Here is a 57,671-nt window from a genome sequence, read left to right as displayed (position 1 = left end):
CGACCTGCCGCCGGCGCGTGGCCGTGCTGCGCATCAGCCAGCGCGTGGTGCGCGGAAACGCGGGCGCGTCGAGCGCGGCCAGGTGGCGCCCCTTGAGCCAGCCGCCCGCGGCCGCCGGCAGCACGGTGACGGCCACCAGCAGCGACACGGCGACGGCGATCGACACCGTCAGTGCGAGATCGGCGAACAGCTGGCCTTCGACATCGCGCATGAACAGCACCGGCAGGAACACCGCCACCGTCGTCACGGTCGAGGCGAACAGCGCGCCGCCCACCTGCGCGGTGCCGATGCGTGCGGCCTCGCGCGGCGCGAGCCCGCCCTCGCGCAGGCGCACGATGTTTTCCGCCACCACGATGGCCGCGTCCATCACCATGCCCACGGCGAAGGCCATGCCGGCGAGCGAGATCACGTTGAGGTTGCGCCCGGCCAGCTGCAGCACGATGAAGGTCGCAAGCAGCGAGACCGGGATGGTGGCCGCGATCAGCAGCGTCGCGCGGCGATCGCGCAGGAACCACCACAGGCACCCCACGGCCAGCAGCACGCCGAGCGACAGGTTGCCCGTCAGCAGGCCGATCGCGCGACGGATGAACAGGCCCGAATCGAAACTCTGCGCGATGCCCAGGCCGCGCTCGGCCAGCGCGCCGTCGCGCAGCGCATCGACCACGTCCTTCACGCCAGCCAGCGTCGACAGCACGTTGGCGCCGTCCTCGCGCTGGATGCGCAGGCCGATCGCCGGATTGCCGTTCTGGTAGACGAAGAACGTCTTGTCCGGCCGCTTGACCGAAATCTGCGCGACGTCGCCCAGCCGCACCGGCTGGCCGTCGCGCCAGGCAAGGATGAGCTCGCCCAGCTCCTGCGGCGAATAGCGTCCCGCGAACCGCAGCGTGTACTGGCGGCGGCCGGCATCGAACACGCCGCCGGAGATGTCGTTGGCGCGCGCGGCCTCCTGCGCCACCTGCGGAATCGACACGCCCAGCGCCGCGGCGCGCTGCAGGTCGAGATCGATGCTCAGCTCCTCGGGCGCGATGCCGTTGACCTCCACCGACGCCACGCCCGGCACCGCCTGGATGCGCGGCACCACCTGGTCTTCGATGAAGCGTTGCTGGTCCTCGATGCTGCCGGCCGTGCCGGGAAGCTGCTGCACGAAGTACCAGGTCAGGTCGACGCCGGCGCCGCCGAGCAGCTGCACCGTCGGCGGCGTGGCGTCGCGCGGCAACGGCGGCAGCTGGTTCAGGCGCCCGAGCACATCGACCAGCATCGCGCGCATGTCGGTGCCGACCGCGAAGGTGAGGAACACCTGTGCGCCGCCCTGGTTGGCGTTGCCTTCCATCAGCGTCACGCCCGGAAGGCCCTGCAGCACGTTTTCGAGCGGTTCGAGCAGTTCGGCCTCGATCTCCTGCGGCGATGCCGCGCGCCACTGGGTGAAGATGCCCAGCTGCGGGCGGTCGATGTCCGGGAACAGCTGCAGCGGCATGCGCAGCAGGCTCAGCAGCCCGAACGCACACACCAGCGCCACGACCACCGCCACCGCAACCGGGTTCCTGAGCGAGGCGTCGGTGAGATTCATAACGATCGGTCCGGTCGCGCCGCCGCGGGATGCGACGACGATGGCGTCATGCTGGGCGCCGTTCGGATCGTTCGGATGCGCCGCAAGTCACGAAGGTTTCGGCCTTGCGCCGAGCGGTTCTGCGCCGGCGGCAGGCGGAGCGTCGACCGCTGGGCAGCGCGCGCCGCGCTGCCGCGCGTGAACGTCGCCGAGGTGCGAGGCGCATCGCGGACTGCGTGCGGGGTCGGCCGCGCGGGCGCTGCGGAATCCGGCATCATGCCGCGATGTCGGACACCTTCCCCGCTGAAGACGACGCGCCGCTGATCGAACTCGACCGCGCCAGCGTGGTGCGCGACGGCGTCACGGTGCTGCACGACGTCAGCCTGCGTATTCCGCTCGGGCGCCACACCGCCATCCTCGGGCCGAACGGCTGCGGCAAGTCGAGTTTCGTGAAGCTGATCAACCGCGAGCTGTATCCGCTGGCACGTGGCGACGGTCCGCCGCCGGCGCGGGTGTTTGGCCACGGTCGCTGGAACATTGCGCAGCTGCGCACGCGGCTCGGACTGGTGTCGGCCGACCTGCACGGCGATCTGGCGCAGCTGCGCGGCCTGGATGTGGAGGACACGGTGCTGTCGGGCCTGTGGGGCAGCTTCGGCGTGCCCGACCATCTGCGCGTCACGGACACCGACCGCGCGCGCATGCATGCGGCGCTTGCGACGATGGACGCGCTTGCCCTGCTGCACCGGCGGCTGGCGACCCTGTCGGCCGGCGAGGCGCGTCGCGTGCTGATCGCGCGCGCCCTGATGCACCGGCCGCAGGCGCTGCTGCTGGACGAACCGACGACGGGGCTCGACGTGGCGTCGCGACATCGTTTCCTGCAGTTGCTGCGCACCATCGCGCAGGCCGGGACGACGCTGGTGCTGGTGACGCACCATCTGGAGGAGATCGTGCCGGAGGTGCGGCACGTGGTGTTGCTGCGCGATGGGCGTGTGTTTGCGCAGGGCAGCGCGGAGGCGATGCTGACGTCCGCGCGGATGAGTGCGTTGTTCGGGATGGCGTTGCGGGTGGTGCGGGACGGCGGGTTTTTCGGCGTGGTCGCTGCGGGCTAGGTCGGCGGTGCCGTGTCCGGGCAAGGCTCGGGCGCGTGTGCGGGCTCGCCCTCATCCGCCTGCCGGCACCTTCTCCCGCAGGGAGAAGGATTCAGGCTGGCAGCGCTCGGAGCGGAGTGCTCGAAAGATTTCGGCAGGTGATGCCAGGTGTTGTGGTGGCGCTTGGGTCGCGATCCTTCTCCCGTCGGGAGAAGGGTGAGGCGGCAACCGCCGGCCGAACGCAGGCGGATGAGGGCGCCCTTCCAGCCATAGAACGCCTACGGAAAACCCCACCGCGCAGGGCAGACAGCCGCGTATCGAGGCGACGGCAAACGCCGCCGGTGGCTACGCCGCCATCAATGCCGCAGCAACTCGATCTTGTCCTTGTAGCTGCGGCTGAGCTTGAGCTCCTTGCCGCAATCGAGCGTGAGGAAATATTCGCCGTTGATGTGCGGGCGCATCGCCTTCACCCGGTCGAGATTGACGATGGTGGAGCGGTGCACGCGCTGGAAGCGGTTCGGATCGAGCTGCTGTTCGAGCTCGCGCATCGTCGCGCGCAGGATGTGGGTCTCGGTCTCGGTGTGGATGCACATGTAGTCGCCGGCCGCGTCGATCCATCGGATGCTGCGCATCTCCACGCGCACCGTGCGGCCGCCGTCGCGGATCGCGAGCCGCGTGTCGCCGCCGCCAGCCAGGCGCGTCGCCGCGTCGCTGTCGAGCGCGTCGTCCATCGTCAGCGCGGGCTTGCCGGAAATCTGCCCGAGCAGGTTGAGCAGCTGCGCGCAGTTGCGTTCGGTATCGCGGTCGCGCAGTTGCTGGCGCACGCGGAACAGCGCCTGGTGCAGGCGGCTGTCGTCGATCGGCTTGAGCAGGTAGTCGATCGCGCTCGATTCGAACGCGCGCACGGCGTAGTGGTCGTACGCGGTGACGAACACCACCACCGGCATCTGCTCGGCCGGGATCTTGCGCAGCGTGGCGAAGCCGTCGAGGCCGGGCATCTGCACGTCGAGGAACATCAGGTCCGGGCGCAGGTCCGCCACCGCGCGCACCGCTTCCTCGCCGTTCGCGCACTGGCGCACGATACGCACGTCCTGTTCGCCCGACAGGCGCAGTTCCAGCCCGCGCCGCGCCAGCGGTTCGTCGTCCACCAGCACGGTCTTGATCGGGGCGTGGCTCGCGTCGGTCATGGAATCTCACTCGGCGGCGGCGCCGACTCGGATCCGGCGCGGGGAAACAGCGAGCCTAGCGCGGGGAGATCGTGCGGCATGTGCGGATGGTCATGGTCGAACGTGACATAAATTGTCGGTTCGCAGGTCACTCGCGCGGCGCGCCGCCCACCTCGAACGGCAGACGGACGAGGATCTCGCATCCGCGTCCGCCGGCGAGGTTCGACGCGACGAAGCTCTGCTGCGCGCCGTACAGCACCTGCAGCCGCTGACGCGTGTTGGCGAGGCCGACGCCGTTGCCGCCGATGCTGGCGCCGGGCTCGAACTTGGGGCTGCCGGGACCGTCGTCGGCGACCCGCAGCTCGAGCATGTCGCCGCTGCGGCGCGCGCCGATCGCAAGCCGGCCTCCCTCGATGCGCTTGGCCACGGCGTGCTTGATCGCGTTCTCGATCAGCGGCTGCAGCAACAGGCCGGGCAGCAGCGCCGAATAACATTCGGGCTCGATCTCGTAGTCGATGCGCAGCCGTTCGGCGAAGCGCACCTTCTCGATGTCCAGATACAGGCGCAGCGAATCGAGCTCCTGCTTGAGCGTCACGCGCTGCAGCGGATCGTTGTCGAGCGAGTGGCGCAGGAAGGCCGACAGGCTCTGCACCATGCGATTCGCGGTGCTGCCGTCGCGGTCCAGGATCAACGTGGAGATCGCGTTGAGCGTGTTGAACAGGAAATGCGGGTTGAGCTGGTACCGCAGCATCTTGAGCTGCGACTGGTGCGCCATCGCGTCGGCCGCGAGCGCCTGCCGCGTCTGCTGCTGCAGCTGGCGGTAGTATTTCAGGCCCACGTACATGCCCACCCACGTCATCACCACGTACAGGTTGTTGACCAGGTACGCGCCATACGCGAGCGGCGAGGCCGGCTTGCAGGATTCGCCGCACCAGCGGAACACGGTGATCATGCTGGCGCCGCCCATCAGCGCGGAGACGAGCAGCACCGGCAGCAGCATCGCGAGCACCAGGTGCCTCGGCGGCAGTTCCCAGAAGCGCCGCAGCAGGCCGCGCAGGCCGAGCGTGAGCACGAAGCCGGTGCCCGCCACCGACAGCGACACCTCCCAGTACGACGCGGGTTTGCCGTGCGCCAGCGCCGAGAGATACGAAAGCAGGAACGACGCCGTCCAGCCACCGCACTGCAACCACCAGAACAGGCGGTTGGTGCTGGCTTGCGAGCTGTCGGCGGCGGCGCGATTGAACACGGGCGGCTTCGGAGGAACGTGGATGGGCATGCTATCGGCTGCGGGCAGCGCCCGCGCACGTCCGGGCGCGGGCGCGGCTCCGTTGGGCGAGACCGGCGCCTGCAGCGACGCTGCCGCGCAGTCCTTAACCGGTACTGAAGCCGCGGCGGCCGTCGTCGACGGCGACTTCGCGCTGCACGGCGGCGTCGATCGCGGCCGCCAGTTCCTGCGACGTGACCGGGCCGAGGAAGCGTCTGGCGACGCGTCCGTCGGGCCCGACGAGATAGGTCATCGGCAATCCGCGCGGCGGGTCGAAGGCAGCGGGCGGATCGTACACATCGACGATGGCCACGGCGTAGCCGATCGGATGCTCGCGCATGAACGCCCGCATGTCCTCGGGCGTGATGTCCTCGTAGGCCAGCCCCACCACGCGCACATCGTCGCGCGCGGCGTCGAACGCGTCGAGGTCCGGGATTTCCTTCAGGCACGGCGCGCACCAGGTCGCCCAGAAATTGAGCACGACGAAGCGGCCACGCTCTGCGGCAAGGTCGAAGGTGCCGCCGTCGAGCGTCGCGATCGACAGTTCGAGCGGCGGCGGAACCTCCACATCCTGCGCCTGCACGGGCGCGGCGAATGCGAGCATCAGGAGCAGGAGCGTGCGCATGGCGATCATCCGGGCGGTGCGTCGTTGCGCAGTATCGTACCGACATTGCGGCGCAGTTCGTCGCGCAGCGGCAGGCGCAGTTCGTTCAGCGCGGCGAGCACGCGTTTGCCCAGGTCGTCATCGCGCCCCGGCAGCAGCGCCTCGGCCACGGGCACGCGCAGGTTGGCCGCTTCGTACAGTTCCGCGAGCGGCAGATGGTCCAGGTCGCGCACCAGCACCCAGCCACCGTTTTCGGTGCGTTGCAGCACCTGGATCGCGGCCATTTCGCCCAGCATGCGCATCAGCAGATCGTCGGTGAGCGACGGCTCGAGCACGCGCAGTTCCTCGGTATGCAGCGAGCGTCCCGTGCTTTGCGCTTCCTCGAACCGGCCGAGCAGGCGCAGCAGGCCGAACATCTCGAAGCCGACCGGCAGGCGCAGGTTTGCCGGCTGGAAGCGGAACGCCGACAGCGAGGCGGCAAACGAGGCGCCGAGCAGCACCACCACCCACGAGACGTAGATCCAGATCAGGAAGATCGGGATCACCGCCACCGCGCCGTACAGCGCCTGGTAGTTGGCGCGCGCAAGATAGATCGCGAATCCGGTCTTCGCCGCCTCGAACAGCACCGTGGCAAGCGCGCCGGCCAGCAGGGCGTGGCGCGAAGCCACGGTGCGGTTGGGAATGAGCCGGTAGGCGAGCGTGAACGCGGCCAGCTCCAGCAGCAGCGGCAAGCCGCGCAGCAGGCCGTGGCCGATGCCCGAGCCGGCGCTGTCGCTGGCCAGGAACGGCACCGAGGTCACGTACGACGACACCGCAAGGCTCGCCACCGCCAGCAGCGGCAGCAGGGTCAGCGCCGACCAGTAGATCAGCACGCGCGACAGCGCGCGGCGCGGCGCGGCCACGCGCCAGATACGGTTGAACGTGTCCTCGATGCTGGCGAGCGTCAGCAGTGCGGTGACGAGCAGCGTGATCGCGCCCAGGCCCGGCAGGCCGCGCGCGTTGGCCGAGGATTCGCGCAGGAAATCGGACACCGTTTCGGCCGCGCTCGGCACGAAGTTGCGGAACACGAAGCCGGTGAGCTGGTCGATCAGCGATTCGTACAGCGGGAACATCGACACCACGCCGAACACCACCGCCGCGAGCGGCACCAGCGCGAACAGCGTGGCGTAGGCCAGCGCGCCGGCCGATTCGAAACAGCGGTCCTCGACGAAGCGATGCCACAGGAACCGGCCGAAGGTGCGCGCGCGCTCGCGATCGAAGTCGGCGATCCAGCGCTTGATGGTGGGGACGGGCGACATGGCCGAAGGGTACCGCAAGCGGCCGCCCGGGTTACCCTTGGCGACCCTTCACCGATGCCCGCGCCCGATGGCCGATGTCCTGATCCTGTACTACAGCCGCGGCGGCGCCGTGGCGCAGCTGGCGCGGCAGGTGGCGCGCGGCGTCGAGGAAATCGACGGCATGCAGGCACGCCTGCGCACCGTGCCGCCGGTGGCGCCGGTGACCACCGTCGCCGCGCCGCCGGAGCCCGAGGACGGCGCACCGTACGTGCAGAAAAGCGATCTTGCGCAGTGCGCGGCGCTGATCGTCGGCAGCCCGACCCGCTTCGGCAACATGGCCGCGCCACTGAAACATTTCATCGACACCACCGCGGCCGAATGGGCCTCGGGCACGCTGATCGGCAAGCCCGGCGCCGCGTTCACGTCCACCGCGACCCAGCACGGCGGGCAGGAATCGACGCTGCTCTCGATGCTGGTGCCGCTGCTGCACCACGGCCTGGTGATCGTCGGCCTGCCGTATTCGGAGCCCGCGCTGACGTCCACGCAGACCGGCGGCTCGCCGTACGGCGCCAGCCATGTCGCAGGCCCGGACAACGATCGCCCGCTGAGCGACGATGAAAAAACCCTCGCCCGCGCACTCGGACGCCGCGTGGCGGACATCGCGCGCCGGCTGGCCGCGCCGTGACGCCGCGGCATCTCGCCGCCGCTGCCGTGGTGGCGCTGTTTGCGCTGTCGTGGCTGTGGTACCTGCGCCTCGCGCCGCCGTTGACGCTGCCGCCGTGGCTCGCCGCGGGCGCGCACGCGCTGCTGATGCTGCCGGCCGTGCTGCTGCTCGCCGCGCGCCGCCGCAGTGCGCTGTTCTGGGGCAGCGTCGGCGCCCTCTTCGCCTTCTGCCACGGCGTGATGGAGGCGTGGAGCGCACCGGCCGCGCGCGTGCCGGCGCTGGTGGAAATCGCGCTGTCGCTGGCGATCATCTTCGGCGCCAGCTGGGACGGCGTGCGCAACCGCCTGGCGAAGAAGCGCGGCGTATAATTTGCGGCTCCGCAGCTTCCGGATGTTCCCGATGAACCAGCTTTGCATCGTCACCACCGGCGGCACGATCGACAAGATCTACTTCGACGACAAGTCCGACTACCAGATCGGCGATCCGCAGATCGGCCGCATCCTCGACGAGCTCGGCGTGGCGTTCCGCTTCAGCGTGATCCCCATCATCCGCAAGGACAGCCTGCACATCACCGGCGAGGACCGCGAACTGCTGCGCGCGACGATCGCGGCGCAGCCTGCGCGGCACGTGCTGGTGACGCACGGCACCGACACGATGGTGGAGACGGCCAAGGTGTTGGCGACGATCCCGGACAAGACCATCGTGCTGACCGGCGCACTGAATCCGGCGCGCTTCCGCGGCTCGGACGCGGAGTTCAACATCGGCACGGCGGTGGGCGCGGTGCAGTGCCTGGCACCGGGCGTCTACATCGCGATGAACGGGCGCATCTGGGAGCCGGGGAAGGTCCGCAAGAACGTGGCGGCGAACCGCTTCGAAGCGGCGGGGTGATTCGGGTGGGATTCGGGATTCGGGATTCGGGATTTGTGATTCGTGATTCGTGATTCGTGAGTTGCGAGTCGGGATTTCAAATCGGCATGCTGCAGGCGTCGTTGGGTCGCGAAGGCATCGCCGGTCACAATCTGCATCACGCTCAGCTGCCCTTCTCCCGCCGGGAGAAGGTGGCGCGACAGCGCCGGATGAGGGTTCGGACGGAGCTGTGCGCGGAACGTTGCGGTGCGCATGATGGTGGTATGAGGCGCACTTTGCGCCATTCGAAAAACGCAACGAAATACGCTTTGACTGCGCCGACACACTGCACCCGCAGTCGGTTCCCCGGACCCTCTCCCCAACCCCTCTCCCGGCGGGAGAGGGGCTTTCTGCGGAAAATCAGGTGTCAATTCAGAACTGCAGGCTCCAGCTGTTGATGTAGCCCGTGTCGCCGCCGGCGTTGTCGTTCACGCGCAGGTTCCACGTGCCGTTGGCGACTTCCGAACTGGCGTTGATCGTGTACGTGCCGACGAGGTTGTCGGCGCTGCCGCCGGCGCGGTTGCTGATGTTGTACAGCGTGCCGTCCGGCGCCACGAGGTCCACCTTCAGATCGCCGCGGTAGGTGTGCACGATGTTCACCGCCACCTGCAGCGTGCTCGGGGCATTGCCCGACCGGCCGCTGACCACGATCGGGCTGTTGACCGTGGCATTGTCCGAGATGGTGTAGTCGTTCGTGTTCTGGAAGAACGACGCGCCGCCACCGCCGCCGGTGCTGTAGCTCGCCGTCAGCGTCACGCCCGAGTACGCCGAGTAGCCGCGCAGCATCACGTGGTAGGTGCCGGCCACCGGCGAGGCGACGGTGCAGGTCTCGTTGTTGCCGCCGAGGTACGGGCGGCACAGATACGAACCGGTGGTCGGCGCGCTGCCCTGTCGCGTGTAGAGATCGACATCGCCCGAGCCGCCGGCGGTGGAGATCACCAGGTTCGTCGCGCCGGACGGCACGTTGATCGTCCAGAACTGTTCGCTGCTGGCGGCGCCGGAGATGCCGGTCACCGGCACGCCGTTGCTCAGCACGCTGCCGCCACCACCGCCGGAGGTGACCGTCACCGATTTGGTGGTCGCGTTGCTGGCGCCGTCGTCGTCGGTCACCGTCAGCGTCACGTTGTACGTGCCGGCCGCCGAATACGTCTTGCTCGGGCTCGCCGCCGTCGATGTGGTGCCGTCGCCGAAGTTCCAGCTTCTGGAGGCAATGGCGCCGTCGCTGTCGGTGGACGTGTTGGTGAACGTCGCGGTCAGGCCGCTCGTGGTGAACGTGAAGTTCGCCACCGGCGCGACGTTGCCCGGCGTGCCGCCGCCGGCGCGGTAGCCCGCGAACGAGGTGACGCCGCTGTTGCCCGGATCGAGCCAGTCGCGCAGACGCGTGGCGGCGGTGCCGCCCCCGGTCCACGAGACCGACACGCGGCCGTAGTAGTCCGACAGATTGTTGCCGCAGGCCGCCGAGCCGCCGTGCAGCTGGCCGACGAGGCGCTTGTTCTGGTTCCACAGGCCCGAGCCCGACGAGCCGCCCTCGGTGGTGCCCTGGTCCCAGTCGACGACGCGCCAGTGCGTGCTGCCCGAACCGCCGCCGTAGCCACTGATCTGCAGCGCCGCGTCTTCGACCGCGATGCGCTTCTCGTGTCCGGCCGGATGATGGATGCCGACGGCCGAGGACGGCGTGCTTCCGCTCGCGTCCCAGCCCGAATAGAACACGTCGGCACCGGCCGCGGGTGTGGCGTTGAGCTGCAGCAGCGCGAAATCGCTGGCCGCGTTCGTCGCGCGCAGCGTGGTGCCCGATTGCGAATGCGTGGCGATCGAACGCGACAGCGGCGTGCCGCTCGACGACGAGCCGGGCGTGCGACACGTGGCGCTCTGGTAATTCCAGTACACGACGATGGTGCTCGCGACCGTCTGCGTGCTGACGCAGTGGTTGGCGGTGAGGAAGTACGGCGTGGTGCTGTTGGATGTGTTGCCCACCAGCGTGCCGGTGCACACGTACGAGCTGCCACCCTGGCTGAAGGTGTAGTGGCCGACCGAGTCGATCTGGTCGTCCCAGCCCGCACCCGCGGGGCAGGCGGTGTCGACGTTGCACGAGCCGGACTTCTGCACGTCGTCGGTGCGGTCGAACAGGCCGCGGTAGCCGTGCGTGACGCCGGCGAGATCGGCGATCACCTCGTGCCGGTGTTTGGCGTCGACGAGGATCTCGATGCTGGCGCGTTCGCCCAGCACGTACGGCGACCAGTAGCCGGCGTCGCCCTGGATGTCGGCGGCGTTGACCACGCGCACGTTGTCCTTGCCTTCGCCGCGCAGTACGAGTTCGGCGCCCTTGGGCAGCACGAGACGGGCGAAGTGGAAATCGAGCGACTTCGCGCCCGGCGAGGCCACGGTCCACTGCAGGCGCGCGCGGCCGTCGGCGAGCAGGGTCGTCTTGGCCGCATTGCGGTTCAACGCCACCGGCACTTCGATGCCGTAGCGGTACGGCAGGCCGTCGGCCTTGCTGTCCTCGAGCTTGAGCTTGGCGAGGTCCGGCGCGGGCAGGAAGACCGCGTCGCGCAGCGGGATGCGGCCGGCCTCGGTGGCCTCGGACGTGGGCGCGGCAAGCGCGGCGCCCGAGAGGGTTAGCGTGATGGCCGCGAGCAGGCGGCGGGACAGTGTGGTCATGCGATTCGTTCTCCGGGATGAGGAAAGCAACGTGCGTGCGGCGCTGCACGTTGTCGAAGCATCGGATTGGGTCTTCTCCGGCGGGAGAAGGTGTTGGGCTTGCCCTTCTCCCGCCGGGAGAAGGTGGCGCGAAGCGCCGGATGAGGGTTCGGGCGGAGCGGTACGTTGAACCTTGCGTCCGGCGTGATGGTGGTATGGGTCGCTCTCGCGATATGTATCGCTGGAGCAAACACATACGCTTTGGCTGCACCGGCACACTGCGACCGCAGTCGGTTCCCCGGACCCTCTCCCCAACCCCTCTCCCGACGGGAGAGGGGCTCAAGCACGCTCCCGACCGGGGAGACGCTTGCGCTGCATCGTTCGCCGAGGAACGATGCAGCGAGGCCAACCGTTACATCAGAACTGCAGGCTCCAGCTGTTGATGTAACCCGTGTCGCCGTTGGCGTTGTCGTTCACGCGCAGGTTCCACGTGCCGTTTGCCGCCTCGGAGCTCGCGTTGACGGTGTAGGTGCCCACGAGATTGTCGGCGCTGCCGCCGCTGCGGTTGTGCAGCACATAGACAGAGCCGTCCGGCGCCACGAGATCCACCTTCAGATCGCCGCGGTAGGTGTGCACGATGTTCACCGCCACCTGCAGGTTGCTCGGCGCGTTGCCGCTGCGACCGCTGACCACGATCGGGCTGTTCACCGTCGCGTTGTTGTTGATCGCGTAGTCGTTCGTGTTCTCGAAGAACGACGCACCGCCGCCACCGCCGGTGGTGTAGCTGCCGACCAGCGAGACACCGGAGAACGCGGAGTAGCCGCGGATCATCACGTGGTACGTGCCCGCAACCGGGGCCGCGATGGTGCAGGTCTCGTTGTTGCCGTTGAGATACGGCCGGCAGGTGTAGCTCGAGGTGGTCGGGGCCGAGCCCTGGCGCACGTAGAGGTCCGCGTCGCCCGTGCCGCCGCTCATCGCGATGACGAGATTGCTCGCGCCCGACGGCACGTTGATGGTCCAGAACTGCTGGCTGCTCGCCGCACCGGAAATACCGGTCACCGGCACGCCGTTGCTCAGCACGCTGCCGCCACCGCCGCCGGAGGTGACCGTCACCGATTTGGTGGTCGCGTTGCTGGCGCCGTCGTCGTCGGTCACCGTCAGCGTCACGTTGTACGTGCCGGCCGACGAGTAGGTCTTGCTCGGGCTCGCCGCCGTCGACGTGGTGCCGTCGCCGAAGTTCCAGCTTCTCGACGCGATCGTGCCGTCGCTGTCGGTGGACGTGTTGGTGAATGTCGCGGTCAGGCCACTCGTGGTGAACGTGTAGTTCGCCACCGGCGCGACGTTGCCGCCGCCACCACCGCCACCGGCCGCGACCACCGCCGCGTACGCATCGACGATGCCCGCGCCGCAACCGCCCGAGCAGCTGCCCGGCAACGGACGCGCGGTGTTCTTGAGCATGGTCTCGATCTGCGCCGGCGTCTTCGTGCTGCCGACCGACTGCATCAACGCAACCACGCCCGCCACGTGCGGCGCGGCCATCGAGGTGCCCTGGTAGAACGCGTAGGTTTCCGAGCCCGGGGTGTTGCTGCCGGTGTTGAGCGTGGACAGCACGCCCTTGCTCGAAGTGGCGGTTTCGCCGCCCGGCGCGGTCACGTCGATCAGGCTGCCGTAGTTCGAGTAGGAGGCGCGGTTGCCTTCCTTGTCGTTCGACGCCACCGAGATGATGTTGGCGCAGTTGCCCGGCGAGAAGCCCGAGACGTTGGCATTGTCGTTGCCCGAGGCGATGACGATGGTGGTGCCGTTGTTGACGGCCTGGTTGATCGCCGTCTGCGACGAGGTCGAGCACGCGCCCGTGCCGCCGAGGCTGAGGTTGATCACGTCGGCCGGCGTGGCGTTGGACGGCACGCCGGAGACGTTGCCGCCCGAGGCCCAGATGATCGCGTCGTTGATGTCCGAATCGTAGCCGCCGCCCTTGCCGAGCACGCGCACCGGCTGGATCTTCGCGCCGAAGGCCACGCCCGCGACGCCCTTGTTGTTGTTGGTCACCGCAGCCACGGTGCCGGCCACGTGCGTGCCGTGCCAGCTCGACGGATAGCCGCCGTAGGCATCGCCCGGATCGGCCGGGTTGTTGTCGCGGCCGTTGCCGTCGGCGGCAACGGCGGTGTCGACGATGAAGTCGTAGCCGGCAATGATGTTGGCGGCAAGATCGCTGTGCGCGACGTAGCCGGTGTCGAGCACCGCGACCACGGTGCCTGCGCCGGTGGTGATGTCCCACGCGGTCGGCAGGTTGAGGCCCCCGGTGGATTCGAAGTAGTGCCACTGCTCGCCGTAGCGGGTGTCGTTGGGCGTGTAGAGCGGCTGGTTGAGGCGGTCGACCTCGACGTATTCCACGTCCGGCGACGCGCCCAGCGTGCTCATGAAGGTTTCGGCTTCGGCCGCGGTGAGCTTGCGACCGGCGGACACCACGGTGGCGCCGATGGCCATCTGGCGCAGCGGCTGCGCGGTGATGCCCAGACCGCGACCGGCGGTGGTGAGGGCGTTGGTGCGGCGGCCCAGGGCAGCGGTGCTGGTGCCTGCGTCGCGGAACTTCACGATGAAGCGATCGAATCCTTTGCCCGACTGCAGGCCCGAGAGGGAGACCTTGGCGCCGGTCTCGGAGACGAAGTCGTCCTTGGCCGAGACGGAGGTGGCAAAGATGGCCGCGATGGCGAGAGCCACCGCGTTCGCGCGGAGCGAACGAGCGTTGCGTTTTTTCACTGTCGACATACCTCGGAAGTAGAGGTTCATGACGGAGGGCCGTGCGTTTCGCATCGGCCGCGCCTCCCTACGCCCACCCTCGACCGCGCCTCCGGCGCAGTCCGGTCCCCTTCCACGCCAGCCCCCCAGCTGGCGCGGACCGCCGCTTGCGTGCCCGATCGTGCATCGATGTCTGCGCATCGATCTGACCTGGCACCACGAAGCGGGATCGGGTGCACGCGCCGCCCCGTCCCCAAGGCGATGCGCTCGTCGAAACTAGCCGCGCGACGAAACGGGTGTCAATAGGCACCCGTGACGTTTGGCTATTGCGTCATGACGCAGTGCAATGTGTGATGACCGGTCGGGCGCGTGGAAAACGTGCACCGCGTCACGGCGAAACGCGATGTGCACGATGCGTGCGTCGCCGCCCGACACCCCGATCGCGACGCGGTTTCGTCAGAGACTTTCGAGGAATGCGATCAGCGCGCGACGCGTCGTCGCGTCCGCGTCGATAAACGCCTTCTGCGCGGCGGAAGCCTCGCCGCCATGCCAAAGGATCGCTTCTTCGAGATTGCGCGCGCGACCGTCGTGCAGGTAGTTGGTGTGATCGTTGACGGCCTTGAACAGGCCGATGCTCCACAGCGGCGGCGTGCGCCACTCGCGTCCGTCTGCGAGGAAATCCGGACGGCCGTCGGCAAGCCCCTCGCCCATGTCGTGGAGCAGCAAATCGGTGTACGGCGCGAGGGTCTGGTCTGCCAGTACGACGGGCATCGTATCGGGGGCAGTGCGCAGAATCGGCGCATGGCATGAACCGCAGTTCATTTCTTTGAAAACGTTTTCACCGCGCCTGACCTCGTCGCGCTCGGCACCGCGTCGCGCCGGCACCGCGAGCGTCTGCAGATAGAACACGATGCGATCAAGAAACCTGTCCGACAGCTCGGGTGCGCCACCCGTCGGCGCGGCCGCGCATGCCGTCTGCGCGGGCGGACAGTTTTCCGTCGGGAATGCGCTGCTGGTGAGGCCGATGTCGCCGTGTGCGGCGGCGGCGGTCTGCTGTTGCAGCGTGGCGACGTTCGCTTTCCAGCCGAAGCGTCCGAGTTCGGTGCGCTGCATGATCGGGTTCCAGACCCGGTTGGCTCGGCCGGAAATGCCGTCGCCGTCGCGGTCATCCGGATCCGCGCGCGCGACGATGTCGGCCTCGGGCACCGCTTCGAGCAGGCCGACACCGGGCATGTGCTGCGCCACGCGCGCCGACAGCAGCAGATCGTCGAACGGGCCGAACGCGGGATCGTGCAACGTGACGCGCGGCTTGCGCAGCGAGTACGGCGTACCGTCGGCGAATGCGCCTGCGATCTCGTCGTAGGTGATCTCGACGCGACCTTCGGCCGGCACACCGGGAATCGCGCGATCGTTGAGCTGATCGCCGTAGTCCGGGTGCGGGCGCGGGCCGCCGTGGGCATCGTCGCCCTGGATCTCGGCGTCGTCGCCGCGATTGGTGCCGGGCAGGCTGATGCGCACGAGCATCGAGAGCAGTTCCTTCTCGTCGTGCTGCGGCGGCCGGCCGCGGCCGTCGCGCAGGTGGCAGGCCGAACACGAGACGCGATTGAAGGTGGGGCCGAGGCCATCGAAACCGTTGGCGGACGACGGCGCGACGGTCCAGTTGGTGTTGAACAGGCGATTGCCGAAGTTGAAATCGCGCAGCTGCTTCGGATCGAGCGTGGGAGCGGGCAGCGCGAAGGAGTTGCGGTTGTCGGTGATGCGGGTGAGAGTGCCGCCGGGCTGGATGGCGTTGGCCGTGCCGGTGTCGGCGGCGATGCTCGCGTGCGCGGTACCGCTTGCGTTGCCGGGCGCGGCCGTCGTGGGTTGCACCATCGCGATGGCTGCCGCGCACGTCAGCAGAACCGCGAGCGTCAAGCGATGCTTGATGATGCGCTGTGCAGGTGTGCGCCGTGCGCGCTGTTGTATCAGGCGCACGGCGCTCTCCGCTGCCGCAGCGGCTGCATTCCTTCTCCCTGCGGGAGAAGGTGGCCCGGCAGGGCCGGATGAGGGCGAGTCGCTCCGCCGCAGCATCGAGGGTAGGTCAAGCGTGGCTCCCTCATCCGCCTGCCGGCACCTTCTCCCGCGGGGAGAAGGAATAGCAGCGCCGTGCGTGGCCGCGAGATTTCGCGCACGAGAAGCGCGACACGCATGCGCTGCGTGTGATCGGGCTTCAGGAACACAACGTCCTCCGTCGCGGCAACGCCTGCGTTCCTTCTCCCTTCGGGAGAAGGTGGCCCGGCAGGGCCGGATGAGGGCGAGTCGCTCCGCCGCGGCAGCGAGGGTAGGTCAAGCGTGGCTCCCTCATCCGCCTGCCGGCACCTTCTCCCGCGGGGAGAAGGAATTGCAGCGCCGGCGCGCTTTCGGTGGGCGTTGCGGCGACGTCGTTCGACACGTCGAGACCTTGGGCAACGCCGCTCACACGCCCGGCACGATGACCAGCACGCCGAGCGCACGGCCGCTGTCGCGCAGGCCCGCGGCGAGCTGCTGCAAGGCGGTGACGGCCGCTTCGGCCGTCTCGCGTTCGGGGCTGCCCGGCGCGGCGGCGAGCATGCGGTCGAACGGGTTTTCGATGGCGGCGAGCGCGCGTTCGGCCTGCGCGAAGCGGCGTTCCATGTCGAGCGCCAGTTGCGGCCGCAGTTGCGCGAGGAGTTTCGCGGGCGACGGGCCGTCCTCCACGCCGTAGTAGACGCGCTTGATCCCGGCCAGATCCCAGACGAAGTCCTGCCACGTGGTGTCGCTGAAGCACGAGTGCTCGTCTTCCTGCATGCCCGAATCCAGCGCCACCGCGAGGCGTTCGGACGCCATCTCGTAGCCTGCGAGATAGGCGATGCCGGTCAGCATGCGGCCGATGGCTTCGCGCGGTTCCAGCGCGAGGAACTGCGCCGCATAGCTGTCGGGCCGGCCCGCGTCCCAGGCATGCGCGAGCGCGTCGAGATCGTCGACCACCTGGTCGGCAAGCGTGGCCAGGTACAGGCGGCGGCGCTCGCGCACGGCGTCGCCCGGCGCGTAGTCGCTCGCGGGGCGGTTGCCGGGCCCGGTGGCAGACAGGTCCTGGCCCCACAGCAGGAATTCGATCGCGTGCCAGCCGGTGGTGACGTCGGCTTCGTCGGTGACCTGGTCGCGCGCGAGGATGCTGTCGCGCGTGATCGGCACGTCGAGCGCGTGCACGAGACCGGCGTCGGCGTCGCCTTCGACGTAGTCGATCACGGCCTCGTTCAGCGGCCAGGCGTTGAGGCGCGCTTCGGGGCCTTCGGCGCGCGTCTCGGTGGCGGCCTGGTCGATCGGGCCGTCGTAGTAGCGGTAGGCCTCGGTCAGCAGGTAGAAGCGGCGTGCGGCGATCCACTGCGCGCGCGCCGCGGCCAGGTGCGCAGCGTCCGGCGTCGCGAGAAATTCGCCGATCGCCTGGCGCAGCAGCACCGCCGAGTCGTGCGACCTGCGATAGGCGCGCTGCACTTCGGCGGCGTAGGCCCGGACAACGGGCGTGGCGTCGTAGACCGGGTCGCTCGCGGCGTCGAGCAGTAGGCGGTATTGCGAAATGCCGGTGCCGGCTTCGCCGCCGCCTTCGCCGCCTTCCCCGCCCTGCGCCCAGACGCCGGCCGGCAAGGTGCGGGCGATGTCCAGCGCGGGCGGTGCGGCAATCGCGGCATGAACGACCAGCGCCGATGCGCCGACCGCGCTCCACACCTTCAATTGCCTGCCCATCGCCACGCTCCGAGAAAGGATCGCGCTATTATCCCGGCGTTACGCGTACAAACGCAACTCATTCTCGTTTGAGACCCATGCACCTGCTCTGCATCGCCGATGTGCTCTCTCCCGACTGGCTGGCTGCCCTGCCCGCGCGGCTGGACGCCCTGGCCTGGCGCGACGGCGGCGAGACCGCCGGCTGGGCCGCGCGCGGGGCCAAGCACAACGAGCAGGCCGATCCGGCGCTCGCCGCGCCGATCCGCAACGAGCTGCTGGCCGCCGTCGCCGCGCATCCGCTGGTGCGCCTGTATGCGCGGCCGCGGCGGATCACGCCGCCGCTGCTGAGCCGCTACCGCGACGGCATGCAGTACGGTCGCCACGTCGACGACGCGCTGATGGGCGACCCGCCGCTGCGCACCGATCTCGCCTTCACGCTGTTCCTCTCCGACCCGGCCGCCTACGACGGTGGCGAGTTGGTGCTCGAAGGCACCGACGGCGAGACGCCGGTGAAACTCGCCGCCGGCGCACTCGTGCTGTACGCCACCGGCCAGACCCACCGGGTGACGCCGGTGACACGCGGCGAACGCCTCGCGGCCGTGGGCTGGATCCAGAGCCACGTGCGCGACCCGGCGCGGCGCGAGGTGCTGTTCGACCTCGATCGCACCCGCCGCGCGCTGTTCGACCGCGACGGAGACAGCGACCACGTCGCCACGCTCCATCGCAGCTCGGCGGCGCTGCTGCGCATGTGGGCGGAGGCCTAGACGCGAGGAGCGAGTAGTGAGCGAGGTGTGAGAAACGCGTAAAGAAGTGGCTCGGCTCAGCACTCAATCGCTTCGCACGTCCAGTTGCCCTTTGTTGCTCGCTTTCCTCGATCTCCGCCCAACCGCTGTCCGCCGCGCGCCGCGCTCGGTACACTGGCGGTTCATGTTCACGCGACCGGCCGACTCGTTCTTCCTCCGCTCGATGCGCGGCCGCAGCGCCCCGCTGCTCCTGCTGGCCGTCGTCACGCTGGTCGGGTGCGGTGGCCGCCACGTCACGGTGGAGCGCGCGCCGGATCCTGCCGGCGACGGCGTCGCCGCCACCGAGGTGCGCGAAGCCTTCGTCACGGCCCTCGACCCGGCCGCCAACATCGACTCCATCGCGCTGTGGCTGAGCCCCGACAACCGCACCTGGCTCATCGCGACGGCCAAGGACAGCGCCCAGCTGGTCGTGTTCGACGCCGACACCGGGGTCGAACTGCGGCGCGTCGGCGGCCCCGGCAACGGCCTGGGCAGCTTCGCGCGGCCGAACGGCATCGCGGTGTTCGGCGATGCGCTGTTCGTGGCCGAACGCGACAACGGCCGCGTGCAGGTGCTGCTGCTGCCGGAGTTCGAACCGCTCGGCAGCTTCGGCGAGGGCCAGCTCACCACCCCGTACGGCCTGTGGGTGCGCGAGACCGCGCCGCTGGAGCTGGAGGTGTTCGTCACCGACAGCTACCAGAACCCGGACGGCTCGCCGCCGCCGCTCGACGCGCTCGACCGCCGGATCAAGATCTTCCGCGTGGCGCTGGGCGATTTCTTCGGCGTGGCCGACGGCATCGATGCGCGGCTCGAACGAGCGTTCGGCTCCACCGATCCGGCCGGCGCCGTGCGCTGGATCGAATCGATCGTCGGCGACGAATTCAACGACCGCCTGCTGATCCCGGAGGAATACATCGCGCAGGCGCCGGGCGCATTGCGCGTGTACCGCATCGACGGCAGCTTCACCGGCAGCAACATCGGCAGCGGCCTGTTCGGCGGGCAGCCCGAGGGCCTGGCGCTGTATGCCTGCGCCGACGGCAGCGGCTACTGGATCGCGGCCGACCAGCAGACCGAGGGCAACCGCTTCCACGTGTTCGGCCGCGACCGGCTCGACTATCTGGGCAGTTTCAGCGGTGCGCAGGTCCGCTTCACCGATGGCGTGGCGCTCAGTGCGCTGGCGAGCGAGCGCTTTCCGGCCGGCGCGTTCTACGCCGTGCACCAGGACAGCGGCGTGGTTGCGTTCGACTGGCGCGACATCGCGGCCGCGCTGAACCTGCGTGAGCGCTGCCCGGACTGACGCGGTGCGCGCGGCACTCGCGCTGGCGCTGTTGCTCGGCGCCGGCGGCGCGCTTGCCGGCAAGGTCTACAAGTACGTCGATGCCGACGGCATCGTGCACTACACCGACCGCAAACCCGCCGACGACATTCACGCCGATGTCATCAGCGTGCGCGCGGAGGTGCAGGACATCGTGGCGCTGCGCCTGGACGGCGACGGCGCCCGCCGGCGCGCGACCGTGGCCAACCGCATCGCGGGGCCGGTGGAAGTGGAACTCGCGTTCACCAGCCGCGACAACATCGTCGCGGCACCGCCGCTGCCGCTGCGCGCGGTGGTCCCGGGCGAGTCCGAGCGCGGCGTGGCCACGTTCGACAGCGCCGACAAGCGCAGGCCGGCATCGCTCGCGCTGCAGATGCGCGCGGTCCCCGGCGACCCGTCCGCGCGACCGCAGGACGTGGATTACGTGCTGCCGGTGGCCGGCACCGGCTGGCGCATCGACCAGGGCTTCGGCGGCGATTTCAGCCACGGCGAGTGCGCCTCGCGCTACGCGATCGACATCGCCGTCGACGAAGGCACGCCGGTGCTCGCCGCACGCGCCGGCGTGGTGATGCAGGTGGAAGACGAATTCGAAGGCGCCGGCCTGGACCTCGAAAAATTCGGCGCCCGCGCCAACCACGTGCGCATCCTGCACGACGACGGCAGCATGGCGGTCTACGCCCATCTGCAGCCCGACAGCGTGCTGGTGCGGCCCGGCCGTCGCGTCGCCGTCGGCCACCACCTCGGCGCGTCCGGCAACACCGGCTACTCGACCGGCCCGCACCTGCATTTTGCGGTGCAGGTGAATGCCGGCATGGCACTGGAGGCGGTGCCGTTCCTGCTGGTCGACGCGGCGGGAGCGCTGGTGGAGATTCCGGGCGCGACGCGGGAAACACGTGGAGAAGCGAGCGGAAGGAAATGAGAAACGGGTAAACGGCACGGCTGTTGCCCTTACTCGTTTGTCGTTTCTCACTTCTCCGCACGCGTTACTCGCTCCGGATCATCCCGCCGGATTGACCAGCCCGCGCCGTGTGGCTTCGAGCGTGGCTTCGGCGCGCGAGCTGACGCTGAGCTTGCGGTACACGTCTTTCAGGTAGCCGGATACGGTGTGGCGCGAGAGGCCGAGCGCGTCGGAGACTTCGGCCAGCGTCATGCCCTTGGCCGTGAGGCGCAACACGTCGGTTTCGCGCGGCGTCAGATGCGGTTCGTCGGCCGGCGCGGGGATCGGCTGGAAGTGGCGCAGCAGACGGCGCGCGATCGACGGCGACAGCGGCGGCTGGCCCGCGGCGATGCCGAGCAGCATGTCGGCCAGTGCCTGCGGCGACTGGTCCTTGAGCACGTAGCCCTGCGCGCCGGCGCGCAGCGCGGGAAACAGGTGCGCGTCGTCGTCGAACACGGTGGCCACGATGCACAGCGTGTCGCCCGCGGCGCGCAGGCGTTCGATGAGTTGCACGCCGGAGCCGTCGGGCAGGCCCAGGTCGATCAGCGCCAGCGGCGGCGGCGGATCGATGCGGGCAAAGGCCTCGGCCAGCGTGCCGGCACTGTCGACCGCGATGCCGGGAAAGGCACGTTGCAGCGCTTGCGCGAGCCAGTCGCGGCTCGACGGCAGATCGTCGAGCACCAGCGCGCGCGTGTACGGCATGACCGTGTTCATGCGGGCGGCGCAAGCGGCAGCGGCATCGCGAGCAGGACCTTGGTGCCGCCTTCGGTGCCGGGCGTCCAGCGGATGTCGCCGTCCAGCTCCGCGGCGCGTTCGCGCATCGAACGCATGCCGCTGCCGGCGCGCACGGCAACGGGCGCGCCGCTGCCGTCGTCGGTGAGTTCCAGGCGCAGATCGCCGTCGCCCGCGCGCACCCGCACGCGCAGGCAGCCCGCCTGCGCGTGGCGGATGGTGTTGCTGATGGCTTCGCGCACGATGCGGTGCAGATGCAGCGCGCGTTCGGTGTCGAGCGGTGGATCGGGCAGGGTGTCCTGCGCGTCCCAGACCAGCGCCATGCCGACCGTGGCGAGCCGTTGCGCGGCTTCGGCGCGGATGTCGGCGAGCACGTCGCCGAGCGTGCCGGGCGTGCCGCGCGAACGCGTCACCACGTCGCGCAGGTCCTGCAGGATGGCGCGCGCGAGGTCGGCCTGCTGCGGCGTCTGCGCGCCGTGGATCAGGCCGAGCAGCTTGGCGCCGAGGTCGTCGTGCAGGTCGGCGTAGATGCGTTCGCGTTCCTGCGCGGTGGCCTGCAGGCGTGCGGCCGATTCGCGCTCCGCAGCGCTTTTTTCCGCATCGGCACGCTGTTGCGCGAGCACCACGCGCAGCGCCAGCACGCGCCACGCAAGCAGGCCGCACGCGAGCGGCGCGAGAACCGCCACGGCGACGACCATCCAGTGCAGGTGCAATCCCTCCATGCGGCGATCATGCCTCGCCGGTGGACGCGCGGCCAGAGCAATGACGTTGCAACGGTGGCTCAGTCGCCGGTTGGTGGGGTGGCGCGCGCGCGTGCTGCCTGCGCCTCGGTGTCCATGTCGAGCGCGGCGTAGGTGTCGGCCAAGCGCGCGGCGGCTTCGCGCGTGCGCGGATGGGCCGGGCCCTGTTTGGCTTCGAGCAGCGGCAAGGCTTCCTCGAGTTTTTTCCGCGCCGCGGCGGCGTCGTTCCGGGCGAGATCGGCGGCGGCGGCGCTGGAGAGGAACACCGGCCAGTTCGGGTGATTGGTGCCGATCACGTCCGGCGCCATGCGCAGCAGCTGCGCGAAGGCGCTGCGTGCTTCGTCGACGCGACCGGCCTTGTGCAGCAGCGTTGCGCGCGCATTGCGCGCGGCGAGCGTGTCGCGCGTGGGCGTGTCGCGTTCGAGTGCGATGACCTCGTCGGCGAGTTTCAGTGCGTCGTCGCTGCGGCCGAGTTTGTCGAGCGTGGTGACAAGCATCACGCGGTCGATGATGGCGTCGTTCGATTCACCCTCGCCACGTGCGATGCGCACCGCCAGCGCGCGGCGCAGCAGCGGTTCGGCCTCGGCCGCGCGCTCGAGCGTGTTGTAGGCTGCGGCAAGCTGCGCGCCGGAATTGAGCGTGAGCGGATGCTCCTCGCCGTACAGCGTGCGGCGCGCGTCGTAGACCTGCGCGTACCACTGCACGGCTTCGTCGAGCTTGCCCTGCCGGTGCAGCGTCTGGCCGAGCGTCTTGCGGGTGTAAAGGGTCTGCGGGTGGTCCGGGCCGAGGCGTTCGCTTTCCGCTGCGAGCACGCTGCGCACCAGGCCCTCGGCTTCGGCGAAATTGCCGCTGTTGAGCAGTGCGTAGGCGAGGTTGTGCTGCAGCACCTCGCGCACCTGCGTCGCGTCGGGCAGCGTGTCGAGCTCGGGCGAGGCCAGCAGCGCGCGCGTGAGCGCGATGGCAGGCTCCACCTGGCCCGAGGCCTCGGTGGCCTCGGCCCGCAGCACGCGCACGCGGAAGGCGAGATGCCGCGCCCAGTCCGCATCGATGCGCGCAAGCTCGGCCTCGAGCGCCTCGCTCGCCTGCACCGCGGCAGCGGCGGCATCGCCGCGCGCCAGGTCTTCGATGCGCGCGTAACGCGCGTCCATCGCCTCGGCGCTGACGGCGCCGAAACCGGCGTCGAGCCACGCCTGCGCGCGATCGAGCACGGCCTGCGCACGCGCGCTGTCGCCGAGCCCGCTCCACGTGCGGCCCAGCAGCAGCGCCACCTGTCCCGCGGTGCGCGGCTGCCCGCCGAAGGCGTCCATCGTGCCGGCGGCACGGTCGAGCACCTCGCGCAGCGGCATGTCCGGCGAGCCGCCCAGTTCGGGATCGGCATCGGTGAGCATCTGCGCGACGAAAGCGTTGACCGCCGCCAGTTCGTCCGCACGCGCCTCGGCTTCGGCCTGCGCGATGCGCGCGCGGTGCGCGGCGACGGCGCTCACCGTGGCCGCCGCCACCAGCGCCACGAAGACGATGCTGGCCGCCACCGTGAGTGCGCGATGGCGACGCACGAAACGCGCGGTGCGGTACGCGAACGTCGGCGCGCGCGCCAACACCGGCCGGTGTTCGAGCAGACGGTCGATGTCGTCGGCGAACGCGTCGGCGCTGGCATAGCGCTGGACGGGATCGGACGCGATCGCCTTCATCACCACGCGGTCGAGGTCGCCGCGCGCCTGCGGCGTGAGCGTGGACAGGCGCGGCGGCTCTTCGCGGCGCACGATGTCGAGCGCCTCGAACAGCGTGGACGTGGTGAGGCGCGGATGCGGCAGGCGACCTGCGACGAGTTCGTATGCGATCACGCCGAGCGCGTAGACATCGCTGCGCGCGTCGACGTCCGCCGCGCTGCCCGACAGCTGCTCGGGGCTCATGTACGGCAACGTGCCGACGATCTGCCCGGCCTGGGTCATGCCGTCGGACTCCGCGTCGCGCAGGCGCGCGACGCCGAAGTCGAGGATCTTCGGCTGGCCGTGCGGATCGACGAGGATGTTGCCCGGCTTGAGATCGCGATGGATCGCGCCGCGCGCGTGCGCGTGCTGCGCGGCGCGGCACACGGCGGCGAGCATGCGCAGGCGCGCCTCGAGCGGCGGGCGGTCGCGCTCGGCCCACTGGCGCAGGTCCGGACCGCGCACCACTTCCAGCGCGAGCCACGGCGTCGGTACGCCGCCGACGCTGTCGTCGCCAGCCGCGTACAGGCGCGCGATCCCCGGATGTTCGAGTTGCGCGAGCAGTTCGATCTCGCGCCGGAAGCGCGCCACTGCCGAACCCGACACGCCGCGGATCACCTTCAGCGCCACCTCGCGCGTGGGGCTGGATTCCTGCGCGAGGTAGACGCGGCCCATGCCGCCTTCGCCGAGCAGGCCGAGGATGCGGTAGGGGCCGATGCGCGTCGGCAGCGATGCGGCAAGCGATGCCGTCTCGTCGATGGCGTGCGTGGCGTGGTGCGGCATGGCGGTGAATCCCCTGATCCCCGCCGAATGGTGCCATAGGCGGGGAGTGCGAACTGTGATGATGTGCGACGTGGACTTGCGTTGCGGAATGCGGCAGCACCCCTTCCGGCTGCCGCCACCTTCCCCCGCTGCGCGGGAGAAGGACTTCATCACGCGCGTTCGCGGCAGGCTGGCAGGCGCCGCTCGCAGCACCGGCGCCACCACGAAAATACCCTCCTCTCCCGCGCAGCGGGGGAGGATGACGGCAGGCAGGAGGGGGGCGCCCCGCCAACAAAGCACCCCTTGCGGATGCCGCCACCTTTCCCCGCGACACGGGAGAAGGACTTCATCACACACGTTCGCGGCACGCTGGCAGACGCGACTCGCAACACCGACGCCACCACGGAAACACCCTCCTCTCCCGCGCAGCGGGGGAGGATGCCGGCAGGCAGGAGGGGGTCGCTCCGCCAGCGAAGCACCCCCTTCCGGCTGCCGCCACCTTCCCCCGCTGCGCGGGAGAAGGAGGCCGCCACACACGTTCGCGCAGGCTGGCAGCCTCCTTGCCCTACCGCAAAAGCATGACTGCGGCTGAGCCCGCCGCCAAGTCTGCGTTGCGGACACGCCGAACGTCGGCCACCGACATCGGCCGCCGGACCATCGGCGCAGCGCCCGCACGCGCGCTGCTACAATCGGCGGTCGCATTTGCCGCAGATCCCGCGCGCGAAGCGTTTGCCCCGACCCGCCCACCCCATGTCCGACACCGCCACGCAGAGCGCGCGCCGCCGCACGTTCGCGATCATCTCGCACCCCGACGCCGGCAAGACCACGCTCACCGAAAAACTGCTGCTGTTCGGCGGCGCGATCCAGATGGCGGGCTCGGTCAAGGGCCGCAAGGCCGCGCGCCACGCGACGTCCGACTGGATGGCGCTGGAAAAGGAGCGCGGCATTTCGGTGACGAGTTCGGTGATGCAGTTCCCGTACGAGGGCCGCATCGTCAACCTGCTCGACACGCCGGGCCACGCCGACTTCGGCGAGGACACCTACCGCGTGCTCACCGCGGTGGATTCGGCGTTGATGGTCATCGACGTGGCCAAGGGCGTGGAGGAACGCACGATCAAGCTGATGGAGGTATGCCGCCTGCGTGCCACGCCGATCATGACCTTCATCAACAAGCTCGACCGCGAAGGCAAGGATCCGATCGAGCTGCTCGACGAAGTCGAAACCGTGCTCGGCATCCAGTGCGCGCCGGTGACGTGGCCGATTGGCATGGGCCAGCGACTGAAAGGCGTGGTGCACCTGATCACGGGCGAAGTGCATCTGTACGAACCGGGCCGCAACTTCACGCGTCAGGACTCGACGATCTTCCCGTCGCTGGACGCGCCAGGCCTTGCCGAACGCATCGGCGATACGATGCTCGCCGACCTGCGCGACGAACTCGAACTGGTGCAGGGCGCGAGCCATTCCTTCGACGCGCAGGCCTACCTCGCCGGCAGACAGACTCCGGTGTTCTTTGGCTCGGGCGTCAACAATTTCGGTGTGCAGCCGCTCCTCGACTTCTTCGTCGAACACGCGCCGCCACCGCAGCCGCGCGCCACCACGACCCGCGAGGTCGCGCCGCAGGAGGAGCCGCTGTCGGGCTTCGTGTTCAAGATCCAGGCGAACATGGATCCGCAGCACCGCGACCGCGTCGCCTTCCTGCGTATCTGCTCCGGCCGCTTCGAGGCCGGCATGAAGGCTTTTCACGTGCGCAGCGGCAAGGAAATGAAACTCGCCAACGCGCTCACCTTCATGGCGTCCGATCGCGAGATCGTCACCGAAGCCTGGCCGGGAGACGTGATCGGCCTGCACAACCACGGCACCATTTCCATCGGCGACAGTTTCAGCGAAGGCGAGACACTGCATTTCACCGGCATCCCCAACTTCGCGCCGGAGCTGTTCCGCCGCGCGCGTCTGCGCGATCCGCTCAAGCTAAAGCAGCTGCAGAAGGGTCTGGCGCAACTGAGCGAGGAAGGCGCCACGCAGTTCTTCCGCCCGCTGATGAGCAACGACCTGATCCTCGGCGCGGTCGGCACGCTGCAGTTCGACGTGGTGGCGTACCGGTTGAAGGACGAATACGGCGTGGATGCCGGCTTCGAACAGGTGCAGGTGCAGACCGCGCGCTGGGTGCACTGCGACGATGCAAAGGCGCTCGAAGAATTCCGCGAGAAGAATGCCGGGAATCTTGCACTGGATGCGGCCGGCAAGCTCGTCTACCTCGCACCGACGCGTGTCAACCTGCAGCTGGCGCAGGAGCGCGCGCCGAAGGTGCGGTTCGCGGCCACGCGCGAGCACGCGCAGGCGGTAGGACTCGACTGAGCGCTGCCGCATCTCCGACAGCGGAGGCGGCGTGTGCCGGCGCTGCTTCCCGCCCGAAAAGCGCGGTGGGCTCGTTGCGCCCTTCTCCCTGCGGGAGAAGGTGCCGAAGGCGGATGAGGGCGCCACGTCTCAGATCGCGTCGACGGCGGGTTCTGGCGAACAACTCGTCCAAGGGCTCGCAACCGTCGGGATGGCTCCCTCATCCGCGCTGCCGCGCACCTTCTCCCGCGGGGAGAAGGAAGGGCCGAGTCCCGGTGCACTGCGCTCGGCGAGCCGCCGGGGCCTCGCAAACTGCACTGGGCTTTTCCGCTAGTCTGCCCGTCGCATGCGCATGCTCAAGCTTCCCAACGCCCTGCTCATCGGCGCGCTCGTGGCCCAGGTGCTGCTGTTCCCGGCGCTGGACCGCATCGCCGGCGGCCGCGCGTTCCTCGTGGTCTTCGAGTGGCTGATCCTGGCACTCGCGCTGCGCGCGGCGCGGGCGAAGACGCACCAGTCGCGGCTGGGCTATCTGTTCCTGCTGCCGGCCGTGGTGCTGCACGTGCTTGCGGCATTCACCACGCTGCCGGGCCTGTATCCGGCAAGTCTCGTCACCCAGGCCGCGTTCCACGGCTTCGTGGTGTGGTCGCTGCTGCGCTACGTGTTCAGCGACGACGTCATGACCATCGACGAGCTGCTCGCGGCGGCGTCGATGTACATCCTGCTGGCGTTTGCGTTTGCCTACTTGTACGCGCTGATCGAGTTCCTGCATCCCGGCGCGTTCTTCATCAATCCGATCAACAACCCGGACGGGACCGTGGGGTGGTGGGAGCTGCTGTATTTCAGTTTCACCTGCCTGACCAGCGTCGGCTTCGGCGAAATCACCCCGGTGGCCGATGCCGCCCGCGCGGTGGTGATGCTGCAGCAGATGGCGGGCGTGCTGTACGTCGCGCTGCTGATTTCGCGCATGACGCAGATGCAAGCGCGCCGCCGCAGCTGAGCGCACGCTGCCGGTGCCCGAGCGCACCATTGCCCGGCACGCGATGCGCCTCTATCGTGACGGGATGACCGGAGCCCGCGACAACACTCTCATCGACGACGAACCCGAGTCCTCGCTGCGCGAGGAAATCGCCAATGCACTCACGCACGGCCTCGGTGCCGTGGTGGGCCTGGGTGCGGGCGCGGTGCTCATCACGCTCACGGCGCTGTGGGGCGACGGCTGGCAACTGGCGAGCGCAATCGTGTTTTCGGTGGCGCTGGTGCTGCTGTACGTGGCGTCCACGCTGTACCACGCCATCACGCACCCGGGCGCAAAGGCGCGGCTGAAGGTGTTCGATCACTGCGCGATCTATCTGCTGATCGCGGGCACCTACACCCCGTTCACGCTGATCGGGTTGCGGCCGACCTACGGCTGGCTGCTGTTCGCCGCGATCTGGGCACTGGCGCTGGCCGGCATCGTGTTCAAGCTGTTCTTCACCGGCCGCTTCAAGGGCCTCTCCACTGCGTTCTACATCGCGATGGGCTGGCTCGTGATACTCGCGATCGGGCCGCTGATGGACGCGCTCGACACCTGGACACTGGCGTGGCTGTTCGGCGGCGGCGTGGCGTACACCGCCGGCACGACCTTCTACATGAGCCGGCGCATTCCCTACGCGCACACCATCTGGCATGCGTTCGTGCTCACCGGCAGCATCTGCCATTTCCTTGCGGTGACGAGCCACGTGTTGCCGTAGCGGCGGCTCGCTCCGCGAACCACGCCCGCCGCGGACGCACAAAAAAAAACAGGGACCCGGTCGGGTCCCTGCGGTTGCAGCATTCGAGTTCGTCGACTCGTATTTTCGGGCGCGTATGCGTTGCAGCGGTGCCGCGTGCGGCTCAGGAGTCGAAATCGCCGCGGAAGATCGGCGCCGCCGCTTCGATCTCGATGCGGTCCTGTTGCGACGGCAGGCCGGGCTCGAAGGAACCGGACATGATCGACTGCGTGCCGTCGGGCATCGCCATGCCGGCCGCGCCGGGGTGGCTGCCGCCATGCAGCGTGGAGAACAGCACCGCGAGCGCACCGACGCCGGCGGCGAGCGCGAGCGTGCGACGCAGGAGCGGCGCGGCGGCGCGGCGCGGGACCTCGCGGCGCAGCGCGGCGATGTCGCGGCTGAGCTGCTGCGCGTCCGGGCCGAGCGCCATCGCGATGCGGAGCACGTCCGACTGCAGCGACGACGCGGCGATGCGGTCGAGCGGCGTGCCTTCCACGTCCGGATAGCCGTGCCGGCCGAGCACGTCCTGCAGCGCATCGGCATCGAGCGCGCGGGCGGCGTCGGTGTGCTGGCGGTACAGGGCCTTGATGCGGGATTCGTCCATCGTCTTCATTCCATTCCGAGCGCGCGCAGGCGCTCCTTCACTTCGTCCAGGCCCCGGTAGACCAGCTTGCGGGCTGCGTCCAGCGTGAGGCCGCTGAGGTCGGCGATCTCCTGCAGCTGGAAGCCCTGCAGGTACAGCTGCAACGGTCGGCGCCGGCGGGGACTGAGCTGGGCGATGCATGCCGCAACGTGGGCCACCTGCTGCGCGTCGACCGCGGCATGATCGGGTTCGGGCGCGCGGTCGGGAAACTCCGCCGCGCCATCCTCCGCATCCGGCATGGGTTCGGCGGCACGCACCTGAGCGCGCCGGATCGAATCCACCACCGTGGTCGCCACGACCTTCTGGATATAAGACGCAGGGAAATCGGCGTTTGGGTCGCGCTCCAGGGCCTTCCACAGGCGTATGCGCACCTCCTGGACCACGTCGTCGACTTCGATTCCGTGCTGAAACAATCGGTTGGACTCGATTTGCGCCCGCACGCGAGCGGTGAATCGGTCCAGCAGCTGGTTCAGGCGGACGCCGGGATCGGGCACGGGTTCAGCTTCGGACGGCAGGAGGCGCACTATTCCTGAACGCGACCCCGCCGCACAAGGCCGCCGCTGCCGTCATCCGGACACGATGTAGTGCTGCAGCTGGGCGATCTCCTGCTGCTGTTCCTCGATGACGGCCTTGACCAGGTCGCCGATCGACAGCACGCCGACGACGGCGCCGCCGTCGAGCACCGGCAGATGGCGGATGCGCCGCTCGGTCATCAGGCGCATGCAGTGGTCGAGCGTGTCGTCCGGCGCGACGGTGACGACCGGGCTGGACATGATGTCGCGCGCCGCGGTACCGGCGGAAGCGCGGCCCTTGAGGATCACCTTGCGCGCATAGTCGCGCTCGGACAGGATGCCGGCGAGTTCGCCGCCGCGCAGCACGAGCACCGCACCGATGTGGTGGTCGGCCATCGACTGGATCGCGGCGAGAACGGGATCGTCGACGTCGACGGCGATGACCGCCGGCGAGGCCGCGCCGGACGCCTTGCCTTCGAGCAGTTGTTTCACGCTGCGCATGACGGTCTCCGCGAAGTGCCGGGCGACGCTGCCTCAGCGCGATGATAGTCCGCTGACGTCGGGGCGCAAGGTTTGCGGTGCGGCGCACGCGGGCCGCGCGCCGATCAACGTGTCGATCAGGTACAGCGGCCGCGCCTTCGATTCCATGTAGAGCCGCCCGAGATATTCGCCGATGACGCCCAGGGCCATCAGCTGCGCGCCGCCGAGGAACAGGATCGCGGTCATGATGGTCGGGTAGCCGGCCACGGGCTCGCCCCACAGCAGCGTCTTGGCGACGATCCACGCGGCGAACACGAACGCGCCGAACGCCGTCAGCAGGCCGACGTAGGTGGCGATGCGCAGCGGTGCGGTCGAGAACGAGGTGATGCCCTCGATCGCGAAATTCCACAGCTTCCAGTAGTTGAACTTGCTGGTGCCGGCGGCGCGCGCGTCGCGCCGGTACGCCAGCGCCACCTGGCGGAAGCCGACCCAAGCGAACAGGCCTTTCATGAAGCGATGGCGTTCGCGCAGGCCGTGCAGCGCGTCGAGCGCGCGCCGCGACATGAGGCGGAAATCGCCGGTGTCGGCGGGAATCTGCGTCGACGACAGGCGCTGCATCACGCGGTAGAAGCCCGCGGCGGTGGCCTTCTTGAGCCAGGTTTCACCGTCGCGTTGCAGGCGCTGGCCGTAGACCACGTCGAAGCCCTCGCGCCATCTCGCGACGAAGTCGGGGATCAGCTCGGGCGGATCCTGCAGGTCGGCGTCGATGATGAGCGCGGCATCGGCGTCGACGTGGTCGAGGCCGGCGGTGAGCGCGAGTTCCTTGCCGAAGTTACGCGCAAGTTTCAGCCCGGTGACGCGCGCGTCGCGCGCGGCGAGATGCTCGATCAGCGCCCAGGTCGCGTCGCGGCTGCCGTCGTCGATGTAGAGCACGCGGCCGTCCACGTCGAGCGCGTCGAGCACGCCGGCAAGGCGCGCATGGAATTCCTCCAGCACCGCGGCCTCGTTGTAGGCCGGCACCACGACGGTCAGCGAAGCGCGCTCGGGCATGCGTCTGTCTCCGGGAAAGCGTGCATGCTAAGGCATCGGCGGCACGACGATGTGGCGGCACGCGGGCCGGCGGTCAGCCGCAGCAGTCGCGCAGATGTGCCGGGCCGCCGAGCTGGCGCACCTGGCGCGCGACCCAGCGCTGCCGCCGCAGCACGTACGCGCTCGGCCGGTCGACGCGCAGCACCTTGGGATTGGGCAGCACGGCGGCGAGCAGCGCGCTTTCGGACGCATCCAGCTGCGCGGCGGATTTGCCGAAGAAGTGCTGCGCGGCAGCTTCCGCGCCGTAGACGCCGTCGCCGAACTCGACGATGTTGACGTACACCTCCAGGATCCGGCGCTTCGGCCATGCCAGCTCGATCAGCACGGTGTAGTACGCCTCCAGCCCCTTGCGCACCCAGCTGCGCCCGCTCCAGAGAAAGAGGTTCTTCGCGACCTGCTGGCTGATGGTGCTGGCGCCGCGCGACGCTTCGCCGGCCTCGCGCTGATCGATGACGCTGCGGATGGCGTCCACGTCGAAGCCGCCGTGCATCGGAAATTTCTGGTCTTCCGCCGCCACCAGCGCCACCGGCAGCGTCGGCGACACCGCGTCGAACGCGACCCAGGTCTGGCGCAAAACGAAGTCGTCCTCGTCGCGTGCCTGGATCTGGCGCGCGAGCATGAACGCGCTCGTGGGCGGATCGACGAAGCGCCACAGCAGGACCGGCAGCGCGCTCAGCACGAGCAGCGCCAGCGCCGCGAGCACGAGGCGGCGGAACCAGCGCGGCTTCGGGCGCGGCGTCGGAATCATCCGTCGGCGGGTTCGGGCGGCGGCGGCAGCGTGAGATCGACCGCGAGCTGCCAGGTGTCGCCGCTGCGCCGCCACACGCGCACCCACGCCGGGCCGCGCCCCTCGGCCGGCGACGCATACGTGGTGGCGAGCGTGCCGTCGGCCGAGATGCGTTCGGCGGCGGTCATGAGCGTGGCGTCGCCGAGGTCGGTGGCGGCGAGCACGGCGTCGTCGAACGGTGCTGCAAGAGGCAACGAGCCGTCGCGCAGCAGCACCAGGTCGTCGGCGGCGACGCTGGCGTAGACCGCCGCGGGCGATTCGCGCCGCAGGCGCGGCAGCAGGCCGCTGTCGAGCTCGCGCAGCGCGGCCAGACGTGCGTCGCGTTCGCGCCTGGCGAGCGCACGCGCGCCCTCGGCGCGGCTGCCGCGGCGCACGACCGCATCGCCGGCCAGCGGCACCGGCGCGTGCGAAATGCCGATGTCGCTGCGGAAGTGGAACGCACCGTCGCCGTCGCGCTCCCAGACCGTGAAGTAGTGGCCGAATCCTGCGGACTTGCCGTCCGCGAGCGTCACTTCGTAGGGACCGTACGTGTAACCCAGATCGCCGGACGGCGCGACCTCGGCCGCCGCGGGCCCCCACGCGATGTTGAACGCGGCCGGTGGCGCCTTGGCGTAGGCGTCGGCCACGCGCAACGGCCCGGGGCGGAAGACCACGCCGTGCTCGCCCGCTGCGGCGAGGAACGCCGCATTCACCCCGCGTGCCTGGGCGTCGGCCGCGAACGCGCGCTCGGCCGCCACCACCGCGTCGTACGCGGAGTCCTTCGCCTGCACGCCGCAGGCCAGCAGCAGCGCCACGGTTCCCATCGCCAGCATTCGCATCGTCGATTCCCGGTTTCGCAGTTCGGCTTGAACGGGGCGAAGCCTGACACCATGATCCGGAGTCCGCCCCGTGCCGATAGCTTATGTCGAACCCACACCCGTTGCGCTTGACGGACGTGCTGCACCGGTTCCTGATCGAAGGCGCCGGCGTGCGCGGCGTGCTCGTGCGGCTCAACGAGAGCTGGGAAGCGATTCGCGATGCGGCGCCGTATCCGTCCGCGATCGCGACGCTGCTGGGCGAGACCGCCGTGGCCGCAAGCCTGTTCGGCGGGCACACCAAGATCGAGGGCACGGTGTCGGTCCAGTTCAAGGGCCGCCAGGCCTTGCGCACGCTGTTTGCCGAATACCGCGCACCGGGTCTGCTGCGCGGCATCGCGCACTGGGAGGCACCGCTGCCCGAACCGCTCACGCTGCATTCGGTGGGCGAAGGCGGCCTGCTCGCGATCACGCTCGAATCGCCGACACCCGGCCAACGCGAACCGACGCGCTACCAGGGACTGGTGGGACTGGACGCGGAATCGCTCGCCGACGCATTCGAGCAGTATTTCTCGCAATCCGAACAGCTGCCCACCCGCATGCTGTTCAGCGTGGCCGGCGGCACCGCGGCGGGAATCCTGCTGCAGACGCTGCCCGGCGCCGACGCCGATCCGGACCACTGGAACCGCGTGCAGGCACTGCTCGAGACGCTCACGCCACAGGAATTGCGCGACACCGATCCGGCGACGCTGCTGTACCGGCTGTTCCACGAGGACGGCGTGCGCGTGCTCGGCGAGCAGCCGCTGCAATTCCAATGCACCTGCTCGCGCGAACGCGTGGGACGCGTGCTGATCGGTCTGGGCGAGGCCGAAGCCGTCGCCGCGATCCAGGGCGACGCGGCGGAGATCACCTGCGAGTTCTGCAACCGCCGCTACCGGTTCGACCGGGTCGACATCAGCCAGCTGTTTGCCGGCGGCGGCGCCGCGGCGGGGTCCTCGACACCGCAGTGACGCGCGACCTCAGGCGATTCCGCGCAGCGCCTGTGCCGACGCCGGGCGCGCAAGCAGGAACCCCTGGCCGTACTCGCAGCCGAGTTTCTCCAGCACCGCCAGCTGCGCCGGCGTTTCGATGCCTTCGGCGATGATTTCGAGGCCGAGCGACTTGCCCAGCGCATGGATCGCGCGCAGCACCGTGGTGCTGTTGCCGGGCGTCTGCGTGTCGAGCGGATGGACGAAAGAGCGGTCGATCTTGAGCGCGTGCAGCGGGAACTGGTGCAGGTAGCTCAGCGACGAATAGCCCGTGCCGAAGTCGTCCAGCGCCAGGCGCACGCCGAGCCCGCCGAGGCGCGTCATCACCGCGCGCACCTGTTCCGGATCTTCGAGCAGCGCGCGCTCGGTGACTTCGATGCGCAGCTGGCTCGGGGTCAGGGCGTAGCGGTCGAGCTGGCGCAGCAGTTCGTCGACGAAGCTGGCCGAGCGCAGGTGCCGCGCGCCGACATTGATCCCGATGTACGCATCGGCACCGAGCAGCGCCCCGGCCTGCGCGAACGCCGATTCGTACACTTGCCAGTCGATCGCCTCGGCCAGGCCCGACTCCTCGGCCTGGGCCAGGAAGTCGGCCGGCTCGGCAAGGCCGTAGCGCGGATGCCGCCAGCGCAGCAGGGTTTCGTAGCCGACGATGTGGCGGTCGCCGAGGCGGACGATCGGCTGGAACACCGGCTCGAATTCATGCCGCACCAGGGCGCGGCGCAGGTTGCCTTCCATTTCGAGCTGGCGCAGCGCCTGCCGCCGCAGGTGCTCGTCGAACACCTCGAAGCGGCGGCGGCCGTTGCCCTTCGCACGGTACAGGGCGACATCCGCGTCGCGCAGCAGTTCTTCCGCGGTGTCGTAGTGTGCCTGCGCGTAGGCGATGCCGATGCTGGTGGAGCTGTACAGATCCTTGCCGCCGGCGCGGATCGGATCTTCCATCGCGCGGATGATGTCGCCGGCCACCGCCTCGGCATCGGCGCTCCGCTCGATGGCAAGCAGCACCGCGAATTCGTCGCCGCCCAGACGCGCCAGCGTCGCATGCGGCGGCAGGCGGCCGCGGATGCGGGCGCCGGCTTCCTTGAGCAGTTCGTCGCCGACCAGGTGGCCGACCGAATCGTTCACCACCTTGAACCGGTCCAGATCCAGGAACAGCACCGCGAACTGGCGCCCCGGCTCGCGCCGGTACAGGCGCAGCGCCTCGTTCATGCGCGCCAGCAGGAGGCTGCGGTTGGGCAGGCCGGTGAGCGTGTCGTGCAATGCGGCGTAGCGCAGCTTTTCCTCGGCGCGCTCGCGTTCGCCGATCTGCTCGCGCAGCACGCGGTTGGCCTCGAACAGCGCCTCGGTGCGCTCCACCACGCGCTGCTCCAGGTCGGCATTGGCGAGCCGCAGCGATTCGGCCGCGCGCTTGCGCTGCAGCGCGTTGGCGATGTGGTAGGAGACGAACAGCAGCAGCTCCTGGTCGCGCTCGCTGTAGCGGTGGTGGGTGTCGTAGCTCTGCACCGCTAGCACGCCGACGGCGTGGTCGTCGCAGATCAGCGGCACCCCCATCCAGAACACCGCGAGCGCGCCGTGGCTGAGCACTTCGCCGGCCGCTTCGAGCTGCGCGATGGTGGCGCGGTCGGCCAGCAGCGCGCGCTTGGAGCGCAGCACGTATTCGGTCAGGCCGCGGCCGAGCTGGCGCGATTCGCGCGCGCGGTCGTGTTCGTCCACCGAATACGGGAAGTCGAGCTGCTTTCCGTCGTCGGACAACAGCGCGATGTAGAAATTGCCGGCGTACAGCAGCTCGCCGACGACCGCGTGCACCGGCGCGTAGAACTGTTCGAGGCTGCCTCCGACGGAGCCGAGCTCGGCAATGCGGAACAGCGCCGCCTGCAGGCGTTCGGCGCGCTGGCGCTCCTCGATCTCGGCGCGCAATGCGGTGTTGGCTTCGTTGAGCTCGTCGGTGCGCAGCTTGACGCGGCGCTCCAGCTCGTCGTGCGCACGCACGCGCTCGAGCGCGGTGGCGATGTGCTGCGCGACGAAGGTCAGCAGCGCGCGATCCTGCTCGCTGTAGCGGCGCGCCTCGTCGTAGCTCTGCACCACCACCGCGCCGATGACCTCGCCGCCGTTCATCAGCGGCACGCCGAGCCAGTCCGCGCTCTGCGGTCCGAAGCCGCCCTGGTGCAGGCCGTGCATCCGCAGCAGCTCGGGCGACGGTCCGAGCAGGGTCTGGCCGGTGAGGATGACGTGGGCGGTGAGCGAGCCGTGCTGCGCCGGCATCGGGAACACCTCCCCGGGCGCCGGCGGCTCGCGATCGGCCACGTCGCGGAAGTACGGGAAGGTGAGGGTTTCGTGCACGCGGTCGTGCAGCGCGATGTAGAAATTCTCGGCGTACATCAGGCCGGCGACGATGCCGTGGATCGCCGACAGCACCTCGCCCATGTCGCGCTCGCCGCTGGCGAGTTCGGCAATGGCGTACAGCGCGCGCTGCAGGCGTTCGGCTTCCGCCAGCTGTGCCACCGCACGATGCAGGCGCTCGAGCTCCAGCGCGGCAGGCAGGCGCTGCGCAAGCAGGCGGGCAGCATGCGCAAGGCCGATCCGGGCGTCGGACTCGGTGTCCGCATCCGCGATGCTGCCGCGGGGCACGACGGCGCAATACACGCCGAGAAGCGTGTTCTGGTCGCGCAGCGGCCAGGCGTGGCGGATGCCGTCGGTCTGCGGCGTGGCCGTGGCACGGACGCGCGACGCAAGCGCTTCGGTGTCCGCTGCGGCGACGCTCCCGCACGATGCCAGGAGACGAACCCGCTCGCCGTCGACCGCATAGATGGCATGGTCGTCCAGGGCAAAGCGCAGGCGCGCCCAGCTCGCCAGCGAGTCCAGCAGTGCCTGCGCGGTGTTGCCGGACAGCAGCAGCTCGGCACGGCTGACATCGCCGAGCGGCGAACGCGCACTGTCGGATGGAACGGCTTCGATCACGGCGATCGCTTCGCTTCTCCTCGGCCGAGCGCGTATCGCGGGCTCGGCGCGGACCCTGTCATGACGCCGCGCTGCCCCTCCCCGGGCCGCGCGTACACCCCATGCGCCGACGCCATGCCGGTGCGGGCGCTAGTCTGGGTGGCGCCGGGGGGCGATGTCCACGCCGCTGCGACGCTTGTGCCCGCCCGCGCGTCCCGGACCGGACGGCGCGAGGGTGCGCCCGGCCGCTGCGGAAGGCTGCGATCTGCATGGACAAAAGCGGCGAAAACACGCCATTTCCGGGCAAAAAACAATTGTTAAGCAAACATAAAATCTGGCACAATGCAGGCGTGGTTCCGTGCCCCGGAACTTCCCTTCCAACCCGGAGTCAGAGCGCGATGTTCCGCCGCCCCGTCCTGCGTGCCAGCCTGCGTACCGTCGCGTTGCTCGCGATGTCGTGCGCGGCATGCGCGGCCGGCGCGGCCGATCTGCCGCAACTCGTCGCGCCGCGTGGTCCGGACCGCGCCGATGCCGATGCGCGCGTGCTGCCGGTGTGGAACAACGAAAGCGGACGGGTGGAGGCGCTGCTGCTGCTCGACACCCCCGCACGCGCCCTGACCCCGCTCGATCGCCTGCTGCGTGCCGATGCCGCGCCCGCCCCCGGATTCGGCGCCCGGATCGACCTCGGCGACGGCAGCAATGCGACGGCCGCGCTGCAGTTCGATCCCGATGCCGGCATGGCCCTGCTGTGCAACGGCAGTGTCGGCCTCGCCGCCGCCCTCGGCACCCTCGGCCAGGATTGTCTGCTCGCCTCGCTCGGCGACGGCGACGTGCTGCTGCGCGGCACGACCCCGGGACTGCGTTTCGGCGGCGGCTGGCGTTCCGCCGGCGGGGCGGTGGATCTTAGCTTCGGCCTGTCCTGGCTGGACACCTCGTTTGCCGAAGCGCTGCCCGACGATGTCGGCGGGCTGTGGGTCGGTCCCGGACGGCTCGGCGCCTCGCCGTTCTCGCGCCTCGCCGGGTCGCAGCTCGATGCGCAGCAGGCCTACAGCGGGGTCACGCTGAATTTCGGGCCGGAGCGCTGGATGTCGCTCGGCGGCAGCCTCGCCACGCAGCGCTTCACTCCGGCCGCGACCGGACTGCCGCTGCGCTGGGACGCGGCCACGGTCTCGTTCGGGGTCGGCTACCGCGGCATTACCGGCCAGCTGACCGGGCGTCTGCTGGAGCTGCCGGACCAGAACGCGAGCTGGACCGGCCTGGATCTGGGCATCTCGTGGCGCACGCCGTGGCGCGCGGAACTGTCGGTCGGCGCGCGCAACCTCATCGGTTCGGGCACGAACGATCCGTCCAAGTGGCCGCTGGCCGAATTGCCCGCGCTCGAGGATCCGACGGCACGCGTGCCGTACGTGCGCTACCGCCAGGATCTCTGATTCCGACGGGGCACGATGCCGTCCCGAACCGGCCACTGCACCGCCACGCGGCACGTCGAACCGCTCGCTGCGCGGTCCCCTTCTACCTCGCACGACAACGCTCCGCCCTGCCGCGCGCATCGTCCCGCAGATCGCTCGCCGTGAGGTCGTCAGCGTTCCGCGAGGTCAGACGAACGCGTTCGCGTGTTCGCCGAGCGCCTGCATCGTGAAATCGTCGATCGCCACCAGCGCGGCCGAGAACGCCTCGCGCTCGGCCTCGCTCAGATAGGGGTTCCAGGTGTCGACGAGCAACACCACGCGGGTGTGATCGCTGTCGTTCCAGGCCTCGTGCGCGAACGAATCGTCGAAGATGATGCATTTGCCCTCTTCCCACGTGCGCTGTTCGTCGGCGGCCTTCAGCGCGCCGCAGTTGAACGGCACGATCAGCGGCACGTGGATGATGAGCCGGCCGTTGACGGTGCCGTGGTGCGCCGGGATGCGCGAGCGCGCCTTCAGCACGGAAAACAGCACCTCCGGCGCATGCCCCGGGATGCGCATCACCGGCACCGTGTCGAGCAGCGCGACCGTCCGCGGACAGAGCGCGGCGGTGCTTTCGATCAGCTCGCCGTGGCGATACACGTGGCGCGAGGCCCACGTGTCCGAATGGTTGACGATGGCCCAGTCGCGCGCCTGCGGCGAGTCCGGCGGCAGCTGCACGTACGGGGTGAACGGGTTGTCGGTCTGCATCAGTGCCAGCAGTTCTTCGCGGATCACCGGAATGCCCGCTTCGAGCGTTTCGACCCACGGCAGGTCCTCGCGCTCGAAGAACGGCCGTGGCGGCAGATCCGGGATGAACATGCCGGCCGGGCGCTGTTTCGGCGGATAGTTGGCGGGACGGCGCTGCAGGTAGATGTCGACCGCACCCTGGATGCGCGCCAACGCCTCGCGCCCGACACGGGCGCGGACCGGCGCGAGTGCGCGCTCGAAGACGTCGCTGCGGATCTGCTGCACGGCCGCCTGCGCGTGCTGCACCATCTGGCGGATCTCCGGCTGCTGCAACTCCGGCGCGCCGTGCCGACTCAGCGCCGCGCCGACGGACAGCGCGCGCATGAATGCGCCGCAGGCGGCCGCCTCCTGGCGCTGCTTCTGCAGATAGCCGCCCAGGTACAGCCACGCCGAGAGGTAGTCCGGTTTCAGCGCCACCGCGGTGCGCAAGGCCTCGATCGCGTGATCCATCTTGTTGTTCTGCGCCAGCGCCAGCGCGAGGTTGTGCTGCAGCACCGGGTGGCGTGGATTGGCCTGCACGCCGCGGCGCAGGATCTGCACCGCATCCCAGGCGCGGCCGCTGCCGAGCGCAAGCCGGGCCAGCAGATTGAGCGCCGGTACGTTCGCGGCGTCGTGGTCGAGCACCCCGCGCAGCAGTCGCGTGGCGCCCGCGCTGTCGCCACGCTGCAGCAACAGGTTGGCCTGGCGCAGCTGTGCATCGATGTCGAGCGAGACGAGGGAGGGCGGGGTCGGCATGGCACGCGCGGATCGGCTGGAAAACGCGATTCTATCGCGCGCCGGTTGACGGCACCGGGCATTGCCCGCATCGTCGGCGCAGCCTTTGCCACCGCCCGTCCGCATGACCGTCAACGTCCATCCGCTGTTTTCCGTGCCGTTCGGCGAAGCCCGCTTGCCCGACGCGGAACCGGCCTGCGCGCAACTGCGCGACCTGTTCCTGCAGCGCGAAGCCGAAGGCGCGCGTTACCGCAACGCCATCCGCCGCGACACGCAGCACGGGCTGTTCGAAAGCAGCTTCGATCTGCACACCTGGCCCGATGCGCCGGTGCAGCACGCGTTCGGATTCATCCATCACAGCCTCGCGGCGCTGGTGCAGCAACTGTCCGGCTTCCCGCCCGAGGTCTACGCGCAGCTGACGTTCGATTACCACTCGTGGTTCCACGTCACGCGCACTGGCGGGCACCAGGGCGTGCACAACCATCCGATGGCGTCGTGGTCGGGCATTTTCTGCGTGGACCCCGGCGATTCGCCGGCCGACCGGCCCGACAGCGGCACGGTGCGGTTCCTCGACACACGCCTGGGCGGGGACATGTACGTGGACTCGGGCAACGAGCATCTGCGCGGCCAGTTCCACCACGGCGGCTGGAAGGTGCGGCACGAAACGGGCAGGTTGCTGCTGTTTCCCTCGTACGTGTATCACGAGGTGTTTCCGTACTGGGGCACGCGGCCGCGCATCGTCATCGCATTCAACGCGTGGATTCGCGGCGCGCCGCAGGTGCTCGGCGCGTGACGGCCGCCGCGCCACGTCCCGGGCGCCGGCTCAGGCCGGCAGCGGCACCACGTCGAAGGCGAGGCTGATGCGCAAGCCGTCGCCGCGGTGCGGAACGGTACGGTGGTACAGGTACGACGGGAACGTGACGAGTTCGCCCTCGCGTGGCTGCAGTGCGTGCACGGTCGGCGGCGTGTCGCCCTGCAGTACCGTCGGCGGCGCGCCGAATTCGATCCAGCCGGCGCGATCGTCCGGCGACGCGGCGGCACGCAGGTAATACACGCCGCTGAGCCAGCCGGACGGATGCAGATGCGGATCCTGGTGACCGGCGGGATCGAGCACGGTGGCCCACAGGTTCAGATGCCAGCGCGCGGGCGGCGGAGCCACCAGCACCGGATCGACACCGTGCTGGCGCGATGCGTGCGCGTCGATGCGCGCAGCGAGCGTCTCGCGCAGCGCGGCGACGAATGCGCCGAGTGCGCCGTGACCGATCGCGGCGAGGTTCCCGCTCTGGCGGCCGTCGCGCGTGGTCTTGCTGGCCAGGTCGCGGCGCAGATGCGGCAAGGCGAGGATTTCCGCTTCGATCGCGTCGTGCCACGCCTGCCGGTCGGGCACCTGCGCCGGCAGCGGCAGCTCGCCCGCGACGATCACGCGGTCGACATCGAACAATTGCGCGATACGCGCCGCATCGCCCTCGCGCTGCGCCAGCACGCCGGCCGCGGCGACGGCCACCGGCTCGCCCGGCCGCAGGTCCAGCGCGTGGTCGAGCGCCGCGGCGGCTTCGTCCAGCTCGCCGACCTCAAGGCAGGTCAGCGCATAGTTGGTCCACGCCGCGACAAAGCCGGGCGATTGCTCGGTGGTGGCGCGGTACTCGACCAGCGCCTCGGCATGCCGGCCGACCGCCGCGAGCGCATTCGCAAGACTGTGGCGCACGGCAGGCTGGGCCGGGAAGCGTGCCGTCAATGCCTTCAGTTCGCGCAGCGCGCGCTCGTGCTGCCCCGCGGTGAGGTGGGAGATGGCGAGGTTGTAGGCCGGCGCGAGCTGGCCGGGCGCCTTTTGCGCGGCGCGCTCGAACGCGGCTTCGGATTCGTCGGTGCGATCCAGGTCGCGCAACGCGTTGCCGAGCAGCAGCAGATCGTCGACGGTGTCGCCGCCGAGTTCGCAGGCGCGCTGCGCAGCGCGTGCGGCGTCCTCGCTGCGGCCGCTGCCGAGCGCGGCGCGCGCGAGATTGGACCAGATCACCGCGGACTCCGGACGCTGCGCCAGCGCACGGCGCAGCAACGCCAACGCCTGATTGGGACGGCGCTGCACCAGGCTCAGGCCGGCGAGCCCGTTGAGGGCGTCGGCGTCCTCCCCGCGCTCGGCCAGCACCGCGCGGTAGGCCTGCTCGGCGGCGGCGAGATCGCCGGCACGATGCCGTTCGAAGGCTTCGGCCAGTCGCGGATGGGGTGTCGTCGCGCTCATTTCGCCGACAGCGGATCGACGAAGTTGATCCGGTTCCAGATTTCCTCGGACATGAACCCCACCGTGCCCGGCACACGGATGCCCGGCAGCACGGCGGTGTCGTACAGCTCCTTCACGTCGCCGAGGATGCGGATCTCGTGGTGCACGTCGCCGCGTTCCAGATCGATCACCTGCACCGCGCAGCGCCCGATGGCGCCCTTCTCGCGCAGGTTGTCCTCGAGCTTGAGGCCCGACTGGCTCTTGTCGCGCCCGGCCGACAGTCCCACCACCGCGTAGTTGTTGACGAAGCTCAGACCGCGCAGGTAGCCGGGACAGAACGCGATCGGCTCGAACTTGCCGCTTGCGAAATCGACGTAGCCGAAATGCCCGGTGCCCGAGTTGTGCACCCACAACCGGTCGCGATACCAGCGCGGCGAATGCGGCATCGACAGGCCCGAACACACCACCTCGCCGCTCGGCACTTCCAGCACCAGGCCGCCGTCGTTGCGGAAATCGCGCCAGCCGCCCGGCGCGTCGCTGCGGCTGATGCACGTGACGTACTTCGCCTCGCCGTCGACCATCGCAAGACCGTTGAGATGGCAGCGGTCCTCCGGCGCGAGCTTGGTGATGAACGGCGGCACCCACACGCTGCGGAAGCTGTAGCGCTCGTCGACGGTGGCAAGGCAGCTGTACATCGTGTTGACGAAGATCGGCGTGCCGTCGTTGCGCATGCCGATGTCGTGGCAATCGATGTCGCCGGTGCTGTAGGCCACGCGCGGCATGTAGTAGCCGTCGAAGCCCTGGTGGTCCTTGCCCGGATCGAGCGTGTTCTCGAAACGCCAGACCTGGTACATGGTGCCGACCCAGATGGTCTGCGGATTCGCCGCGATGCCCATCGCGCGCGCCACCATGCGGTTGAAGTACGACAGCGTGCCGTCGGGCTTCACGCCGATCATGAAGAGCATGCCGGACTGGTACGTCGACACGAGCACGCTCGCGTTCTGCTCGGCGAGCCACGGCGCGAAATTGCGCGTGGCGTTGAGTTCCAGTTTCTGGACGGGGGGCTGGCTGGACATCGGGACGGTCTCCGTACGCGCCGGGCGCGGCCGGGCGCGAGGCAAAGAGGCGCATTCTACCTGCCGCGCCGCACCGTCGCGACGCGCGGCGCAATGCAGGCAAAAAGACGCTCCGGTCGTCGGCCCTTCCTTCTCCCCGCGGGAGAAGGTGCGCGGCAGCGCGGATGAGGGAGCCACCTGGCAGGCTGCCGAGATCTTCTCCGCATTCGAAATTCGCTGCGGCCTGACGTCGAGGTAACCTGCACGTGGCTCCCTCATCCGCCTTCGGCACCTTCTCCCGCGGAGAGAAGGAAGCGAATCGCCGGAACCGGACGCGCACAGGGAGCCACGCCGCTAGAATCCCATGCATGGATATTTCACGTTCCGCAGGCGCCCCCGCCGCACCCGTGCTCACGGCCGCGGCCGCGGCCGACTGGGACGGCGTGCTCGCCGCCCTGCCCGTCGACCTGACGATCGAGCAACTGCAGACCCTGCGCGAGCTGATGCTGGCCGACGGCCGCATGGACGACGCGTTGCGCCTGAGCGTGCTCAAGCCGATGAGCGAGCGGCACCGGACCGAGGACTGGATCGCCGCCGCGCTGCACGCGCACGCCGCGGAGGACTTCGCCCAGGCCGCCGCGTGCGCGCAGGAGGCGATCCGGCGCGACCCCGGTCTCGCCGTCGCGCAGAACCACCTCGCGCGGGCGCTGCACAATCTCGGGCATCCGGACGCCGCGCTCGCCGCCTTCCGTCGCGCGGTGCAGCTCGACCCGGCGTTTTCGCCCGGCTGGCACAACCTCGGCGTGGCCGAACGCGCGCGCGGCCGCATGCACGAGGCCATCGACGCATTCCGCCACGCCAGCCAGCTGCGGCCCGCCTACCGCAATGCCTGGCTCAACCTCGGCAAGACCGAACTTGCGCTCGACCACGTCGCACGTGCGCAACTGGCCTTCGACACCTGGCTCAAGCGCGCGCCCGACGACGCCGACGCACTGATCCACGCCGGTCTGTGCGAACACCACGACAACCGGCTCGATGCCGCCCGCACCCGCTACGAGCACGTGCTGGCGCAGCAGCCGGACCACGCGCTGGCATGGCTGTACCTGGGCGTGCTGCTGAGCCAGCAGCTCGACGGCGCCGGCGCGCGCCACGCTCTCGAACGCGCCGCGCAGCTGGCGCCGGGCGATCCCGAAGTGTGGGCGGAACTGGCCGACCTGCACGAAATCGAAAACCGCATCGACGACATGGCCGCGGCGCTGCAGCGCGGCCTGTCCATCGCGCCGCACGACCCGCGCCTGCTGCTGGAGGCCGCCATCCTCGAACGCCGCCGCAAGCGCAACGACGCCGCGCTGCAGCGACTGCGCGCGATCGACCCCGCGCACCTGCCCACCCGCTTCGCGCTGCGCTACCACTACGAGGCCGGCCAGATCCACGACCAGGCCGACGATGCCGCCGCCGCCACCCAGGCCTTCGAACGCGCGAACACGCTCGCCCGGCACGGCGCACGTTCGCTCGAACCCGACGCCCGTGGCCTCGCCGACCGGCTGGACCGCATCGCGTCCTGGCTCGCCCAGACCGACCCCGCCGCGTGGCGCGAACTGCCGCCCGTGCCGGACACGCCGATCTTCGTCTACGGCTTCTCGCGCTCGGGCACCACGCTGCTGCGCACGATGCTCGCGGGCCACCCGGGCGTGGCCACGCTGGAAGAGAAATCGACGATCGAAGCCTGCGCCGCCGCGCTCGAACAGACGCGCAGCTATCCCGAGGCCATCGCCACGCTGTCGCCGGAGGCCGCCGAACGGCTGCGTCTGCTGTATCGCGAGCGTGTGCTTGCGTCTGCGCCGTCGGCCGCCGAGCGTCGCGTGGTCGACGTGATGCCGATCCGCTCGCACCACGCCGCGCTGATCTGGCGCCTGCTGCCGCACGCGCGCCACGTGTTCGTGCTGCGGCATCCGTCCGACGTGGTGCTCAGCAACTGGATGCAGCCGTTCACCGCCAACGCCGCCAACTGGCATTTCCACACGCTCGCCGACACGGTCGACTTCTACCTGCGCTCGATGCGTTGCTGGGACGCCGCGCAGGCACGTCTGCCGATCGCGCACACGGTGCTGCGCTACGAAGATCTCGTCGATGCGCCGGAACCGCGGCTGCGTGCGTTGTGCGATGCCGTCGACCTGCCGTGGTACGACGCCCTGCTGCGCCACGACCAGCGCGTGCGCGACGGCGGCGAACGCGTCACCACCAGCAGCTACCACCAGGTCGCGCAGCCGGTGTACCGCAGCGCGATGGACCGCTGGCGCCGCTACCGCGACGTGCTCGATCCGCACCTGCCGGCACTCGCGCCGCTGATCGAACGCTTCGGCTACAGTCTCTGAGCGTGGCCGCGCACCCGCCGTGGACGCCGCATCCGGACGCGGCGCTCGAAGCCGCGCTGCGCGACACGCCACCGGCGGGCCTGCGCGGCGTGCTCGCACACCCGTCCGTGCAGGCCGACCCGTACGCGCGGCTGCGTGCGCTCGATCGCCTGCATGCCGCGTTTGCGCACGATGCGTCGATCGAGCTTGCGTGGCTGCAGCACCTGCTGCTCGGCAACCGGCCGCAACGCGCGTGGCACGGCATGGCGGCGTGGCCGGATGCCGAAAACCTCGATATCGGACGTCTGCTGCTGTCGGCGCAGGTCGCGCAGGCGGTCGGCGAACGCGCGCAGGCGCAGGCGCGGTTTGCTGCGGCAATCAGGCGGTTTCCGGACAGTGTCGACGCGTGGCAGAAGGCGGTCGAGGCGCGCGCGGCGGCGGGCCCGGATGTCGCGACGCACCTGCAGGCATGGCATCGGCGCACGACATCGGCCTACGAACGCGAGAAGACCGCGTTCGCCCTCGCCACGCTGCTCGACGCCGACGCCCCGAACGAGGCATTCGCATGGGCCAGCACCGCCCACGCGCTGAAACGGCAGCGCATCGGCACGTGGAACGGCGACGCATTCGAGGCCGACCTCGCCATCGACCGTCGCTGGTCGCCCGCAACCGCAGGCGACGGCGCATCGCCGCGCCCGGTGTTCATCGTCGGACTGCCACGCAGCGGGACCACGCTGCTCAGTGCCCTGCTCGGCGCGCATCCGGACGTGGCGCAGGCCGGCGAACAGAACCTGATTCCCACACTCGCCAACGGCCCGTGCCGCTCGCCCGCGCAGGCCGATGCCGAGCGCCTGCACTTCTGCGCACGCTGGTATCGCGCCGCGGTCGGCGATATGGCGCACGGCGCCGGCATCGTGGTCGACAAGCTGCCCGCCAATGCCGCGCACATCGGCCTGATCCTTGCGCTGTTCCCGGACGCTCTCGTGCTGCACTGCCGCCGCAGCCTCGCCGACACCGCGATTTCCATCTGGCAGCACGACTTCGAATTCGGCTGCGCCTACGGCAACCACATCGACGACCTCGCACGCTACGCGCACGCGCTGCGGGCGCACGTCGAGCACTGGCACGCACGGGAACCGGCGCGCGTGGTGCACATCGACTACGAAGCCGTCGTCGACGACGCGGAGGCCGCGCTCGCCGCGCCGCTGCATGCGCTCGGCCTCCGCTGGCGCGACGACATGACGCAGTTCTGGCGCGCCACGCAGCCTGTGGCCACCCACAGCGAGGCGCAGTTGCGCGCGCCGATCAACCGCAACAGCGTCGAGCGCTGGCGGCGCTATGTTCCCGCCGCCGACGGATTGCTGACGCGCATCGCCGCCGGGTGACGGTCAGCGCGGCCCGCCGTCGTCGCCGGGCGCGATCGGGCCGATCTCGACCACGCCCTGCGGCATCCTGTCGTGGATCTCGTCCTGCCATTCGAAGTATTCGTCCGCGTGCCAGAACCGCTCCTGGTACGCCCAGTCCTCGGGAATGCGCATCCAGCCGCCCGTGGGCGACGGCACCAGCACCTCCAGCCCGAACGGAACAACGCCGACGCGGCTGCCGGTGAAGTCCATCCGCCCCTTGCGCAACATGTGCTCCATCCGGGGCCTGGCGACGGCGTCGCCGTAGCGCGCGTACAGCGGTGCGCCGACGTCCTGCACGCGCGCCCGCTCGTCGGCATCGAGCGCGTGCCAGTACCGCTCCCGATACGCGACGAAGAGCGGATAGCCGCGCTCGGCCGCCAGATCCATCCACGCATAGGCCAGCGCACGATCGCGCGGAACGCCCGTGCCATGCCAATGCATGTCGGCGAGAAACGCCTGCGACGGCTTGTCCGAGAACTCCGCCGCGCGGACGAAGTGCCGCAGCGCCATGTCGTTTGCGCCACGCTCCATCGCGAGCATGCCGTCGCGGCGGTGACGAAGGTCCGGGTGGTAATGCAGGAACACGCTGCTGCCGACGATCTCGGGCAACACCGGCGGCCCGTCCTGTGCATGCACCTGCGGCGCCGCAGCTGCCATCGGCAACACCAGCAGCGCACCCGCGAACCAGTGCCTGGTCCTCATTGCCCGCCCTCCGCGCCTTTGCTCGCAAACCGGACGCACGGCCGCAGACAACCGTCGCAAGCCGACACATCGCCGGCCACCGCGCGCAAACCCCACGCAAAAAAAAGCGGCTCGCCGAAGCGAGCCGCTGAGGGGTGCAGCAGGCGGGTTCGATGACCCGCTTGTGTGACAACTAGATCAGAACTTCTGCTCGTAGCGCACGTACGGGACGCGGCCGTAGAAGTCGTACTGGCTGTTCAGGTAGAACGGCGAGGAGATCACGATGTTGTCGAGCGGCGGGGCCTTGTCGGCCACGTTGCGGACACCGACCGAGACCTTGCCGTTCCACGGCGCCGACCAGGTGGCCTGCAGATCCCACGTGGTCCACGACGGGATGTTCACACGCACGTCTTCGTTCGCGATCGTCACGTCCTGGTAGCTGTCGCCGATGTAGTCGCCGACGATGCCCACGCCGAAGTCACCCAGCGCCCAGTCCAGCTGCAGCTGCGCGCGCGTGTCCGGGGTGAAACCCGAGCCGGTGATCGCGTCGCTGAAGCCCGTGCCCGGGAAGGACTCGGTCTCGTACTTGTCGAGGTAGGTCACGACGAACTTCGGCGAGAACACGCCGAGGTCGGTTTCCAGACGGTAGTCGACTTCGAAGTCGTAGCCGGCGGTCTTGAAGCCGCCCAGGTTCAGCGGCGCGCGGTTGACGAGCAGGATCGCACCGGTGGCCGGGCTGCGGGTCACGAGACCGTCGACCAGCGGGTCGCCCTCGGCTTCGAGGTCGAGGATGCGCTGCAGCGACAGCACGGCGGCCTGATTCTCGAGCTGGATGTTGTAGTAGTCCAGGCTGAAGGTCAGGTTGTCCAGCGCGCTCCACACCACGCCCGCGCCCCAGTTCGTCGAATCTTCCGCTTCGAGGTTCGGGTTGCTGCCGGTACGGTTCTCGTACTGACGCGCATTACACGGATTGAACGGAGCCGAGAAGCCCGGGACGTCGCCGTTGCAGGCGCGAACGTCGCGTGCACCGTTGAACGACTGCACGCCCGACTGGTACAGGCTCGCCAGGTCCGGCGCGCGGAAGCCGGTGCCGTACGAGGCACGCAGCAGCAGCGATTCGATCGGACGGAAGTCGAGCGAGACCTTCGGGTTGGTGCTGTTGCCGAAGTCGTTGTAGTGGTCGTAACGCGCCGCGATCGACAGGTTCAGGTTCGACAGCAGCGGCAGCGCCATTTCGGCGAACACCGCGTACTGGGCACGTTCGCCCTGGGCGTTGCCGCCCGCGGTGCCCGACACGTTCAGCGCGGCGGACTGCGCGTCGACGAGGTCGGCGAAGTACGTGTCGCGGTAGTCGAAGCCCACCGCCATGCCGGCCGGGCCGTTCGCCATCTCGAACAGGTCGAACGACAGCAGGCCGTCGATGCCGACGTCACGCGTGACCGAGTTCTGCAGGATCGTGTGGCTGAGTGCGCCGACCGCGGCCTGGAACGCCGGGTCGTTCGGGTTGCCGAACGGGTTGAACGTGCCCGCGTCGATCGCCGACTGGAGCGGCGGACGCAGCAGGTAGCCGGTGCCGATCGAGTCGATCTCGTAGCGGTTGTGGCGCGCCGCGATTTCCCACTCGGCGCCGCCGAACAGATCCATCTGGCCTTCGAGGCCGAACAGCACGTCGAGCATGTGGTCGCGCACGGTGCTGTCGCGGTTGCCGCCCGCCACGAAGCGGTACAGCAGCGTGGCGTCGCCGCCGAACGGGTTGTTCGGGTTGTCGCCGCGCATGGTCGGGAACGGACCGGTGACCGGGGTCGCGGCGTAACGGCCGAACGACTCGCCCGAGTTCGCCATCACGCGGGTGAACGCGCTGACGTTGTCGGTGAGCTGGAAGTTGCCGTTGACCATCGCCGATTCACGACGCAGCGACGCTTCGTTCGCCGACACCGCGGCGTAGTTGAAGCGGCACAGCGCGCCGTAGGCGTTCTCGACCACGACCGAGTTCGGGAACAGCGGGTCCGAACCGAGCGCCGTCGGGCACTGCGGGTCCGGGAACGCGCCGACGAAGTCGCCGGAGAACGAACCGTCGGTCGACGAGTACACGTACGCCGAGCCCGGGAAACCGAACGACGACAGGCCCACCGCCGGGTTGAGGCCCGGGATGCCGGTGTCGCGGTCGCGGTTGAAGAAGATGTCGCGTTCCTGATGGTCGATGACGAAGGTCAGGTTGCCGCGGTCCGACGAGATGCCGCCGGTGATCGAGGCCGAGTTCGCATCGGGCTCGCCACGGGTCGGACGCTCGATCTGGCCGGCGATGGTCAGGCCTTCGTAGTCCTTGCGCAGGATCACGTTGACCACGCCGCCGACCGCGTCGGAGCCGTACAGCGCCGAGGCGCCGTCACGCAGGATTTCGATGCGCTCCACCGCCGCGAACGGAATCGCGTTGAGGTTCTGCGCAGCCGCGCCGAGCACCGGCGACGACGCGATGCGACGGCCGTCGAGCAGGAGCAGGGTGTACTGCGAGCCGATGCCGCGCAGCGAGATGGTCGCCTGCGACTGGGCGGTGTTGCCCGAGGACTGCACGAACGAACCCAAGGTGTTGAAGGTCGACGAACGCAGCACGTCCGCCACCGACACGTCGCCGGAGATTTCAAGATCGGCGCGATCGATCACGGTGACCGGGTTCGGGCCTTCGATGTCGACACGCTTGATGCGCGAGCCGGTGACTTCGATGCGGTCGAGGGTGGCGGCATCGTCTTCGTCCTGCGCATACGCAGGGGCGGCGGCGAAGCCGAGCAGACCGACGGCACCCGCCGCGAGTCCGTATCGTACCGCTTCGCTAAGCAGGTTACGGTTGAAATTCATTCGCTCTCTCCAACGTCAGAGTGTCTTGCACAATTCGGGACAAAAGTTGGATCCACATCCATGGATCTGCCGTCAGACAGGCCGACTTTCCTGGCCACCCCTGATCCAGCAGTGCCGGATGGTAGCAACAAATATTTAACACCGGCAATAGGTCTGGATCGCGTCCAACCTGAACAAGGCGCGACTGGATCGGACCGGAGCGATGGATTGCGGTGACGCAAATCGCGAATTTGATTGCCCGACGGCGCTCGTTCAGGCGTCAGCGGGCCGCGATCCGGCGGTAGACGGCCTCGAGCGCGGTCGCGGCTCTGCGCGGATCGAACAGCCCCGAGGCGGTGCGCGCGGCGGCCAGACGCTCCCGCAGCGCGGCGAGCCGAGCGGGCGTTTGCGCCAGAGCGATGGCGGCGTCGACATAGGCATCGGCCGAATCGACCACCAGTTCGTGCAGCCCCAGCGCGCCGTTGATGCTGACGCTCAGCCGCGCCGCGGCGCCCTGCCCCGCCACGCACAGGGTCGGCAGGCCGGCGGCGGCCGAGGCCATCGCCGTGGCGCCGGCCTGGTAGCGGAACGCGTCGAGGAACAGGTCGCAACAGGCGGCGCGATCGATGTGCTCGGCCAGGCCGAGCTTGGGCAGCAGCAGCAGGCGCTCGGCCGCGAGTCCGCGTTCGGTCCACGCGCGCGAAACGCCCGCACGCGCCGCGTCCGGCAGGTACAGCGCGAAGACCGCGTCCGGTGCGCCGCGCGCGATGCGCGCCCAGGCATCGAGCAGCGGCGCGTCGAGCTTGTAGCTGTTGTTGAAGCTCGCGAAGACGAAGCGGTCGTGCGGCAGGCCGAAACGGGCGCGCGTTGCGGCACGCGGCGCGGGGTAGCCGCTGCCGGGAAACAGGCTTCCCGACAGGGTCAGCACGCGTTCGGCGTACAGGTGATGCTGCGCGGGCGGCGCGACGAACTCGTCGAGCACGATCGCGTCGATGAACGGCGCCGCATGCGTGTGCAGGAAGCCGAGCCAGCCGATCTGCACCGGCGCCGGCCGCAGCGCGAGCACGCCCGGGCGCGCGCCGAGGGTGTAGCCGCCGAGATCGACGAGGATGTCGATGCCGTCGGCGGCGATCTGTGCGGCGATCGCCTCGGTCGACTGCGCCTCGACATCGCGAAAGAGGTCGCACCCCGCGCGGATGCGTGCGGCGGTGTCGCCCTCGTGGCGACGCAGCGAATAGCCGGCGATGTCGAAGCCGCTCCGGTCGTGCGCCGCGAACAGGTCGCGCACGAGGCCCCCGACCGCGTGCTCGCCGAAATCCGGCGACAGGTAGCCGATTCGCAGGCGCGAGCCGGCGTGCGGCGAGCGCTGCGGACGCGCGAGGTGCGCGGTCTGGCGTTCGACCTGCGCCACGTAACGGCGCAGTGCCTCGGCACGCGCCGGCGCCGACAGCGGCGCGAACAGCAGCAGGAACGGCTCGACCAGCGCATCGGCGCCGTCGGCGGGCTGCTGCAGCAGGGCATCGAGCCGGGCGAAGGCGGCATCGGCCGCGACAAAATCGCAGCGCAGCGCATGGATGTTGGCCAGGTGCGCCCAGCCCGAGGCGTTGCCGGGCACCGCGCGCAGGGCGGCGTGCAGCGCGGTCACCGCCGCGTCGAACTCGCCCACCGCTTCGGCCGCGAGCGCGATGTTGTGCTGCAGTTGGTAACCCGTGGCGCCGCGCGCGGCGGCGGTGCGATAGCAGCCCAGCGCGTCGCGCCAGCGCCGTTGGCGATGCAGTGCGATGCCCAGGTGGTGCCAGGCCTCGGCGAGCTGCGGGTCGATGGCGAGTGCCGCACGCAGCGCCGTCTCGGCCTGCGAGACATCGCCCGACAGCAGCAGCAGGGCACCGCGCAGGTTCAGCGCCAGCGCGTTGCGCGGCTGCACCGCGAGCACGGCGGCGATGGTGTCGAGCGCCTCGCGGATGCGCCCAAGGTCGCGCAGCAGCATGGTGGCGAGGATGCGCGTGTCGATGCGACCGGGGGCGAGCGCGGTGGCGCGTGCATAGGCATCGAGCGCCGCGCCCGGCTCACCGCGCTGGTGTAGCACGAGGCCGAGGTAGTGCCAGGCCGCGGCATGGTCGGGCGTGGTCTCCAGCACCTGCCGGTAGAGCGTCTGCGCTTCGTCCAGCCGTTGCTGCAGGTGGGCGCGGCGCGCGGCCTCGAACGCCGCGGCGGCCGTCATGCGCGGCGCGCGGCGAGAGTCCAGCCCATCGCCACGTCCGCCGCGTGCACCAGTTCGCCGATCGCGACATCGACGAAACCGTGCGCCGCGAACCGTCCGCCCAGCGCCTGCACACCGGCGTCGTCGAGTGCCGCCGCGCGCAGGTGGCGCAGTCGCGCCTCCTCGTCGCGCAGCGCCTGCTCGCTCCACGCGAGAAATTCGCGCGTCTTCGCCTCGCCCCACACGTGTGCCTGGCCGAAGGCCTCGCCGATGTGCGCCATCGCGGTCTGCAGCAGGCCCGGCACGGCACTGCGCTCGATGCGCTCGAGCACCGCGTCGGCCGACTCGTTGAGCTTCGCGCGCGCGCGCTGCGCCCCGACGTCGCCTGCGAGCTGTTCGCGCAGGGCGGCGGTGTTGGCGCGGGCAAGATACGTGGCCAGTTCGCGCGCGCGCTGGTAGAGCCGCGCCTCGACGAACAGGAAGCGGCAGTCGTCCAGTTGCGGGTCGGTCGCACGCAGCACCACCGAGCCGGTGCGGTGCAGGACGAATGCGCAGCCTCCGCCGCGCCGCAGCACGCGTGCGAACTCGCGCACGCTGGCGTCGATGTCGGTGTATTCGAGCGCGTACTGGCCGGTGATCAGATCCACGCTGCCGTCGTCGAACGGCAGCCGCGCCATCGACACGCCGGGGTGGAACTGCAGCGGCGCGTAGTTCGCCGCGTCGGTGCCGACCTGGGCCGGGTCGATGGCCGCGATGTCGGCGCCGTGGATGCGCCACTGGCGGCCCAGGCGGCGTGCGTGATCGAGCGCGAGGCGCGGAATCGCGCCGTTGCCGGTACCGACGTCGAGGATCAGCGCACCGTCGTCGCACGCGGCGAAGCGGCCCTGCCAGAACGCCGCGACGGCGCCGGCGTAGTTGCCGGCAAAGGCATGTCCGCACGAATGCAGGCTGCCGCCGCGCCAGTAGCGCGTCCACACGCCCGGATCGGTTGTCGCTGGGTCCACGCCGCCGCCTCGCTGCTGCACATCGGGGCGCTAGTCTAGGGCCTGCGGGCGTTTTCCGGACCGCTCGGCGCGGCGCGTCAGCGCAGGCGGATGGTCAGATCGCCGGAGAAGGTTTCGAGCACGATGTCGCCGTCGCCATCGCCCAGCACGGTATCGAGGTTGGACCCCGGCCCGTGTTCGGGCTTGATCACGCGGCCCGCGTCGGAACTGAGCGTGCCGGTGAAGCTGGACGCCTTGAGCCGCGCCGAGGTGCCCGTCGGGAGCACCAGCTCAAGATCGCCGCTGAGGCTCTCCGCATTCACCTGCGCATTGGACGCGAGCGCGGCGCGGATCTCGATGTCGCCCGACACCACGCCCGCATCGATCGAACGCAGGCGCTCGCCGGTGTCGACGCTGATGTCGCCCGACACCGACTCCACCGACACGGTGCGCCCGATCGCGCCGGACAACTCGATGTCGCCGCTGACCGACTCGATGCTCACTTTGTCCGACTGCGCCTGCACGGTGACATCGCCGCTGACCACATCGATCTCCACGTCGCCGGCGCCGGTGTCCACCTCGATGTCGCCGCTGACGCTGTCGATGTTGAGCGTGCGACCGGCCACGCCGCGCACGCCGACCTCGGCGCTGACCGCATCGATCGACAGTTCGACATTGGCCGGCAGCTTCACGAGCAGCTCGCTCGGCTCGCCGCCGTCGCCGCCGCCGAACCAGCCGCCGCCCTTCGGATAGACCACTTTCACCCGCAGCGCCGACGCGCTGCCGTCGAGCGAGAGCTTCTCGACACCCTCGCCGAGGAAGCCGCCGATGTGGATCTCGTCGCGGTCCCACACATCGACCTGGATGCGGCCCTTGACGTTGTCGAGCCAGACCGAGGCTCCGGCGTCGAGCTTGCGCGTTTCGTCGATCGGCGTGGAGGCGAGCGCGGCCGTTGCGAAACACAGTCCGGTCAGGGCAAGGGCGAAGGAGGTTTTCATGGCGGCTCCGGGAATGCGTCGTGCGGTGAAATCGAAGGATCAGCTCAGCGCATGCCGCTGCGACAGGCGCAGGCGCTGGTCGTAGGTGCTGCGCAGGCGGGTCAGCAGGAAGGTCGCGTCGGGCTGTTCGCGCAGCGCCTGCTGGATCGCCCACGCGCTGCGATCGAGCTCGTCGGCGGCCGGCTGCAGCGGCGGCGGCAGCGGGCCGAACTGCGCGAATGCGGCGGTGTATTCGCGCGAGATCGCGTCGGCCTCGCGCTGGACCAGATCGTTGCGCGGCGCCGGGCTCGGCAGCGGCGCGACCCGCAGCGCGAGCACGGCCACCAGCGCAAGCGCGGCAGCGGCGGCGAACGCCAGCGGCATGCGCCAGCGGCGCCGCGTGCGTGCGGCGCGCGGCGGCAACCGTCCGGCGATGCCGGGCCACAGGTCGTGCGCCGGGTCGCGCTCGGGCGGCAACGCGCGCAGCGCGCGGCGCAGCGACAGATCGTCGTCGAACGGTGTCTTGCTCATGGCGTGTCTCCCAGCACGCGCCGCAACAGGCCGCGCGCGCGATGCAACTGTGCCTTGGAACTTCCGACCGCCATGCCGAGCTCGGCGGCGATCTCCTCGTGCTTCCAGCCTTCCACGTCGTACAGCACCAGCACCGCGCGGGCGCGCGGCGGCAGTGTCGCCACGGCGCGCTCCAGATCGATGCCGAGCGCCTGCGAGCCGCCGGGGGCGCGCATGTGTTCGAGCGCGCTGTCATCGGTTTCCAGCGCCTCGGCGCCGACACGGCTGCGCAGGTCCATCAGCGCGGTGTTCACCGCCAGCCGGTGCAACCAAGTCGAGAAGGCGCTGTCGCCGCGGAACCCGGGCAGGGCCTGCCAGGCTTTGACGAAGGCATCCTGCGTGAGTTCCTCGGCGCGCGCCTCGACCCCGCCCACCAGCCGCCAGACCACGCCGTGGATGCGCCGCACGTGGCGGCGATACAGGATTTCGAACGCGGACACCTCGCCGCCGGCGGCGCGTTGCACCAGGGCGAGGTCGTCGTCGACGGCGACTGCGGACATCGGCGGTGCAAGATCGGGAAGGGACGTGGCGAGCAGCATAGTCCCTTCGATGCCTCGCACCGCCGGAGGGTTTAAGCCGGGGCGGCCGCCGTGCCGAGCGCGCCTGCCACACGCGCGGCCTCGTCGAGCAGGCGTTGCGGGACGCGTGCGCCGAAGCTCGCCAGATACGCGCCGACCGCGTGCATCTCCTCGCGCCAGCCGTCTGCGTCCACCTCCAGCAGCACGTCCAGGGCGGCGGGCGGCAGCGCGAGCCCGTCGAGATTGAGGTCCTGCGCGCGCGGCACGGCGCCGATCGGCGTTCGGTCCGCGCCCGCCGTGCCCGCGCAGCGCGCGAGGATCCACTCGAGCACGCGCATGTTGTCGCCGAACCCGGGCCACAGGAACGCGCCGTCGTCGCCCTTGCGGAACCAGTTCACGTGGAAGATCTTCGGCAACTTCGCACCGGGCCTGTCGAACGACAGCCAGTGCGCGAAGTACTCGGCGAAGTTGTAGCCGCAGAAGGGCTTCATCGCCATCGGATCGCGCCGCACCACGCCGACGGCGCCGGTGGCCGCGGCCGTGGTTTCGGACGCCATGCCGGCACCGACCAGCACGCCGTGCGTCCAGTCGCGCGCCTCGAACACCAGCGGCACCAGCGATTCGCGCCGCCCGCCGAACACGATGGCGTCGATCGGCACGCCGTGCGGATTCTCGGCCTCCGGCGACCAGCTCGGGCATTGCCTGGCGCTGACCGTGAACCGTGCGTTGGCATGCGCGGCCGGACCGTTCGCCGGATCGTACGGGCGGCCCTGCCAGTCGAACGCCGGCACGCCGGGCAGACCGTCCCACCACGGCTGGCCGTCGGCGGTGAGCCCGACGTTGGTGAAGATCGCGTTGCGGTCGAGCATCGCCAGTGCGTTCGGATTGGTCTTCGCGCTGGTGCCCGGCGCCACGCCGAAGTAGCCGGCTTCGGGATTGATCGCGTAGAGGCGGCCGTCCGCACCCGGCTGCATCCAGCAGATGTCGTCGCCGATGGTGAACACCTCCCAGCCGGCATCGCGGTAGGCCTTGGGCGGAATCAGCATCGCGAGGTTGGTCTTGCCGCAGGCGCTCGGAAACGCCGCGGCGATGTAGCGCGTCACGCCCGCCGGATTGCGGATGCCGACGATGAGCATGTGCTCGGCCAGCCAGCCTTCCTGCCGCGCCTGGTGGCTGGCGATGCGCAGCGCGTGGCACTTCTTGCCGAGCAGCGCGTTGCCGCCGTAGCCGGAGCCGAACGACTTGATCGTCAGCTCCTCCGGGAAATGCATGATGAAACGGCGCGCCGGATCGAGCTCGCCGGTCGAGTGCAGCCCACGCACGAACGTCCCCTCGCGCTCGATGCGCGCGAGCGCCGCCGCGCCCATGCGCGTCATCAGGCGCATGTTGGCGACCACGTACGGGCTGTCGCTGATCTCCACGCCGCAGCGCGACAGCGGCGAGTCGATCGGGCCCATGCAGTACGGCACCACGTACAGCGTGCGGCCCTGCATGCAGCCGTCGAACAGCGCATCGATCTTCGCGTGCGCGTCGGCCGGCGCCATCCAGTGGTTGTTCGGGCCGGCATCGTCCGCGTCGGTGGTGCAGACGAAGGTGAGATGTTCGACGCGCGCCACGTCCGACGGATGCGAGCGGTGCAGGTGGCAGCCCGGATGGCTGTCGGGATTGAGCGCGATCAGATCGCCGCTCTCACGCATCGCGGCTTCGAGCGAACGCGCCTCGGCGTCGGAGCCGTCGCACCAGTGGATGGCATCGGGCCGGGTCAGGCGGGCGACGTCGTCGACCCAGCGGGCCAGCGTGGCGAGGGTGGTCGTCATCGGTCTGTCTCGTGTCGTGGGTGCCGCGGCGGCGCAGAGCGACCGGCGGCAGCGAAGGCGCGGGACGGTAACGGCGCGTCCGTGGGCACGCAAGGCGCGCGCGGCGGTGGCCGGGAGCTGTAATCGTTTACAGCCCGATGGTGCCGGGGTTGCGGTCCGACACATCCGGAGCGCGCGTTACGCAGCCCGCGGGCGGGGCGCGACCGAACTGCGCGGAACGCGG

45 protein-coding genes (1 of these 45 only partly in view) are annotated in these 57,671 nt (G+C 69.9%); 15 read left to right on the top strand and 30 right to left on the bottom strand.

The annotated features are described in order from the left end of the window. Positions 1 to 1,567, bottom strand: the 5' portion of a protein-coding gene (locus tag HNQ52_RS12080) for an efflux RND transporter permease subunit (RefSeq protein ID WP_183961428.1). It extends 1,511 nt beyond the left edge of the window; only the first 1,567 of its 3,078 coding nucleotides appear in the window; the start codon lies at positions 1,565 to 1,567; the stop codon falls past the left edge of the window. A 263-nt stretch (positions 1,568 to 1,830) separates the two neighbouring features. Between HNQ52_RS12080 and HNQ52_RS12075 the strand changes: the two genes are divergently transcribed. Beyond that, positions 1,831 to 2,655 carry an ABC transporter ATP-binding protein gene (locus HNQ52_RS12075; RefSeq protein ID WP_183961427.1) on the top strand — a complete coding sequence of 275 codons (825 nt, stop codon included), beginning with the start codon at positions 1,831 to 1,833 and terminating at the stop codon, positions 2,653 to 2,655. 335 nt (positions 2,656 to 2,990) lie between these two features. Here HNQ52_RS12075 and HNQ52_RS12070 read toward each other — a convergent pair whose 3' ends face one another. The 4 genes from HNQ52_RS12070 to HNQ52_RS12055 all read right to left on the bottom strand — a co-directional run bounded on the left by HNQ52_RS12070 (position 2,991) and on the right by HNQ52_RS12055 (position 6,966). Further along, entirely contained in the window at positions 2,991 to 3,821 is an 831-nt protein-coding gene (locus HNQ52_RS12070) for a LytR/AlgR family response regulator transcription factor (RefSeq protein ID WP_183961426.1), read from the bottom strand. 127 nt (positions 3,822 to 3,948) lie between these two features. Further along, on the bottom strand, positions 3,949 to 5,076 hold the full coding sequence (locus tag HNQ52_RS12065; protein ID WP_183961425.1) for a sensor histidine kinase: 1,128 nt from the start codon (positions 5,074 to 5,076) through the stop codon (positions 3,949 to 3,951). A gap of 94 nt (positions 5,077 to 5,170) precedes the next feature. After that, the gene (locus HNQ52_RS12060) at positions 5,171 to 5,689 is read right to left on the bottom strand and encodes a TlpA family protein disulfide reductase (protein ID WP_281378028.1); all 519 of its coding nucleotides are present in this window, start codon (positions 5,687 to 5,689) and stop codon (positions 5,171 to 5,173) included. A gap of 5 nt (positions 5,690 to 5,694) precedes the next feature. After that, complete coding sequence (locus HNQ52_RS12055; RefSeq protein ID WP_183961423.1) at positions 5,695 to 6,966, bottom strand: YihY family inner membrane protein; 1,272 nt, start codon at positions 6,964 to 6,966, stop codon at positions 5,695 to 5,697. Between the two features lie 67 nt (positions 6,967 to 7,033). Here HNQ52_RS12055 and wrbA point away from each other — a divergent pair, with 67 nt between their 5' ends. The 3 genes from wrbA to HNQ52_RS12040 are packed head-to-tail and all read left to right on the top strand — an operon-like array spanning position 7,034 to position 8,497. Continuing rightward, entirely contained in the window at positions 7,034 to 7,630 is a 597-nt protein-coding gene (wrbA, locus tag HNQ52_RS12050) for an NAD(P)H:quinone oxidoreductase (protein WP_183961422.1), read from the top strand. Continuing rightward, the gene (locus HNQ52_RS12045) at positions 7,627 to 7,977 is read left to right on the top strand and encodes a DUF2069 domain-containing protein (protein ID WP_183961421.1); all 351 of its coding nucleotides are present in this window, start codon (positions 7,627 to 7,629) and stop codon (positions 7,975 to 7,977) included. Before wrbA ends, HNQ52_RS12045 begins: the two co-directional genes overlap by 4 nt. 31 nt (positions 7,978 to 8,008) lie before the next feature. After that, a complete protein-coding gene (locus tag HNQ52_RS12040; RefSeq protein ID WP_183961420.1) occupies positions 8,009 to 8,497 on the top strand; it encodes an asparaginase domain-containing protein in 489 nt (162 codons plus the stop codon). Positions 8,498 to 8,887: 390 nt separating this feature from the next. On the opposite strand, the gene HNQ52_RS12035 is transcribed toward HNQ52_RS12040, so the two are convergent. From HNQ52_RS12035 to HNQ52_RS12020, 4 genes are all read right to left on the bottom strand, one after another. Continuing rightward, positions 8,888 to 11,173 (bottom strand): proprotein convertase P-domain-containing protein, encoded by a 2,286-nt coding sequence (locus tag HNQ52_RS12035; protein WP_183961419.1) that lies wholly within the window; start codon positions 11,171 to 11,173, stop codon positions 8,888 to 8,890. A 396-nt stretch (positions 11,174 to 11,569) separates the two neighbouring features. Beyond that, on the bottom strand, positions 11,570 to 13,849 hold the full coding sequence (locus HNQ52_RS17660) for a S8 family serine peptidase (RefSeq protein ID WP_425486502.1): 2,280 nt from the start codon (positions 13,847 to 13,849) through the stop codon (positions 11,570 to 11,572). 495 nt (positions 13,850 to 14,344) lie between these two features. Next, entirely contained in the window at positions 14,345 to 15,862 is a 1,518-nt protein-coding gene (locus tag HNQ52_RS12025) for a di-heme oxidoredictase family protein (RefSeq protein ID WP_221282052.1), read from the bottom strand. A gap of 480 nt (positions 15,863 to 16,342) precedes the next feature. Beyond that, complete coding sequence (locus HNQ52_RS12020; RefSeq protein ID WP_183961417.1) at positions 16,343 to 17,629, bottom strand: imelysin family protein; 1,287 nt, start codon at positions 17,627 to 17,629, stop codon at positions 16,343 to 16,345. Between the two features lie 77 nt (positions 17,630 to 17,706). Between HNQ52_RS12020 and HNQ52_RS12015 the strand changes: the two genes are divergently transcribed. The 3 genes from HNQ52_RS12015 (at position 17,707) to HNQ52_RS12005 (ending at position 20,624) form a co-directional block, all read left to right on the top strand. Beyond that, positions 17,707 to 18,372, top strand: a complete 666-nt coding sequence (locus HNQ52_RS12015; RefSeq protein ID WP_183961416.1) for a Fe2+-dependent dioxygenase — start codon at positions 17,707 to 17,709, stop codon at positions 18,370 to 18,372. Positions 18,373 to 18,535: 163 nt separating this feature from the next. Then, positions 18,536 to 19,687, top strand: a complete 1,152-nt coding sequence (locus HNQ52_RS12010; protein ID WP_183961415.1) for an NHL repeat-containing protein — start codon at positions 18,536 to 18,538, stop codon at positions 19,685 to 19,687. A 4-nt stretch (positions 19,688 to 19,691) separates the two neighbouring features. Then, on the top strand, positions 19,692 to 20,624 hold the full coding sequence (locus HNQ52_RS12005; protein ID WP_183961414.1) for a peptidoglycan DD-metalloendopeptidase family protein: 933 nt from the start codon (positions 19,692 to 19,694) through the stop codon (positions 20,622 to 20,624). A 78-nt stretch (positions 20,625 to 20,702) separates the two neighbouring features. Here the strand turns inward: HNQ52_RS12005 and HNQ52_RS12000 are convergent, their stop codons facing one another. From HNQ52_RS12000 to HNQ52_RS11990, 3 genes are read right to left on the bottom strand one after another with little or no spacing between them, the layout of a single operon-like run. Further along, positions 20,703 to 21,356: a LuxR C-terminal-related transcriptional regulator gene (locus tag HNQ52_RS12000; RefSeq protein WP_246387801.1), complete on the bottom strand. Its 654-nt coding sequence runs from the start codon at positions 21,354 to 21,356 to the stop codon at positions 20,703 to 20,705. Next, positions 21,353 to 22,096 carry a sensor histidine kinase gene (locus tag HNQ52_RS11995; RefSeq protein WP_221282051.1) on the bottom strand — a complete coding sequence of 248 codons (744 nt, stop codon included), beginning with the start codon at positions 22,094 to 22,096 and terminating at the stop codon, positions 21,353 to 21,355. The genes HNQ52_RS12000 and HNQ52_RS11995 overlap by 4 nt, the downstream gene beginning before the upstream one ends. Before the next feature lie 59 nt (positions 22,097 to 22,155). After that, entirely contained in the window at positions 22,156 to 24,603 is a 2,448-nt protein-coding gene (locus HNQ52_RS11990; protein WP_183961412.1) for a serine/threonine-protein kinase, read from the bottom strand. A gap of 729 nt (positions 24,604 to 25,332) precedes the next feature. Here HNQ52_RS11990 and HNQ52_RS11985 point away from each other — a divergent pair. The 3 genes from HNQ52_RS11985 to trhA all read left to right on the top strand — a co-directional run bounded on the left by HNQ52_RS11985 (position 25,333) and on the right by trhA (position 28,646). Further along, positions 25,333 to 26,937 carry a peptide chain release factor 3 gene (locus HNQ52_RS11985; RefSeq protein ID WP_183961411.1) on the top strand — a complete coding sequence of 535 codons (1,605 nt, stop codon included), beginning with the start codon at positions 25,333 to 25,335 and terminating at the stop codon, positions 26,935 to 26,937. 331 nt (positions 26,938 to 27,268) lie between these two features. Continuing rightward, positions 27,269 to 27,913 carry a potassium channel family protein gene (locus tag HNQ52_RS11980; RefSeq protein WP_183961410.1) on the top strand — a complete coding sequence of 215 codons (645 nt, stop codon included), beginning with the start codon at positions 27,269 to 27,271 and terminating at the stop codon, positions 27,911 to 27,913. 64 nt (positions 27,914 to 27,977) lie between these two features. Further along, positions 27,978 to 28,646: a PAQR family membrane homeostasis protein TrhA gene (trhA, locus tag HNQ52_RS11975; RefSeq protein WP_183961409.1), complete on the top strand. Its 669-nt coding sequence runs from the start codon at positions 27,978 to 27,980 to the stop codon at positions 28,644 to 28,646. A 142-nt stretch (positions 28,647 to 28,788) separates the two neighbouring features. Here trhA and HNQ52_RS11970 read toward each other — a convergent pair whose 3' ends face one another. The 6 genes from HNQ52_RS11970 to HNQ52_RS11945 form a co-directional block, all read right to left on the bottom strand. Beyond that, positions 28,789 to 29,268 (bottom strand): hypothetical protein, encoded by a 480-nt coding sequence (locus tag HNQ52_RS11970; RefSeq protein WP_183961408.1) that lies wholly within the window; start codon positions 29,266 to 29,268, stop codon positions 28,789 to 28,791. Between the two features lie 5 nt (positions 29,269 to 29,273). Then, positions 29,274 to 29,801, bottom strand: coding sequence for a sigma-70 family RNA polymerase sigma factor (locus HNQ52_RS11965; RefSeq protein WP_183961407.1), 528 nt, complete (start codon positions 29,799 to 29,801; stop codon positions 29,274 to 29,276). Positions 29,802 to 29,873: 72 nt separating this feature from the next. After that, positions 29,874 to 30,320, bottom strand: a complete 447-nt coding sequence (locus HNQ52_RS11960) for a CBS domain-containing protein (protein ID WP_183961406.1) — start codon at positions 30,318 to 30,320, stop codon at positions 29,874 to 29,876. A gap of 33 nt (positions 30,321 to 30,353) precedes the next feature. Continuing rightward, a complete protein-coding gene (locus tag HNQ52_RS11955; RefSeq protein ID WP_183961405.1) occupies positions 30,354 to 31,349 on the bottom strand; it encodes a glycosyltransferase family 2 protein in 996 nt (331 codons plus the stop codon). A gap of 73 nt (positions 31,350 to 31,422) precedes the next feature. Continuing rightward, a complete protein-coding gene (gene mtgA / locus HNQ52_RS11950; RefSeq protein WP_183961404.1) occupies positions 31,423 to 32,136 on the bottom strand; it encodes a monofunctional biosynthetic peptidoglycan transglycosylase in 714 nt (237 codons plus the stop codon). Beyond that, entirely contained in the window at positions 32,133 to 32,993 is an 861-nt protein-coding gene (locus HNQ52_RS11945) for a hypothetical protein (RefSeq protein WP_183961403.1), read from the bottom strand. Before HNQ52_RS11945 ends, mtgA begins: the two co-directional genes overlap by 4 nt. 107 nt (positions 32,994 to 33,100) lie before the next feature. Here HNQ52_RS11945 and hslO point away from each other — a divergent pair, with 107 nt between their 5' ends. Next, positions 33,101 to 33,979, top strand: coding sequence for an Hsp33 family molecular chaperone HslO (gene hslO, locus HNQ52_RS11940; RefSeq protein WP_246387800.1), 879 nt, complete (start codon positions 33,101 to 33,103; stop codon positions 33,977 to 33,979). Positions 33,980 to 33,988: 9 nt separating this feature from the next. Here the strand turns inward: hslO and HNQ52_RS11935 are convergent, their stop codons facing one another. Continuing rightward, positions 33,989 to 36,952 carry an EAL domain-containing protein gene (locus HNQ52_RS11935; RefSeq protein WP_183961401.1) on the bottom strand — a complete coding sequence of 988 codons (2,964 nt, stop codon included), beginning with the start codon at positions 36,950 to 36,952 and terminating at the stop codon, positions 33,989 to 33,991. Positions 36,953 to 37,329: 377 nt separating this feature from the next. On the opposite strand from HNQ52_RS11935, the gene HNQ52_RS11930 reads away from it, so the two are divergent. Beyond that, the gene (locus HNQ52_RS11930) at positions 37,330 to 38,361 is read left to right on the top strand and encodes a hypothetical protein (RefSeq protein WP_183961400.1); all 1,032 of its coding nucleotides are present in this window, start codon (positions 37,330 to 37,332) and stop codon (positions 38,359 to 38,361) included. 165 nt (positions 38,362 to 38,526) lie between these two features. Here HNQ52_RS11930 and HNQ52_RS11925 read toward each other — a convergent pair whose 3' ends face one another. Further along, entirely contained in the window at positions 38,527 to 39,861 is a 1,335-nt protein-coding gene (locus HNQ52_RS11925; protein WP_183961399.1) for an aspartyl/asparaginyl beta-hydroxylase domain-containing protein, read from the bottom strand. Positions 39,862 to 39,964: 103 nt separating this feature from the next. Between HNQ52_RS11925 and HNQ52_RS11920 the strand changes: the two genes are divergently transcribed. Continuing rightward, a complete protein-coding gene (locus HNQ52_RS11920) occupies positions 39,965 to 40,633 on the top strand; it encodes a putative 2OG-Fe(II) oxygenase (protein WP_183961398.1) in 669 nt (222 codons plus the stop codon). Between the two features lie 30 nt (positions 40,634 to 40,663). On the opposite strand, the gene HNQ52_RS11915 is transcribed toward HNQ52_RS11920, so the two are convergent. Continuing rightward, a complete protein-coding gene (locus HNQ52_RS11915) occupies positions 40,664 to 42,076 on the bottom strand; it encodes a tetratricopeptide repeat protein (RefSeq protein ID WP_183961397.1) in 1,413 nt (470 codons plus the stop codon). Further along, positions 42,073 to 43,131, bottom strand: coding sequence for a TIGR03032 family protein (locus tag HNQ52_RS11910; protein WP_183961396.1), 1,059 nt, complete (start codon positions 43,129 to 43,131; stop codon positions 42,073 to 42,075). Before HNQ52_RS11910 ends, HNQ52_RS11915 begins: the two co-directional genes overlap by 4 nt. Positions 43,132 to 43,478: 347 nt before the next feature. On the opposite strand from HNQ52_RS11910, the gene HNQ52_RS11905 reads away from it, so the two are divergent. Then, positions 43,479 to 45,485, top strand: a complete 2,007-nt coding sequence (locus tag HNQ52_RS11905; RefSeq protein WP_183961395.1) for a tetratricopeptide repeat-containing sulfotransferase family protein — start codon at positions 43,479 to 43,481, stop codon at positions 45,483 to 45,485. A gap of 2 nt (positions 45,486 to 45,487) precedes the next feature. After that, on the top strand, positions 45,488 to 46,849 hold the full coding sequence (locus HNQ52_RS11900) for a sulfotransferase (RefSeq protein ID WP_183961394.1): 1,362 nt from the start codon (positions 45,488 to 45,490) through the stop codon (positions 46,847 to 46,849). 3 nt (positions 46,850 to 46,852) lie between these two features. Here the strand turns inward: HNQ52_RS11900 and HNQ52_RS11895 are convergent, their stop codons facing one another. The 8 genes from HNQ52_RS11895 to HNQ52_RS11860 form a co-directional block, all read right to left on the bottom strand. Beyond that, positions 46,853 to 47,572 carry an SEL1-like repeat protein gene (locus HNQ52_RS11895; protein WP_183961393.1) on the bottom strand — a complete coding sequence of 240 codons (720 nt, stop codon included), beginning with the start codon at positions 47,570 to 47,572 and terminating at the stop codon, positions 46,853 to 46,855. A gap of 177 nt (positions 47,573 to 47,749) precedes the next feature. Continuing rightward, on the bottom strand, positions 47,750 to 50,404 hold the full coding sequence (locus HNQ52_RS11890) for a TonB-dependent receptor plug domain-containing protein (RefSeq protein WP_183961392.1): 2,655 nt from the start codon (positions 50,402 to 50,404) through the stop codon (positions 47,750 to 47,752). A gap of 259 nt (positions 50,405 to 50,663) precedes the next feature. Then, complete coding sequence (locus tag HNQ52_RS11885; protein ID WP_183961391.1) at positions 50,664 to 52,604, bottom strand: O-linked N-acetylglucosamine transferase, SPINDLY family protein; 1,941 nt, start codon at positions 52,602 to 52,604, stop codon at positions 50,664 to 50,666. Next, a complete protein-coding gene (locus HNQ52_RS11880; protein WP_183961390.1) occupies positions 52,601 to 53,587 on the bottom strand; it encodes a methyltransferase domain-containing protein in 987 nt (328 codons plus the stop codon). The genes HNQ52_RS11885 and HNQ52_RS11880 overlap by 4 nt, the downstream gene beginning before the upstream one ends. Positions 53,588 to 53,664: 77 nt before the next feature. Beyond that, the gene (locus tag HNQ52_RS11875) at positions 53,665 to 54,564 is read right to left on the bottom strand and encodes a DUF4097 family beta strand repeat-containing protein (protein WP_183961389.1); all 900 of its coding nucleotides are present in this window, start codon (positions 54,562 to 54,564) and stop codon (positions 53,665 to 53,667) included. 39 nt (positions 54,565 to 54,603) lie between these two features. Continuing rightward, the gene (locus HNQ52_RS11870; protein ID WP_183961388.1) at positions 54,604 to 55,074 is read right to left on the bottom strand and encodes a hypothetical protein; all 471 of its coding nucleotides are present in this window, start codon (positions 55,072 to 55,074) and stop codon (positions 54,604 to 54,606) included. Further along, on the bottom strand, positions 55,071 to 55,649 hold the full coding sequence (locus HNQ52_RS11865; RefSeq protein WP_425486501.1) for an RNA polymerase sigma factor: 579 nt from the start codon (positions 55,647 to 55,649) through the stop codon (positions 55,071 to 55,073). Before HNQ52_RS11865 ends, HNQ52_RS11870 begins: the two co-directional genes overlap by 4 nt. Before the next feature lie 35 nt (positions 55,650 to 55,684). Further along, entirely contained in the window at positions 55,685 to 57,448 is a 1,764-nt protein-coding gene (locus HNQ52_RS11860; RefSeq protein ID WP_183961386.1) for a phosphoenolpyruvate carboxykinase (GTP), read from the bottom strand. Positions 57,449 to 57,671 lie beyond the last annotated feature (223 nt).

Source organism: Chiayiivirga flava, assembly GCF_014202825.1.
GTDB lineage: Bacteria > Pseudomonadota > Gammaproteobacteria > Xanthomonadales > Xanthomonadaceae > Chiayiivirga > Chiayiivirga flava.
The sequence above is the reverse complement of the archived record's forward strand: the minus strand, read 5'-3'. Positions and strand labels throughout refer to the sequence as shown.

Excerpts from the sequence above, each read along its gene's own strand:
- HNQ52_RS11870 (WP_183961388.1), bottom strand. The coding sequence starts at position 55,074 with ATGAGCAAGACACCGTTCGACGACGATCTGTCGCTGCGCCGCGCGCTG.
- HNQ52_RS12020 (WP_183961417.1), bottom strand. The coding sequence starts at position 17,629 with ATGGGCAGGCAATTGAAGGTGTGGAGCGCGGTCGGCGCATCGGCGCTG.
- HNQ52_RS12055 (WP_183961423.1), bottom strand. The coding sequence starts at position 6,966 with ATGTCGCCCGTCCCCACCATCAAGCGCTGGATCGCCGACTTCGATCGC.
- HNQ52_RS11980 (WP_183961410.1), top strand. The coding sequence starts at position 27,269 with ATGCTCAAGCTTCCCAACGCCCTGCTCATCGGCGCGCTCGTGGCCCAG.
- HNQ52_RS11890 (WP_183961392.1), bottom strand. The coding sequence starts at position 50,404 with ATGAATTTCAACCGTAACCTGCTTAGCGAAGCGGTACGATACGGACTC.
- HNQ52_RS12015 (WP_183961416.1), top strand. The coding sequence starts at position 17,707 with ATGCACCTGCTCTGCATCGCCGATGTGCTCTCTCCCGACTGGCTGGCT.
- HNQ52_RS11885 (WP_183961391.1), bottom strand. The coding sequence starts at position 52,604 with ATGACGGCCGCCGCGGCGTTCGAGGCCGCGCGCCGCGCCCACCTGCAG.
- HNQ52_RS11960 (WP_183961406.1), bottom strand. The coding sequence starts at position 30,320 with ATGCGCAGCGTGAAACAACTGCTCGAAGGCAAGGCGTCCGGCGCGGCC.
- HNQ52_RS11875 (WP_183961389.1), bottom strand. The coding sequence starts at position 54,564 with ATGAAAACCTCCTTCGCCCTTGCCCTGACCGGACTGTGTTTCGCAACG.
- HNQ52_RS12060 (WP_281378028.1), bottom strand. The coding sequence starts at position 5,689 with ATGCGCACGCTCCTGCTCCTGATGCTCGCATTCGCCGCGCCCGTGCAG.
- HNQ52_RS11970 (WP_183961408.1), bottom strand. The coding sequence starts at position 29,268 with ATGGACGAATCCCGCATCAAGGCCCTGTACCGCCAGCACACCGACGCC.
- HNQ52_RS11930 (WP_183961400.1), top strand. The coding sequence starts at position 37,330 with ATGTTCCGCCGCCCCGTCCTGCGTGCCAGCCTGCGTACCGTCGCGTTG.
- HNQ52_RS11985 (WP_183961411.1), top strand. The coding sequence starts at position 25,333 with ATGTCCGACACCGCCACGCAGAGCGCGCGCCGCCGCACGTTCGCGATC.
- HNQ52_RS11925 (WP_183961399.1), bottom strand. The coding sequence starts at position 39,861 with ATGCCGACCCCGCCCTCCCTCGTCTCGCTCGACATCGATGCACAGCTG.
- HNQ52_RS11920 (WP_183961398.1), top strand. The coding sequence starts at position 39,965 with ATGACCGTCAACGTCCATCCGCTGTTTTCCGTGCCGTTCGGCGAAGCC.
- HNQ52_RS11955 (WP_183961405.1), bottom strand. The coding sequence starts at position 31,349 with ATGCCCGAGCGCGCTTCGCTGACCGTCGTGGTGCCGGCCTACAACGAG.
- HNQ52_RS12070 (WP_183961426.1), bottom strand. The coding sequence starts at position 3,821 with ATGACCGACGCGAGCCACGCCCCGATCAAGACCGTGCTGGTGGACGAC.
- HNQ52_RS11945 (WP_183961403.1), bottom strand. The coding sequence starts at position 32,993 with ATGCGAATGCTGGCGATGGGAACCGTGGCGCTGCTGCTGGCCTGCGGC.
- HNQ52_RS11895 (WP_183961393.1), bottom strand. The coding sequence starts at position 47,572 with ATGAGGACCAGGCACTGGTTCGCGGGTGCGCTGCTGGTGTTGCCGATG.
- HNQ52_RS11990 (WP_183961412.1), bottom strand. The coding sequence starts at position 24,603 with ATGCCGCACCACGCCACGCACGCCATCGACGAGACGGCATCGCTTGCC.
- HNQ52_RS11915 (WP_183961397.1), bottom strand. The coding sequence starts at position 42,076 with ATGAGCGCGACGACACCCCATCCGCGACTGGCCGAAGCCTTCGAACGG.
- HNQ52_RS11905 (WP_183961395.1), top strand. The coding sequence starts at position 43,479 with ATGGATATTTCACGTTCCGCAGGCGCCCCCGCCGCACCCGTGCTCACG.
- trhA (WP_183961409.1), top strand. The coding sequence starts at position 27,978 with ATGACCGGAGCCCGCGACAACACTCTCATCGACGACGAACCCGAGTCC.
- HNQ52_RS12035 (WP_183961419.1), bottom strand. The coding sequence starts at position 11,173 with ATGACCACACTGTCCCGCCGCCTGCTCGCGGCCATCACGCTAACCCTC.
- HNQ52_RS12040 (WP_183961420.1), top strand. The coding sequence starts at position 8,009 with ATGAACCAGCTTTGCATCGTCACCACCGGCGGCACGATCGACAAGATC.
- HNQ52_RS11910 (WP_183961396.1), bottom strand. The coding sequence starts at position 43,131 with ATGTCCAGCCAGCCCCCCGTCCAGAAACTGGAACTCAACGCCACGCGC.
- wrbA (WP_183961422.1), top strand. The coding sequence starts at position 7,034 with ATGGCCGATGTCCTGATCCTGTACTACAGCCGCGGCGGCGCCGTGGCG.
- HNQ52_RS12075 (WP_183961427.1), top strand. The coding sequence starts at position 1,831 with ATGTCGGACACCTTCCCCGCTGAAGACGACGCGCCGCTGATCGAACTC.
- HNQ52_RS12000 (WP_246387801.1), bottom strand. The coding sequence starts at position 21,356 with ATGAACACGGTCATGCCGTACACGCGCGCGCTGGTGCTCGACGATCTG.
- HNQ52_RS12010 (WP_183961415.1), top strand. The coding sequence starts at position 18,536 with ATGTTCACGCGACCGGCCGACTCGTTCTTCCTCCGCTCGATGCGCGGC.
- HNQ52_RS12065 (WP_183961425.1), bottom strand. The coding sequence starts at position 5,076 with ATGCCCATCCACGTTCCTCCGAAGCCGCCCGTGTTCAATCGCGCCGCC.
- HNQ52_RS11995 (WP_221282051.1), bottom strand. The coding sequence starts at position 22,096 with ATGGAGGGATTGCACCTGCACTGGATGGTCGTCGCCGTGGCGGTTCTC.
- HNQ52_RS11860 (WP_183961386.1), bottom strand. The coding sequence starts at position 57,448 with ATGACGACCACCCTCGCCACGCTGGCCCGCTGGGTCGACGACGTCGCC.
- mtgA (WP_183961404.1), bottom strand. The coding sequence starts at position 32,136 with ATGATTCCGACGCCGCGCCCGAAGCCGCGCTGGTTCCGCCGCCTCGTG.